Origin of the sequence: Acinetobacter sp. EKM10A (genome assembly GCF_011075215.1) — a bacterium.
Taxonomy (GTDB): Bacteria; Pseudomonadota; Gammaproteobacteria; order Pseudomonadales; family Moraxellaceae; genus Acinetobacter; species Acinetobacter baumannii.
The window spans coordinates 156,761-214,431 of the sequence record NZ_JAALLK010000005.1 but is presented as its reverse complement, the minus strand read 5'-3'; the positions used below and the strand labels follow the sequence as shown (position 1 = coordinate 214,431).

The 57,671-nt window shown below is 38.4% G+C and carries 51 protein-coding genes and 1 tRNA gene (1 of these 52 cut by a window edge); 22 read left to right on the top strand and 30 right to left on the bottom strand.

The genetic code is table 11. The features are described from left to right. The 5 genes from G9371_RS09160 to G9371_RS09140 form a co-directional block, all read right to left on the bottom strand. Positions 1–1,253, bottom strand: the 5' portion of a protein-coding gene (locus tag G9371_RS09160) for a two-component system sensor histidine kinase PmrB (RefSeq protein ID WP_000559381.1). 82 nt of this gene lie to the left of the window's left edge; only the first 1,253 of its 1,335 coding nucleotides appear in the window; the start codon lies at positions 1,251–1,253; its stop codon lies off the left edge, out of view. A 25-nt stretch (positions 1,254–1,278) separates the two neighbouring features. Beyond that, positions 1,279–1,953 (bottom strand): response regulator transcription factor, encoded by a 675-nt coding sequence (locus tag G9371_RS09155; protein WP_000161505.1) that lies wholly within the window; start codon positions 1,951–1,953, stop codon positions 1,279–1,281. A 14-nt stretch (positions 1,954–1,967) separates the two neighbouring features. Beyond that, on the bottom strand, positions 1,968–3,617 hold the full coding sequence (locus G9371_RS09150; RefSeq protein ID WP_032009469.1) for a phosphoethanolamine transferase: 1,650 nt from the start codon (positions 3,615–3,617) through the stop codon (positions 1,968–1,970). A 178-nt stretch (positions 3,618–3,795) separates the two neighbouring features. After that, positions 3,796–5,100, bottom strand: coding sequence for a DcaP family trimeric outer membrane transporter (locus tag G9371_RS09145; protein WP_029424805.1), 1,305 nt, complete (start codon positions 5,098–5,100; stop codon positions 3,796–3,798). A 545-nt stretch (positions 5,101–5,645) separates the two neighbouring features. Further along, positions 5,646–6,893: an MFS transporter gene (locus G9371_RS09140; protein ID WP_023896274.1), complete on the bottom strand. Its 1,248-nt coding sequence runs from the start codon at positions 6,891–6,893 to the stop codon at positions 5,646–5,648. Positions 6,894–7,020: 127 nt separating this feature from the next. Here G9371_RS09140 and G9371_RS09135 point away from each other — a divergent pair, with 127 nt between their 5' ends. The 4 genes from G9371_RS09135 (at position 7,021) to G9371_RS09120 (ending at position 10,082) form a co-directional block, all read left to right on the top strand. Next, a complete protein-coding gene (locus G9371_RS09135) occupies positions 7,021–7,647 on the top strand; it encodes a lysophospholipid acyltransferase family protein (RefSeq protein ID WP_000434847.1) in 627 nt (208 codons plus the stop codon). A gap of 67 nt (positions 7,648–7,714) precedes the next feature. Continuing rightward, positions 7,715–8,632 carry a patatin-like phospholipase family protein gene (locus G9371_RS09130; protein WP_000684973.1) on the top strand — a complete coding sequence of 306 codons (918 nt, stop codon included), beginning with the start codon at positions 7,715–7,717 and terminating at the stop codon, positions 8,630–8,632. Between the two features lie 105 nt (positions 8,633–8,737). Continuing rightward, positions 8,738–9,199: an NfeD family protein gene (locus tag G9371_RS09125; protein WP_000397562.1), complete on the top strand. Its 462-nt coding sequence runs from the start codon at positions 8,738–8,740 to the stop codon at positions 9,197–9,199. A gap of 28 nt (positions 9,200–9,227) precedes the next feature. Beyond that, a complete protein-coding gene (locus G9371_RS09120; protein WP_001143942.1) occupies positions 9,228–10,082 on the top strand; it encodes an SPFH domain-containing protein in 855 nt (284 codons plus the stop codon). A 69-nt stretch (positions 10,083–10,151) separates the two neighbouring features. Here the strand turns inward: G9371_RS09120 and G9371_RS09115 are convergent, their stop codons facing one another. The 3 genes from G9371_RS09115 to prpF all read right to left on the bottom strand — a co-directional run bounded on the left by G9371_RS09115 (position 10,152) and on the right by prpF (position 12,837). Further along, entirely contained in the window at positions 10,152–10,520 is a 369-nt protein-coding gene (locus G9371_RS09115; protein ID WP_005122808.1) for an MmcQ/YjbR family DNA-binding protein, read from the bottom strand. Between the two features lie 59 nt (positions 10,521–10,579). Then, positions 10,580–11,491, bottom strand: a complete 912-nt coding sequence (locus tag G9371_RS09110) for a polyprenyl synthetase family protein (protein ID WP_000097113.1) — start codon at positions 11,489–11,491, stop codon at positions 10,580–10,582. A 158-nt stretch (positions 11,492–11,649) separates the two neighbouring features. Then, positions 11,650–12,837 (bottom strand): 2-methylaconitate cis-trans isomerase PrpF, encoded by a 1,188-nt coding sequence (gene prpF / locus G9371_RS09105; RefSeq protein WP_005122805.1) that lies wholly within the window; start codon positions 12,835–12,837, stop codon positions 11,650–11,652. Positions 12,838–13,216: 379 nt separating this feature from the next. On the opposite strand from prpF, the gene G9371_RS09100 reads away from it, so the two are divergent. Together G9371_RS09100 and G9371_RS09095 are read left to right on the top strand one after the other, a co-directional pair. Then, positions 13,217–14,572: an amino acid permease gene (locus G9371_RS09100; RefSeq protein ID WP_002016863.1), complete on the top strand. Its 1,356-nt coding sequence runs from the start codon at positions 13,217–13,219 to the stop codon at positions 14,570–14,572. A 76-nt stretch (positions 14,573–14,648) separates the two neighbouring features. After that, a tRNA-Arg gene (locus G9371_RS09095) sits at positions 14,649–14,721 on the top strand. Positions 14,722–14,734: 13 nt separating this feature from the next. Here the strand turns inward: G9371_RS09095 and hchA are convergent. The 4 genes from hchA to G9371_RS09075 all read right to left on the bottom strand — a co-directional run bounded on the left by hchA (position 14,735) and on the right by G9371_RS09075 (position 18,728). Further along, positions 14,735–15,610: a glyoxalase III HchA gene (gene hchA, locus G9371_RS09090; RefSeq protein WP_001095768.1), complete on the bottom strand. Its 876-nt coding sequence runs from the start codon at positions 15,608–15,610 to the stop codon at positions 14,735–14,737. Between the two features lie 202 nt (positions 15,611–15,812). Then, on the bottom strand, positions 15,813–16,811 hold the full coding sequence (locus G9371_RS09085) for an NAD(P)H-quinone oxidoreductase (protein WP_029424806.1): 999 nt from the start codon (positions 16,809–16,811) through the stop codon (positions 15,813–15,815). Between the two features lie 46 nt (positions 16,812–16,857). Beyond that, positions 16,858–17,751 carry an AraC family transcriptional regulator gene (locus G9371_RS09080; protein WP_029424807.1) on the bottom strand — a complete coding sequence of 298 codons (894 nt, stop codon included), beginning with the start codon at positions 17,749–17,751 and terminating at the stop codon, positions 16,858–16,860. Between the two features lie 158 nt (positions 17,752–17,909). Continuing rightward, on the bottom strand, positions 17,910–18,728 hold the full coding sequence (locus G9371_RS09075) for an undecaprenyl-diphosphate phosphatase (protein ID WP_000426931.1): 819 nt from the start codon (positions 18,726–18,728) through the stop codon (positions 17,910–17,912). A gap of 375 nt (positions 18,729–19,103) precedes the next feature. On the opposite strand from G9371_RS09075, the gene G9371_RS09070 reads away from it, so the two are divergent. Further along, entirely contained in the window at positions 19,104–19,904 is an 801-nt protein-coding gene (locus tag G9371_RS09070) for a PaaX family transcriptional regulator C-terminal domain-containing protein (protein ID WP_000799166.1), read from the top strand. A 106-nt stretch (positions 19,905–20,010) separates the two neighbouring features. Then, a complete protein-coding gene (locus G9371_RS09065; RefSeq protein WP_000993887.1) occupies positions 20,011–21,003 on the top strand; it encodes a fatty acid desaturase family protein in 993 nt (330 codons plus the stop codon). A 42-nt stretch (positions 21,004–21,045) separates the two neighbouring features. On the opposite strand, the gene G9371_RS09060 is transcribed toward G9371_RS09065, so the two are convergent. Then, positions 21,046–22,080 carry an AraC family transcriptional regulator gene (locus G9371_RS09060; protein WP_029424808.1) on the bottom strand — a complete coding sequence of 345 codons (1,035 nt, stop codon included), beginning with the start codon at positions 22,078–22,080 and terminating at the stop codon, positions 21,046–21,048. 163 nt (positions 22,081–22,243) lie between these two features. Here G9371_RS09060 and G9371_RS09055 point away from each other — a divergent pair, with 163 nt between their 5' ends. Both G9371_RS09055 and G9371_RS09050 read left to right on the top strand, forming a co-directional pair. Further along, positions 22,244–22,942 carry an NAD(P)H-dependent oxidoreductase gene (locus G9371_RS09055; protein WP_002046722.1) on the top strand — a complete coding sequence of 233 codons (699 nt, stop codon included), beginning with the start codon at positions 22,244–22,246 and terminating at the stop codon, positions 22,940–22,942. Between the two features lie 598 nt (positions 22,943–23,540). Further along, positions 23,541–25,046 (top strand): outer membrane protein transport protein, encoded by a 1,506-nt coding sequence (locus tag G9371_RS09050; protein ID WP_000768274.1) that lies wholly within the window; start codon positions 23,541–23,543, stop codon positions 25,044–25,046. Between the two features lie 67 nt (positions 25,047–25,113). On the opposite strand, the gene thrH is transcribed toward G9371_RS09050, so the two are convergent. After that, positions 25,114–25,731, bottom strand: a complete 618-nt coding sequence (thrH, locus tag G9371_RS09045; protein ID WP_000406996.1) for a bifunctional phosphoserine phosphatase/homoserine phosphotransferase ThrH — start codon at positions 25,729–25,731, stop codon at positions 25,114–25,116. Between the two features lie 184 nt (positions 25,732–25,915). On the opposite strand from thrH, the gene G9371_RS09040 reads away from it, so the two are divergent. Both G9371_RS09040 and G9371_RS09035 read left to right on the top strand, forming a co-directional pair. Beyond that, positions 25,916–26,650, top strand: a complete 735-nt coding sequence (locus G9371_RS09040) for a phosphoadenylyl-sulfate reductase (protein ID WP_029424809.1) — start codon at positions 25,916–25,918, stop codon at positions 26,648–26,650. Positions 26,651–26,821: 171 nt separating this feature from the next. Then, a complete protein-coding gene (locus tag G9371_RS09035; protein WP_001247585.1) occupies positions 26,822–28,207 on the top strand; it encodes a WS/DGAT/MGAT family O-acyltransferase in 1,386 nt (461 codons plus the stop codon). 29 nt (positions 28,208–28,236) lie between these two features. Here the strand turns inward: G9371_RS09035 and G9371_RS09030 are convergent, their stop codons facing one another. The 6 genes from G9371_RS09030 to G9371_RS09005 all read right to left on the bottom strand — a co-directional run bounded on the left by G9371_RS09030 (position 28,237) and on the right by G9371_RS09005 (position 33,058). Further along, entirely contained in the window at positions 28,237–28,410 is a 174-nt protein-coding gene (locus G9371_RS09030) for a PA1571 family protein (protein ID WP_001103036.1), read from the bottom strand. A 139-nt stretch (positions 28,411–28,549) separates the two neighbouring features. Further along, positions 28,550–30,004, bottom strand: a complete 1,455-nt coding sequence (gene rng / locus G9371_RS09025) for a ribonuclease G (RefSeq protein ID WP_001288187.1) — start codon at positions 30,002–30,004, stop codon at positions 28,550–28,552. A 113-nt stretch (positions 30,005–30,117) separates the two neighbouring features. Further along, entirely contained in the window at positions 30,118–30,678 is a 561-nt protein-coding gene (locus G9371_RS09020) for a Maf-like protein (protein ID WP_000940844.1), read from the bottom strand. Beyond that, entirely contained in the window at positions 30,666–31,157 is a 492-nt protein-coding gene (gene mreD / locus G9371_RS09015; RefSeq protein WP_001121008.1) for a rod shape-determining protein MreD, read from the bottom strand. Before mreD ends, G9371_RS09020 begins: the two co-directional genes overlap by 13 nt. Continuing rightward, entirely contained in the window at positions 31,144–32,001 is an 858-nt protein-coding gene (gene mreC, locus G9371_RS09010) for a rod shape-determining protein MreC (protein ID WP_001182997.1), read from the bottom strand. The genes mreD and mreC overlap by 14 nt, the downstream gene beginning before the upstream one ends. 16 nt (positions 32,002–32,017) lie before the next feature. Beyond that, complete coding sequence (locus G9371_RS09005; protein WP_000601379.1) at positions 32,018–33,058, bottom strand: rod shape-determining protein; 1,041 nt, start codon at positions 33,056–33,058, stop codon at positions 32,018–32,020. Between the two features lie 133 nt (positions 33,059–33,191). Between G9371_RS09005 and gatC the strand changes: the two genes are divergently transcribed. The 4 genes from gatC (at position 33,192) to G9371_RS08985 (ending at position 37,256) form a co-directional block, all read left to right on the top strand. Further along, entirely contained in the window at positions 33,192–33,506 is a 315-nt protein-coding gene (gatC, locus tag G9371_RS09000; RefSeq protein WP_000107699.1) for an Asp-tRNA(Asn)/Glu-tRNA(Gln) amidotransferase subunit GatC, read from the top strand. A 53-nt stretch (positions 33,507–33,559) separates the two neighbouring features. Continuing rightward, complete coding sequence (gene gatA, locus G9371_RS08995; protein WP_029424810.1) at positions 33,560–35,038, top strand: Asp-tRNA(Asn)/Glu-tRNA(Gln) amidotransferase subunit GatA; 1,479 nt, start codon at positions 33,560–33,562, stop codon at positions 35,036–35,038. Further along, positions 35,038–36,507 carry an Asp-tRNA(Asn)/Glu-tRNA(Gln) amidotransferase subunit GatB gene (gene gatB, locus G9371_RS08990; protein ID WP_000796648.1) on the top strand — a complete coding sequence of 490 codons (1,470 nt, stop codon included), beginning with the start codon at positions 35,038–35,040 and terminating at the stop codon, positions 36,505–36,507. Before gatA ends, gatB begins: the two co-directional genes overlap by 1 nt. Positions 36,508–36,677: 170 nt before the next feature. Then, on the top strand, positions 36,678–37,256 hold the full coding sequence (locus G9371_RS08985; protein ID WP_000037732.1) for a DJ-1/PfpI family protein: 579 nt from the start codon (positions 36,678–36,680) through the stop codon (positions 37,254–37,256). Between the two features lie 78 nt (positions 37,257–37,334). On the opposite strand, the gene G9371_RS08980 is transcribed toward G9371_RS08985, so the two are convergent. Beyond that, on the bottom strand, positions 37,335–37,853 hold the full coding sequence (locus G9371_RS08980; protein ID WP_000086443.1) for a hypothetical protein: 519 nt from the start codon (positions 37,851–37,853) through the stop codon (positions 37,335–37,337). A gap of 83 nt (positions 37,854–37,936) precedes the next feature. After that, on the bottom strand, positions 37,937–39,004 hold the full coding sequence (locus G9371_RS08975) for a DUF1176 domain-containing protein (RefSeq protein WP_029424811.1): 1,068 nt from the start codon (positions 39,002–39,004) through the stop codon (positions 37,937–37,939). Between the two features lie 124 nt (positions 39,005–39,128). Here G9371_RS08975 and G9371_RS19130 point away from each other — a divergent pair, with 124 nt between their 5' ends. Continuing rightward, on the top strand, positions 39,129–39,878 hold the full coding sequence (locus tag G9371_RS19130) for a DUF4850 domain-containing protein (RefSeq protein ID WP_000735826.1): 750 nt from the start codon (positions 39,129–39,131) through the stop codon (positions 39,876–39,878). Between the two features lie 41 nt (positions 39,879–39,919). Here G9371_RS19130 and G9371_RS08965 read toward each other — a convergent pair whose 3' ends face one another. From G9371_RS08965 to G9371_RS08935, 7 genes are all read right to left on the bottom strand, one after another. Continuing rightward, positions 39,920–41,968, bottom strand: a complete 2,049-nt coding sequence (locus G9371_RS08965; RefSeq protein ID WP_005122783.1) for a M13 family metallopeptidase — start codon at positions 41,966–41,968, stop codon at positions 39,920–39,922. Between the two features lie 268 nt (positions 41,969–42,236). Continuing rightward, a complete protein-coding gene (gene sbmA / locus G9371_RS08960; protein ID WP_002041898.1) occupies positions 42,237–43,430 on the bottom strand; it encodes a peptide antibiotic transporter SbmA in 1,194 nt (397 codons plus the stop codon). 236 nt (positions 43,431–43,666) lie between these two features. Then, positions 43,667–44,902 (bottom strand): threonine ammonia-lyase, encoded by a 1,236-nt coding sequence (locus G9371_RS08955; RefSeq protein WP_029424812.1) that lies wholly within the window; start codon positions 44,900–44,902, stop codon positions 43,667–43,669. Positions 44,903–45,099: 197 nt separating this feature from the next. Beyond that, positions 45,100–46,071, bottom strand: coding sequence for a patatin-like phospholipase family protein (locus G9371_RS08950; RefSeq protein WP_000811534.1), 972 nt, complete (start codon positions 46,069–46,071; stop codon positions 45,100–45,102). Between the two features lie 168 nt (positions 46,072–46,239). Continuing rightward, the gene (locus G9371_RS08945) at positions 46,240–47,715 is read right to left on the bottom strand and encodes an alanine/glycine:cation symporter family protein (RefSeq protein ID WP_001005337.1); all 1,476 of its coding nucleotides are present in this window, start codon (positions 47,713–47,715) and stop codon (positions 46,240–46,242) included. Between the two features lie 99 nt (positions 47,716–47,814). Further along, positions 47,815–47,955 carry a hypothetical protein gene (locus G9371_RS08940; RefSeq protein ID WP_000490937.1) on the bottom strand — a complete coding sequence of 47 codons (141 nt, stop codon included), beginning with the start codon at positions 47,953–47,955 and terminating at the stop codon, positions 47,815–47,817. 182 nt (positions 47,956–48,137) lie between these two features. Then, complete coding sequence (locus G9371_RS08935) at positions 48,138–48,341, bottom strand: hypothetical protein (protein WP_029424813.1); 204 nt, start codon at positions 48,339–48,341, stop codon at positions 48,138–48,140. A 510-nt stretch (positions 48,342–48,851) separates the two neighbouring features. Between G9371_RS08935 and G9371_RS08930 the strand changes: the two genes are divergently transcribed. Beyond that, positions 48,852–49,556, top strand: a complete 705-nt coding sequence (locus G9371_RS08930; protein ID WP_029424814.1) for a nitroreductase — start codon at positions 48,852–48,854, stop codon at positions 49,554–49,556. A 27-nt stretch (positions 49,557–49,583) separates the two neighbouring features. Here G9371_RS08930 and G9371_RS08925 read toward each other — a convergent pair whose 3' ends face one another. Next, a complete protein-coding gene (locus G9371_RS08925; RefSeq protein ID WP_000003698.1) occupies positions 49,584–50,798 on the bottom strand; it encodes a multidrug effflux MFS transporter in 1,215 nt (404 codons plus the stop codon). Positions 50,799–50,925: 127 nt separating this feature from the next. On the opposite strand from G9371_RS08925, the gene yccS reads away from it, so the two are divergent. From yccS to G9371_RS08905, 4 genes are all read left to right on the top strand, one after another. Beyond that, positions 50,926–53,100: a YccS family putative transporter gene (yccS, locus tag G9371_RS08920; RefSeq protein ID WP_029424815.1), complete on the top strand. Its 2,175-nt coding sequence runs from the start codon at positions 50,926–50,928 to the stop codon at positions 53,098–53,100. 100 nt (positions 53,101–53,200) lie between these two features. Beyond that, positions 53,201–53,776 carry an SdpI family protein gene (locus G9371_RS08915; protein ID WP_000125649.1) on the top strand — a complete coding sequence of 192 codons (576 nt, stop codon included), beginning with the start codon at positions 53,201–53,203 and terminating at the stop codon, positions 53,774–53,776. Positions 53,777–53,933: 157 nt separating this feature from the next. Continuing rightward, on the top strand, positions 53,934–56,480 hold the full coding sequence (locus tag G9371_RS08910) for a PepSY domain-containing protein (protein ID WP_029424816.1): 2,547 nt from the start codon (positions 53,934–53,936) through the stop codon (positions 56,478–56,480). Positions 56,481–56,606: 126 nt separating this feature from the next. Then, on the top strand, positions 56,607–57,392 hold the full coding sequence (locus G9371_RS08905) for a YdcF family protein (protein WP_001198171.1): 786 nt from the start codon (positions 56,607–56,609) through the stop codon (positions 57,390–57,392). Positions 57,393–57,671 lie beyond the last annotated feature (279 nt).

Here is a 57,671-nt window from a genome sequence, read left to right as displayed (position 1 = left end):
AGAGTTAAAGTCCCACCAAGCCTTTGAGTTGCACGATCTACAATAGATAAACCAAGGCCGCTTCCCACCTCAAGATGGTGGTGTACGCGATAAAAACGCTTAAGGACTTTATCGTAATTTTCAGGATCTATTCCTGCACCGCTATCTTCAATTTGAATACATGCGTAGTGATCTGGATCGGTATAAACTGAAATATTAATAACACCCTGATGCGGGGTGTACTTAATTGCATTATCAATTAAATTAAAAATAATCGAATGTACAGTAGGTTCAATACTATGCATTTCGATGGGTTCATTTCTAACAAAACCTAAATCGATTTCTTTTTGCATAGCCAAGTTAACCAACTGCTCCACACAATTTAATGCCACATCATTGAGTTGAAAATATCCAGTAGGCTCGACCATACTTAAAGTTACATCTTGCTTTGCCAATGCTAAAAGCTGAGTCACCAAATGTTGAATACGTGCCAAACCTTTGCTTAAGTTTTGCAATGATTCATGCTCGGGGAACTGACTTAGCAAAATCTTGGTTTGTAAGTTCAATGCAGTCACAGGTGTTCGTAGTTCATGAGCAGCATCGGCAATAAATTGCTTCTGTTCATTTTGAGCTTTAGAAATTCGCTCAAAAAGACGGTTCATTTCGTCAATAGTAGGTAAAAGCTCTTGAGGATAATCATGTACTTCAATTGGGGTGAGTTCTTCGGAATCGCGTTCTTTTAACTCATTTTTAAAATCATCTATTGGTTTTAAACCACGACGAATAATGGCTGCTAAAGCAAATATTGCAAAAGGTAAAATAATTAAATATGGAATAAACATACTGCCCGCAAGCTCCCAAGCGAAAGCTTCACGAACCCTCTCTTGCTGACTGACCTGAATCTGGTAATCCTTCAAAGGTAAAACATAAGTTCTGACTATACCTTGAGCGGTTTTATGGGAATAAAATCCCGCTTGCTCAACAGGTGGAACCAGCAAATGTAAATGATGAGACAAATGGGCCTGATCCTTATAAGCCCAAATATCGATAAACAGATCTTCTTCGTGGTAAGTTTTATGAAAATCAAACTTACTGCTTACAGTTTTTAAAGGGTGCTCAGCTGTTCTTTCCGCTAAATACTTCATTTGAGTATCTAGAATTTCATCGACTTCTTGAAGTGCAACCTTATAAGCACTAAAAATTAAAATACAACCTAAGATGACACTGAAAATTGAGGTGCCCCAAATCAGTCGTTTTTTTAATGAATAATGCACTTTTATGAAGTCCCGAAATTTTAAATTATGATTGCCCCAAACGGTAGCCCAGTCCTCGGATGGTTCGGATAAAATCTTTACCCAGCTTCGCTCTTAAATGGTGAACATATACTTCAATCGTATTACTGGTCACATCACTATCAAAATCATATAACTTATCTTCTAAGTTGGCTTTAGAAAAGATTTTATTTGGGTGAGTCATAAGTGGAATTAAGATTGCCCATTCACGATTTGATAGATCAATGCGTTGACCTTTAAACGTCGCAATATGCTGTTCAACATTTAAAACCAGATCGCCACTTTCTAATAGTTGATCTTGACTCGCAAGTTGAGCTTCTACTCCACTACGGCGTAGTAATGCATGAATACGGGCAAGTAACTCATCAAACTCATAAGGTTTAATTAAATAATCATCTGCACCCAAATTTAAACCATCGACACGGTTTTGTAATTGATCTCGAGCAGAAATAATTAATACTGGTGTTGCTGCTCTTTGACGGATCTGCTTTAAAACTTGCATACCATCCATCATAGGCAATCCTAAATCTAAAAGAATAAGATCAAATTTAGTCTTCGCCAATTGAGCCAAACCATCTAAACCGTTATTGACCCATTCCACCTCAAATTGATGATATTGCAGCAACGTGATCGTTGATTCTGCAATCATAAAATCATCTTCAATCATCAAGATTTTTGTCATGTTCTAGGCTCGCTTTAGTTTACATGGGCACAAGAGTGCAACATGTCCAGTTGAGGGTTGATGACCTGAGTTTTTACATCCAGCAAACTTAACAAACTTGGGAATAAATTATCCTGACTTAACTTTTGTTTAGTTTGTTGGCTTAAACAATTCACTTGAGCAAGATTATGTTGTTTCCAACTTTCAGAGAACCACATAATCATTGGTACATGTGTTTGTTGGCTCGGTGCGATTGCATAAGGTGAACCATGTAAATATAAACCATGTTCTCCGGTTGATTCGCCATGATCAGATAAATACCATAAACCTGTCTGATATTTTGATATTTCTTTTAAAGTATTAATCATTTGGCTTAATACATGGTCTGTATATACGATTGTATTATCATAACTATTTAGCAATTCGGTTTGCGAACAGCCCTGTATCGCATTCGTATCACAAGTCGGTTTAAAGGGTTGATATGCCTCAGGCGCACGCTTGTAATATGCAGGTCCATGACTACCCACCTGATGCAAAACAATCAAACGTGGGCGATCATCATCTTTGGCAATAGTAGCCAAATACTGCTTTAAGCTGTCAATGAGAATGTCATCATAACATTCGCCATCTTTACACCATTTTTTCTTTAAGTTTTCTGGAGTCTGGTATTGTTCAACACGATCACATGCACCTTTACAACCCGAGTTATTATCAATCCAAGTCACTTGGTAACCCGCACGTTTTGCAATATCTAGTAAACCTTCGCGGTGACTGGCTAATTGCTCATCATAATCTACACGTGGCATACCCGAGAACATACATGGCACAGAAACCGCTGTTGCCGTACCGCATGAGCTCACTTGCGAAAAGTTGAAAATATCTTGTTTAGAAAGCTCCGGATTCGTATTTTTTGCATACCCATTTAGAGAGAAACTTTCGGCACGTGCCGTTTCACCTACAACAAGTATCATTAACTTAGGGAGGTTCTTTTGTACTCGCTGAACTTGATGAGCATCTTGTCCATATATCACAAGAGGTAGATTTTTCTTCGGAGCCTTCTTATGATAGTAAGACATAAGCGATGAAATACTATTTTGCGGTGAAATCATCCCTTTTAAATCACGATGCTCACGAAATATTGCAGCGAAATCGACATAGTAAGTAAAAAGTAAAACACCAACCACAGCAAATGAAGCTACCAGTGAAAATACTTTCTTCAATAACAACCGTGATACTTTTTCTTGTTTAAATTTAACCTGAGTAATTAAAAAAATGGGTAAAATAACAAAAAAAACTGTCCATAAAACAAAGCGTAAAGAGATTAAATCGGTAACTTCCGACACATCGGTCTGCACCATATTTTGAATTTGGTCGGGTGAAATAATGACACCCAATGTATTTACAAAATAAGAGCTAAAACCACCAATAAATATCAATAGAATTGCAAAGATTTTGGCAGTCCATTTCCAATTTAAGATTTGTAAAACCGCATAATAGGTAGCAACAAGAATTACGAGAGTAGCAGCTAAAAACAAAATAGCCTTTACTCCAAAATATGGAGTTAAAGTATGGACTTGATGATAAAAACCAATATTTAAAATTGCACCTAGCCAAATGGCTATAATGAGATTAAACATAAACAGGGAAATCTGTTTATTTCTTAAAGTTGAAAAAAAATTCAGCATCGTGAGTGACTACAATCTTTTTATGATGCTTTAATGTAGAAATTGAAACTTAAAAATGACTTAAATAAAAAATGATCTAATTCAAAGGCCTTAATACATCTTTTTGTTTAAATTTAACAAATAAAAAAACGAGGTTAAGTTTAACCTCGTCTTTTCTATTTTTAGCTAAAAATCGTTCTTAGAAACTATATTTAGCCATTAAACCAATTCGGTTATCTTTATAAGACTTACCAGCAAAGGTATCACGCTTACCGTTTACATACTCAACGCCTAAATCAATTGGTTTAACTGGCGTATAGATAAAGTTAATCCACGCTTGTTGAACTTTTTCATTTGCAGAGGCATTTAATCTTGCATAATCAGTGCCATCATCAGAGAACTGAGCGCCATACGCTAAAGTAGAACGTAAGTTAGGTAGAATCTTATAAGTTCCACCCACTTGTACTGCTACAAATTCATTTTGCTCAATAGAATTCCCATCTACTGCGTAAGGAGAGTTACTACCATACAAGTAACTATTATCACCCACAACATATGATGCGTCAGCAAAGAGTTTTAAAGGATCAGAAACTTTAAAGTCAGTACCAACTGCAACGCCCCAACCAGTTTTATCATCATCAGCAAGCTGTGATTTATAATTTTCTACCAGAACACGAGCTGAAGCAGAACCTCTGCCTTCTGCATAGCCTTGAGTGATTTTAGCAGTTAATGCAGGGAGGCTATACTTAATACTATCACCTGTTACCGAAGTAGTACTATCACCTTTTTCAGCGGAAACAAATAATTGTGTAGTTGGACCTAACTTGTAGTTATAACGTACTTGAGGTACACGTTTAGTACCACCACCAATGTTTGTCGAGAAGTCGATCATTTCTGGTGCATGGTTAGATAAGAAGTTTGAAGTCGTTTGACCAAACAACCAGTTGTTATAGGTTAAATAAGCATGGCGAATACGCAATGAGCCATTTGAATCTGTGGTTGAACCAGCAAAATCGACTTCGATTTTACCACCAACTTTGTCGTCTCCAACAGGTGTATTAAAATCTAAACCGAGGCGTGTTGTTTTAGCAGTCGCACGTAATTTATCATGTGTTTTCCCGTCTGACTTACTTACATCACCAAAGTCGTTATCTGCACCTTCAATAATATAGTTAGCATCGCCACGAACAAAACCATAAAGGTTCACATCAGCGCCAGCTTTAGATTTAAATCCTGCTAATGGAGAAGCAGGTGCTGCCACAGGTTGAGGTTGCGCTTTTACTTCAGCTAACTGTACTTGCTGTTGCTGCTGTACTTGTTGCTGTTGTTGCTGTACTTGACGTTGTTCTTGAACTAATGCTTTTAATGCTTCAACTTCTTGACGAAGCTTTCGAATTTCCTCTTTATCAGAAGTTGCCGCATTTGCCCCACTCATCATTAAAGCTGTTACTGTAATAGCTAAACTTTTAACAACAAACGATTTACGATTAAGGAATAGATCCATCAAAGACTCCTAAAAATATATTTTATGCTGCCTGTCCATGCCAAGTTGATTCGTGTGACCATTAAGCACTAAAGAATCAACCATCCTCCAAATTTGATTGCATTAATTTTATTACCGCAATCAAAACCAATTTTAACGCTGGGTAAGATTAAAAATTCCGGTCCAAAAGAATCAGCATTTACTTTTTGGTTTACAGAACCTTTACCTTAACTTCATGTTGTAACGAATCCTACACAACTCTCTTATCTTATAGAATGATTAAATCATTATTTCATTATTCTTTTTTAGACTTTAGGCTAATATCCAATCTAAATGAATATTTTTTTGCCAGTCTTATTTGATTCACATGATTTTTCTTGTTATTCGCATCCACTTTTCTCCTTGCAGCTTCCTTTTGCTTTCCAAACAAGATGGCACAATTAATAAGCCATTTAAATAGCCAAAAATATACATTTTTAAAAGATTGGCTAAAAATATAAGTATGATTTTTTAGTGCAGCTTAGTTATATTTAAATCTCTTTATTTCATCTACTTAATATTATTTTTTATACAGTTTTGGTAGCTTTCCATAAGTAAATAGGAATTAAAAAGAGTACCGCAATACTGACAATAGCTATCAAATAATGGAAATAACCAAGCGCATCTGCAATGACTCCACTAAAGCTGTAAAGACCACCACTGACTGTCGCCATGACTGAAACCTGTAAAGTAAAATCGGTACCCGCATAGTTTTTTCGACTGTAATGCATAACCAAAGTTAACATCACAACCAGTAGCATGGCAGCAAAAGCATCTTCCAGGGCATTTACGGCATAGATAAGCCATGCATTTATTTTTATCTTTTGTTCATAAGCATAAGCCAAATACGCATAGCCCCCTAAACTCATAATTTTTAATATTGAAAAACTAATTAATGTAGTTGGTCTAGAAAAATACTTTAATACCCATCCTGCAATAAATGCTCCCACTAAAGCAGCTACAGCGCCTAGCATAGTGATGTAAACACCAATTTGGGTAAAACTTAATCCCATATCAACCATTAAGGGTTTGAGTAACGGCCCAGCTAAGCCATCTGCCACTTTAAAAGTGATGAGTACCATTAACCAAGAACGAAGTTCTTTATTTTGAGAAAAATAACTCAAATAAGCCTTAATTCTTGTGACTAAATTTGGCTGGCTAGGTTCATTAGTAGAATGAGAACTATGAAGAGGCTCTTTAAATAGTAAAATAGGTAAAGTGTTGATAAAGACTAAAGCAGCTAATAATAAAAATGTCGGCTGCCATGATAACCAGTCTAGACACCACAGCACAGCTCCTCCACCCACGATAAAACCAAGCCGAGAGCCTACCACTTGAAAAGTATTTCCCCAATGCTGCTGATCGTGTTGCAATAAATTGACCGCCAAAGCATCGGTCGCGATATCTTGAGTTGCGCCTGTTAAGTTCATAAATAACAGCGTAATAAAAAATATAAAGAGATAAAGAGGCTGATCTAAAACTTGTATAGGGAAAAAAGATAAAATACAAAGTACACCCACCGTCAAAAACTGAGCAGGTAAAATCCAGCTACGATAGTGACCTAAATGCGAGATGGCATGTCGATCTACCCACGGCGCCCAAAATATTTTGATTGACCAAGGCAACATGAGCAGCCCAAAACCACCAATATGGGCAAGAGATACACCTTGAGCTCTTAATATGACAGGTAAGGCATGCGTCATAAAACCTACAGGCAAACCTTGTGCCCAATATAAGGAAAAGAGCAAAAGATAAAGATTTTGCTGTCGGAACATATATACCTACTTTTATTTATTTGTGCGGTAATAACATGAAATACCATGCGTGGTCTTACATTTTGCCAATGAAGCGCAGATTTCAAAAGATTAAGATAAAACAAAGGATGATTTAAAACTTAAAAATATGGAACAACATTTCCCTAATCTACCGTCTCAGGTTCCCCAACGTGGTAATGCTTTAAGTCGAGCATTATTTAAAAAACTCTTTTTGGCACAAGGCTGGACTATAGAAGGTGAAGTTCCCAACTTTCCTAAAGCTGTAGCCATTATTTCTCCCCACACCTCCAATATTGATGGCTGGTATGGTTTTCTTGCCATTTTTGGACTCGGTATTCAAATTACGGTGCTAGGTAAAGACAGTTTATTTAAGCCACCTTTTAAACGGGTTTTAGATTGGGCGGGCGTTATTCCTGTAAAACGTGACTCGGCCAATGGTCTGACTGAACAAGTCGTTGCGACTATTCAACAGTATGACAAGATCTGGATTGGAATGGCGCCAGAAGGCACACGTAAGAAAGCAAAAAAAATGAAGAGTGGTTTTTACCATATTGCTGCAAAAGCCAATATTCCTATTGTGATGTTTTCTTTTGATTATGACCGTAAGACTATTCACTGCTTAGGCTATTTAACTCCAAGCGGAAATTATGATGAAGATCTCGCCAAGATTTTTGAACGTTATGAAGGAAAAATATCACCGAAAAATCGTAATTGGCTTGCAGAGCCTTTACAAAATCTTGTGAAAAAAACCTAGCAAAAATTGAACGAATCTGGTCTGATGGGCCATCTTAATTTATCTTGCCATAGATTGTTTTTCAAAGATGAAAATTGCTCAATTTGCCAGTATCGGATTTATCTCTTTAGCCCTATTTGGCTGTGATAAGTTCAGCAAAACACCAACACCGACCACTTCAGTTAAAGCGCGCGAACCAGTGATCGCACTTGCATTGGGTGGCGGTGGAGCAAAAGGATTTTCACATATTGGTGTCATCAAGGTTTTAGAATCACATGGTATTAAACCGAAAATTGTTACGGGTACAAGTGCCGGTAGCTTCGTAGGCAGTATCTATGCCAGTGGACAAACACCTTATCAACTCCAAAATCTTGCGCTCAAATTGCAAGAGTCTGATATCCGCGATTTAACCCTGAATCGCCAAGGTATTATTCTTGGGCAAAAGCTACAGGACTATGTTAACCGTAACGTGGGTAACAAGCCTATTGAGAAATTCCCAATTCGTTTTGCAGCGGTAGCAACTCGTCTTGATAATGGCCAAAAAGCAGACTTTATTAAAGGTAATGCAGGACAAGCTGTTCGTGCATCATGCAGTATTCCAAATGTGTTTGTACCAGCAACCATTGGTAAGCAGAAATATGTAGATGGCGGATTGGTTAGCCCAATTCCGGTCAAAACAGCACGTGATATGGGTGCTGATATTGTGATTGCAGTTGATATTTCTGCACGTCCGGCAGGAAACCGACCTGCGAATATGTGGGGATTGCTTGATCAAACTATTAATATTATGGGTCAACAAAGTATTAATGAAGAGTTAAAGCAAGCTAACGTGGTGATTCAGCCTAAAGTTGGGCACTTAGGTACACTCGATTTAAAATCAAGTAATGAAGCTATTTTAGAAGGCGAAAAAGCTGCTCAAGGTCAAATTCGCCAAATTGAAACTGCAATTGCAAATTTCAAAAAATCTCCAGCCGCATTTAAGCCTGCGCCACGTCCTAAATTTTAATTGAGGTGGTTTTTTTCTATCCACACTCTCCATCATCTGCTACAGTGGTAAAAGTGATATGAAATCACTTTTACCCATCATAAAGACATATAAAAGAGCAGATCTATGGAGTTTGTTGTAGAACCTTGGCACTGGTTTGTATTGGGTATCTTACTTATTCTTTCTGAGCTGATTCTCCCTGCCTTTGCCGCTCTCTGGTTTGGTATTGCAGCCATAATGGTTTGCTTTCTCTATTGGTTATTTCCAGATATAAGCCTTACTACTCAAATAGTGCTGTGGATTGTGTTATCGGTGCTATGTACCCTTCTCTGGTTTAAATTTATTAAGCCTTTATCTATTGATAAAACTAAAGCAGGTTTACCTCGAGAAGCGACGATTGGGCAAATTGGTATGGTGATTCAGACCGGACTTGCTCATGACCAAATTATTGTTCGTTTCCCTATGCCTATTTTAGGGGCCGATGAATGGAACTGCCGAAGCACCACCCCTGTTAAGGTCGGTGATCGGGTTCGAGTCATTGATATTTCGGGTAATGACTTAATTGTTCAGCCCCACAGCACTTCATAAACATTAAAGATAAAGAGAGGTTATTTTCATGCCAGTTGGTACTATTATTGTTTTAGCCTTTTTGGCTTTTGTTGCTGTTACCATTTTTAAAGGAGTACGTATTGTTCCTCAGGGTTATAAATGGATTGTTCAACGTTTAGGAAAATATCATTCTACGCTTAACCCAGGGCTTAACTTCGTTATTCCTTATATTGATGATGTAGCCTATAAAGTCACTACTAAAGATATTGTGCTTGATATTCCATCACAAGAAGTCATTACCCGTGACAATGCTGTATTACTCATGAATGCCGTGGCGTATATCAATCTGACGACACCTGAAAAAGCGGTGTACGGTATTGAAAACTATACATGGGCCATTCAAAATCTTGTACAGACTTCACTACGTTCAATTGTCGGTGAAATGGATCTAGATGATGCTCTATCTTCACGAGATCACATTAAAGCTAAACTAAAAGCTGCGATTTCTGATGATATTTCAGATTGGGGTATCACTTTAAAAACAGTAGAAATTCAAGATATTCAGCCATCTTCCACCATGCAAGCTGCCATGGAAGCTCAAGCCGCTGCTGAACGTCAACGTCGTGCTACAGTTACCAAAGCTGATGGTGAGAAACAAGCTGCAATTTTAGAAGCAGATGGTCGTTTAGAAGCATCTCGCCGTGATGCCGAAGCGCAGGTTGTTTTAGCAGAAGCTTCTCAAAAAGCGATTGAAATGGTAACAAGTGCCGTAGGTGATAAAGAAATTCCTGTTGCTTACCTGTTAGGTGAACAGTACGTCAAAGCAATGCAAGAGATGGCGAAATCAAGCAATGCTAAAACTGTTGTGTTACCTGCAGATGTTTTAAATACAATTCGTGGCATTATGGGAAAGCATAATTAATTTAATTGCTTCAAATAAGCCATTGAAATCAAAACGGCGACAATCATGTCGCCGTTTTTATATTAAGTATTATTGGTTATTTAATCTTTGCTGATCTTTCAAAGGAAGCTTTTTTACGACCAAGTCATAAGAGTCGCGAATCAAATCCCGGAGAAAATCGCTTGTTAAATTTTTATGCGGTTTAATCGAAATCCAGTGTTTTTTATTCATGTGATAGCCGGGAATAATAAATGAATAAAGCTCCTGATATTCCTGACTTTTGTAAGGGTCACATTTGACATTAATCATTTTTACGCCAGACACTTCCACTGTCAGCATAAACATTTTTTCTAAAATTTTAAAAACTTCATACTCTGGACCAAATGGATGAGTTTGCTCACTAAAAGGGAGATTACGCGCCGCCTCTATTGCAAGTTGATGAAGCTGTTCACCATTCATTCTTTTCTCCTGTATTCATTAAGTCTGAATAGAAGTAGGAAGATTGATTTATGTTTTTATTAATTAGTACGAGCTAACAGGAATTGTGAAATCTCAACTAATTCTTTTGCATTTTCACCGAAATGCGCTAAAGCTTCAAAAGCTTGATCATGCAATTCTTTGGCATAAATCTGTGCTTGCTCTAGTCCCATTAGAGCAGGATAAGTCGATTTTTGTACTTGTTCGTCTTTACCAGCGGTTTTGCCTAAAGTTTCAGTGCTCGACGTAATATCCAAAATATCATCTTGGACCTGAAAAGCCAGTCCAATTGCTTGACCATATTGACGTAGTTTTGGAATTGCCTGATCTGTGCCCGAGAAAATTGTCACTGCCCCCATCATAATGGCAGCCTGAATAAGCGCACCCGTTTTATTACGGTGGATATTTTCTAGTTCGTCTTGAGAAATTTGCTTAGCTTCGGCTTGTAAGTCTAAGACCTGTCCACAAACCATTTTAGAACTAGCTGTAGCTAAAATTTGAATTTGCTTTAAGACAATTGCAGCATCCGTTCCCTGCCCTTGCTCATCAAACAAACGGCTCCCTAAAACTTCAAAAGCCATTGATTGTAAAATGTCACCCGCAAGTAACGCGGTATCTTCACCAAATGCAACATGACACGTTGGCTGACCACGGCGAAGCAAATCATTGTCCATACAAGGCAGGTCATCATGTGCTAAGGAATAACAATGGATGAGTTCAACAGCAACCGCAGCACGGCGAGCAGCCGCAAAATTTGGATTATCTTGTAAAGAAGCTGTAGCGTAACACAAAGCCGGACGCACACGTTTTCCACCGAGCATAACTGCATGGTGTACAGCGCTTTTTAAAGGTTCGGGAATTGAGAATGCAGCCAGTGTCGTCAATAAATCTTGTTGAATACGTTGTTGAGCTTGTTTTAAAACATCCGCATTAACTTGAGAGAGTGATGACACAGTCGCCTCGTAAAATCAGTAGAGAAATTTTATTGAATGTGATGAAACATTCATGTGCTACATCATACACGATTCACTGTAAAAAGTGCGTGATGAGTTATGGATGTCAGAAGTAAAAAGCCTCTCTAGGGTAGAGAGGCTTTTCATTTAAATGACTTTTAGAAACTGTCACCCGGAACGCGTACCCAACCTTCCATTAACACACGCGCACTACGACTCATAATGGCTTTTTTCACCACCCATTGGCCATTTGTAAGTTCAGCTTGGGCACCAACACGTAATGTTCCAGATGGATGTCCAAAACGTACTGCTTCACGCTCTCCGCCGCCAGCCGCTAAATTGACTAAAGTGCCTGGAATCGCAGCCGCTGTACCAATTGCTACCGCTGCTGTTCCCATCATGGCATGGTGAAGTTTGCCCATCGACAAAGCTCGAACAAGTAAGTCGACATCTTTCTCTGAAACGTTTTTACCGCTTGAAGCTGTGTAATTTTTTGGTTTAGAGACAAAAGCAATTTTTGGTGTGTGCTGACGTGCGGCTGCTTCTGAAATATCTTTAATTAAGCCCATCTGAACTGCACCATAGGCACGAATTTTTTCAAAACGTGCTAATGCTGCTGCATCACCATTAATATGATCTTGTAATTCAGTACCTTCGTAGCCTAAATCTTCTGCATTTAAGAAAATGGTTGGAATACCGGCATTAATAAATGTGGCTTGAAAACTACCAATTTCTGGAACATCTAATTGGTCAACAACATTCCCTGTCGGGAACATATCACCACCCTCTTCACCATCATCGGCAGGGTCTAAAAACTCAATTTGGACTTCAGCGGCAGGGAAAGTTACCCCATCTAGTTCAAAGTCTCCGGTTTCTTGAACTTGGCCATTGGTGATAGGTACATGCGCAATAATGGTTTTTTGAATATTTTTTTGCCAAATTCGAACAGTACAGAGGCCATTTTCAGGAATACGATCGGCATCAACCAAACCATTTGAAATTGCAAATGAACCAACCGCAGCTGTCAAATTACCGCAGTTACCACTCCAATCTACAAAAGGCTGATCTATTGAAACCTGCCCAAACAAATAGTCGACATCATGGTCTGGCTGTGTACTTTTAGCGAGAATAACGATTTTACTGGTACTCGAAGTCGCTCCACCCATGCCATCAATTTGTTTTCCATAAGGGTCTGGGCTACCAATGACACGTAGCAAGAGTTGATCTCTTGCTTGACCCGCAACTTGAGCTTTTTCCGGCAAATCATCAAGTTTAAAGAATACACCTTTACTGGTTCCACCACGCATGTAAGTTGCTGGAATTTTAATTTGCGGTACGAAGCTCATATCAACTGTTATCCTTACTATTGTGTTTTTATATCTCAAAACAAGCAGACTTGTTTAGTCATTCGCTTCATCTTAAATCGTTTTATGACCAAGAGATAGCACTCTACTTTCATACATCAATCGTATTGACGCGGGTTTATTTTGGAAATTTCAATTCATACCTGCAATGACCGAATAAAGCAAAATCATAAGAAAAAAAGTCTATCAAAAAATATATTTTTGGAAGATTTTTCAACCAATTTAACACGATTAAAAGCAAGTTTATGATTTTAAATATTTTTTATAGTTACTTTACAGTCATCCCTTGTTCAATTGTAGTCTAGGCTAAAATAAATCCATCTATTAGAATAATTTACTTATTCATTGTGAGTGAAGACCTTTGACCAACGAATCTTCTACACTTCAACGAGGACTAAAAAATCGACATATCCAATTAATTGCTATGGGTGGAGCAATTGGTACCGGATTATTTTTAGGCTCGGCGCAAGTGATTCAATCTGCGGGACCATCCATTATTTTAGGATATGCCATTGGTGGCTTAATTGCTTTTTTAATTATGCGCCACCTGGGAGAAATGATTGTTGAAGAACCTGTTGCAGGATCGTTCAGCCATTTTGCGTATAAATACTGGGGGAAATTTCCCGGATTTTTAGCTGGATGGAATTATTGGATGCTCTATGTTTTGGTTGCGATGAGTGAACTCACCGCGGTAGCCAAATATATTAATTACTGGTGGCCTCATATTCCAGCATGGACTTCTGTCTTATTTTTCTTTGTCGTGATTACGGCAATTAACCTAACAAACGTCAAATTTTATGGTGAGTCCGAATTCTGGCTCGCTATTATTAAAGTTGCTGCGGTTATCTCTATGATTGTTTTTGGCCTTTATTTGCTATTTACAGCAGATGTAGGTTCAAGCATTTCGTTTAGTAACCTTTGGTCTCATGGTGGATTTTTTCCAAATGGCTTTAGTGGCCTCTTCTATATGTTGGCTTTCTTGATGTTCGCCTTTGGTGGTATTGAACTGATTGGTATGGCCGCGGCAGAAGCAAAAGATCCGAAAAAAACCATTCCAAAAGCAATTAACCAAGTTGTTTTCCGTATCTTGATTTTCTATATCGGTTCACTAGCGATCTTACTTTCATTAGTGCCGTGGAACCAATTAGATCTTGGCGGTCTCGACAAAAGTCCATTTGTTATGATTTTTAGTCAAATGGGTATTGGTTGGGCTGCACACTTACTGAACTTTATTATTTTAACCGCCGCTCTCTCTGTTTATAACAGTGGGATGTTTGCAAATAGCCGTATGCTTTACGGTTTAGCTCAACAAGGCAATGCACCAAAAATTTTCAAGAAAGTAAATAAACAAGGTGTACCTGTACCAGCAGTTTTGCTATCGGCATTACTCATTTTTGGCTGTGTTCTTTTAAATTACTTTGTACCAGAAGATGCTTTAAGCCACTTAATGTACATTGTTGTTGGAGCACTGGTATTGAACTGGGCGATGATCAGTATGACTCACCTCAAGTTTAAATCAGCAATGAAAAAACTCGGTCAAAAAACTCACTTTCCTGCACTTTGGGCACCGTTTAGTAACTATTTGGTTTTAGGTTTTATTGCTGTAGTACTCTACATTATGTGGAGTCAAGGCTTTAAAGAATCAGTGATGATGATTCCTATTTGGATCGTTCTCATGTTTATTTTGTTTAAAGTACTCAATGCCAAAGAACAGTAATCTAACAGCTTGTACTTAAAACTATAAAAAGTCATTGCCTCGGCAATGGCTTTTTTGTTTATAATCAGAAAATTATGCGCCCTTAGCTTAACTGGATAGAGCAGTTGCCTCCTAAGCGACCGACGTGGGTTCGAGTCCCGCAGGGCGCACACTTTTAGTTAATTAATCCTTCACTTCAGCCAGCAATGTTTCAGCTGCAAGTTTGCCTAAATTATTAGAAGCAAGCGGACTATCGCCCGTTAACAATTTACGGTCTCGATGACATTGACCAGTAATGCCAGTGTTCAAAATCTTCACACCGAGTTTTTCAAGATTTTCACCGACTAACCACGGTAAAGCTCCAGGCATGTAACCAATATCAATATTCGCTCCCTTATCTAACGAGTCAGGGAATACACAAATTTGATAATCTTTAAAAATATAATTCTCAGGCTGTTCATCTACTGCGGCAGCCAGTAACGAAGCTGGACCATGACATAACGTAATAATAAATTTGTCTTGTTCAACTGCCCATTTAAGAACTTTCTTCACTTCAAGGCTATGCGGAATCTTCGCTAACACACCATGCCCACCCGGAATAAATACAGCCGCATATGGAGAGTTTTCACCGACTACATTTTCTAAAATATCGGCAAGTTTTAACGGATTTTTTAATTTATCTGCATATTTCTGGAAAGTATCTAATACCACTTGTTCTTGCTTTGGCATTGCCCACATTTCAAGTTTGGCTGGATTACCTGAAAGTGTCGCAACATCAATTTCAAAACCAGCATTATCTAAATGGAACATTGGCAAAAGCATTTCTACTGGATGGTTTCCGGTAGAAAAGAACTTACCGTTTTGCATCTGGATATAGCGTTCATCAGTTGCAATCATTAAGACCTTTTTATTGCCCGCATACGGCGTTGGATAGGTTGTGCCATCGTAATCTGTTTTAGGAGAAGTATATTGACTCAGTGAATATGGTGATGGGAAGAACGCATTATCTTCTGCCAAATCTGGAGTTGGATTTTTATCATTTGATGCTGGGGTATTCATGGTTACCATCCTTTAGAATTGAAGAGCGAAATAACAGCTTTAAGACAGTTATTATTTCTTATTAAATGTATATTCAGATCAAGAAACAGGTGCAACAAGCCAATAGAATTTGGCAATTTTTATATAGAAATAGGCACAATTAATAATTATAAAATTTCAGTTTAGGCAAACATGTCATTCACCTAAACTGTCACAGATAAGATTAAGCATTCATCTCTAAAACGATCTTTCCAATATGGTCGCCCTGCTCCATACATGCATGAGCACTTTGTACATCTGAAAAAGCATAGGTTTTATAGATTTGTGGTAAACATTTACCTTCTGCCAATAACGGCCACACATGTTCATGTAAAGATTGAGCAATCTGTGCTTTTTCTTGGCTATTACGCGCTCGCATCGTTGAGCCTGTAATTGTGGCACGTTTTAAAATCAGTTTTTGTAAATCAAATTCTTTTGCAATTCGACCTCCCATAAAGCCAATAATGACAAGTCGGCCATCACGTTTTAATAGATTTAAGTTTTTCTGAAAATAAGAACCACCCACAATATCCAAAATAACATCAACACCTTGTTCTTGAGTATGGTTCAAAATTTCCTGCTCAAAATCTTGGGTTTTATAATTAATTGCTGTGGTTAAGTCAGAGAGTGCTTCAACTTTATCTTCACTACCAACCGTAGCAAAAGTTTTAATCCCTAAAGCATGGCAAATCGCTAAAGCAGTGGTTCCGATCCCACTTGCCCCACCATGAATCAGGGCAGTTTCATCTTTCTTTAAACGGCCAATATCAAATAGATTTGCCCATACCGTAAAAAAAGTTTCTGGAATCACAGCAGCTTGAGTAAATGATAAATTCTCAGGTATTGGTAATACTTGAGTTGCAGTTACCGCACAGTATTCTGCATACCCGCCACCATTGGTTAAAGCACAAACCTTGTCCCCGACTTTAAACTGTTGCACTTGCTCACCCACAGCAACCACTACTCCGGCGACTTCAAGTCCAGGGATTTGAGTAACCCCTTTAGGCATTGGATATAACCCCATACGCTGTAAGACATCAGGGCGGTTAATTCCAGCGGCTTTAACCTCAATTAAAACTTCATCAGCTTGAGGTACCGGAACATTTGAATCTTGAAGTTTTAAAACCTCAGGTCCGCCAGGAACCGTAATTTCAACAATTTTCATGGTTGTCGGAAGATTCATTGATATGCTCCATGTTTGGTTTATATTTAAGACGTGTTGATTTACTTTAGTTTGTTGATAATTTAGGTGGAACTCCAAACAGCCGCTTAAACTCTCGACTAAACTGTGAGGCACTCACATATCCTACCTCATAGGCAGCTTCTGCAACGCCCATTTGGTTATTTAGGATTAGATCACGTGCCTTATGTAACCGAGTAATTTTGATGTACTGTAATGGAGAATAGTTGGTAACTTTCTTAAAAGCTTGATGAAAAAGCGAAACGCTCATTCCTGCTTGTTTAGCCAACTCCTGAACCGTTAAGTTACGATAATAATCTCTTTGAATAATTTCACAAATCGTATAAATCACTCCAGTTCGGCTCATAATAGCCGAAAGGTTCTGGATAAAATCACTACCGCCAGCTTGTAAAACCCGATAAATAAGTTCGCGTTTCACCTGCTCTCCTAAGATTGCAGTATCTTGCTTGGAACGAAGTAAGTTCAACAAGCGTAAAGCAACATCAGATATAACCGAGTTCATTTCAATAATATTTAAACCACAGCTCAGTTTTATCTCTTTGTTATCAAAATCTTCTATAAGTGGTCGCTGCTCTTTATCCATTTTAGTCGCCAGCTCAGCCATCATTTGAGGTTCAAATTTAATCGCAATTGCAAGCATTGGTTCACGCTCAACCAACGTATCGCAATCAAAAGGAATAGCAATTGAGATAAATAAACACTGGCCTTGTTGAAACTTAAAAATATCTTTTCCAATATAAGCCCGTTTTACACCCTGAATGACTAAAACAATGGAAGGCTCTTGCAATACGGCAACCGGCTGTGTGGAATGATCTACCCTCATCAGGGTGATATTTGAAATATGAGTGGGATATAACCCCTCTTGAGGAGCCAAATACAAAAAAGCCTCTACCAAACTTTTCGTCAAGTCATTCTGTTGCATTGCTTTATTTTTTACGGGCTATTTAAGATTTACTATATCAATCAAACTAAAAGGAAAAAGTATTTCTTGGTAGTACTTTGTATAAATAAGCAAGTTAAAGCTATTTTTAGGCATAAAAAAACCTAGATTTCTCTAGGTTTTTATCCTTAACCTGACTATTAAGCAGATAAGTTAAAGAACATAGCAGCAATTAGGATAATTACACCTAATACAATTCGATACCATGCAAATACACGTAATGTATGACGCTCAACGAAGAGTACGAGTGCTTTTACAACCAACAAAGCAGCAATAAATGCAGCAACAAAACCCACTCCAATATTAACCATATTGTCTGAAGTCAACACATCAGCATTTTTAATTAGGTCAAAAGTTGCTGCACCCAGCATGGTCGGCATTGCAAGGAAAAACGAAAACTCTGTTGCAGCTTTACGAGACAAGCCTGCAAACATCCCGCCTACAATTGTCGCACCAGAACGAGAAGTCCCAGGAATCATCGCAACACATTGAGCCAGACCAACTAAAAGCGCCTGTTTAAACGTGATCTTGGTCGCATCATCCGTTTTATGTTCAAATTGTTTAGATTCAACCCAGAAAATAATAAGCGCGCCGACAATCAGAGCAATCGCAACCACAATTGGGCTAAATAAAACACTTTTAATAAAGTCTACAGCTAAAACGCCAATAATCACTGCCGGGAAAAAAGCAATTAAGACACTAATGGCAAAATGGCGTGACTCGACATCACCACTAAAAAAACCTTTGATTAAGTTAATGATTTTCTGACGATATAACCAACACACTGCCAGAATAGCACCTAACTGGATCACTACTTCAAAGACACGACCGCCATCTGAATGGAAATCGATAATATGACCAAATAAAATTAAATGACCAGTACTCGAAATAGGTAAAAATTCAGTTAAGCCTTCAACAAAGCCTAGAAACAGTGCTTTTATAACTTCAAAATTTTCCATAACTTGCTCAAAGAAAGTTAGTTAATCACTAGAACGATCTAAAATTTATTTTATCGCCACAGTTAGCCTTTTATTTGGCCGAACTCGTGTTCAATATCAGATCATTTCTAGCATTTGTGGTTATTGCCTCTAGTGAAAGGCAGTTTATTTAAAGTGCGATAATGTATCACATCATAATGACAAACTTAGGTTAACTATCGTAAAAAGATAAAACTTGGTTAAAAAAGATAAAACTTGGTTAAAAATGGCCAAATTTTCTTTTGTTATAGATAAGTCTTTTACAATAGATGAGTTTAGAAAATCATCTTAAAAAGTCCTTAAAAAAACATGTTATTATTCCAATTAAATATAACTCATATCAAAAATTCAGACTGAATGAAAAATACCAAAATTAACGCACGTCATCTTATTATCGACCTCTTTCTTTCTTCCGCTTATCCTCAGCTCAGTATCAAACAAATTTTGGTTGCAGCTAAACTTTTTAACTTAAGTGAAAATGGTATTCGAGTTGCGACAACACGCTTGTTAAATGAAGGTATGATCCAGAGCGTAGAACGCGGAATCTATCAACTTTCTCCATCTGCAAAAGATTGGGCAAAAGTTATTCTCAATCGTAAAAATGGAATTAAACAAACTAAAGAATGGCAGCAGCATTATCTTGCCGTATTTACAGGAACCTTAGGCCGCATAGACCGAACAGCACTAAAAAAACGGGAACGTGCACTTCGTCAATTTGGTTTTAAAGAGCTGGAAACTGGTATTTATATCCGCCCAGACAATTTAGCTTATAGCTTTGAAAAAACCTGTGATGAGCTTGTTTTAGCAGGGCTAGAGAAAGAAGCAAAAATTTGTATTATTCAACATGTCGACTCAACAACGCTTAAGCAAATTTTTTCTTTATGGGATACCAAACAACTCGAAAAAAATTATGAAATGTATAGCCGAGATATTACACACTGGCTTGAAAATTATGCTCACTCCCCTTTAAACGATGCAGCAGTCAAGGCACTTCTTTTAGGAAGGGAAACAATTGCCTTACTCATGAATGACCCATTATTACCCGCACCATTTGTAAATGAATCTGCTCGTAATCAATTTGCTCAAGATGTACAGCAACTAGATGCAATTGGCCAGAAACTTTGGAAAAAAATATATGAACAGGAATTAAATTTATAGCCATCTGATTTATTTTTTTACAAACAAATATTTCACTTTTTAAATTTTTATGACTATATTTGTAATATAAAATATGGATACCAAACTCTAATTTGGGAGAATAAAAATGAATGCACAGGTGAGTGTTACCGATCTATTTAGCAGAGAAGAAATACAAGAGCTTACAGAACCTTCAGATGCATATGGCGCTTGGGCCGTTGCTAGCACATGGGCTGTTATTGGAGGAACATTTGCCAGCTTAATTATGATGTGGGATTACTTACCGAGTTGGGGGAAATTATTAGCATGTATGCTTGCTCTAACTGTTTTAGCTGGCCGTCAGTTATGCCTCGCAATTTTAATGCACGATGCATCCCATAAAAGTTTATTCAAAAATAAGAAAATAAATGATTTCGTTGGGGAGTGGCTATGTGCCCGCCCAATCTGGAACGACCTACAAAAATATCGTGTACACCATGTTCGTCATCACGCAAAAACATCTACACCGGATGACCCAGATCTTTCTTTAGTTGCAGGCTTTCCTGTCAGTAAAAAATCTCTTACTCGTAAATTCTTACGCGACTTAACCGGTATAACCGGATTAAAGTTTAGCTTAGGCCGCTTGTTGATGGATCTTGATGTCATGAAATGGACTGTAGCCAATGATCAAATCTGGTTAGACCGCAGTGATAAAAATTTCGTTGACTATGCAAAGAGTATTGCAAAAAACAGTACAGGCGCTATTGCAACCAACCTAGTACTTTATGGTGTTTTAAAAGCTTGTGGTCAACAACGTTTTTATTGGTTATGGCCTTTGGCTTATTTGACACCATTTCCATTATTTTTAAGAATTCGTTCAATGGCAGAACATGCAGGTATGCAAACCAGCAATACTGCTTTAACTAACACTCGCACCACACGTGCAGGTTGGATTGCAAGAAGCTTTGTAGCTCCTATTCACGTCAATTACCATATGGAACATCATTTAATGGCATCTGTTCCATATTTTAAATTACCGCGTATGCACAAAATATTAAGAGAACGTGGGCATGTGCCCACTCCACCGAGCTATTTTGAAGTAATCCATACACTTTCATCAAAACAAGAGTTAACAAATTAAAATAGGGTTAGAAGACCACTTTCAAATTTGTGGTCTTCTTGATTATTCACTTATATCTAAATTTTTTAGTTTTAACTGAGTTTGATAATACTTCGGTGTTACACCCATCCAGCGCTTAAATGCACGAGTGAAATGGGGTGTATCGGCATAGCCTAAACTTAATGCCACAGCTTCAATTGACATTAAACTATTTTGCAAAAGTTCTTGTGCATATTGCTTTCGAGTTAAATCAACTAATGCTGAAAAGCTTGTATTCTCTATTGCCAAATACCGCTGTAGGCTACGTTCTGACATATTCATCATTTGGGCAACTTGCTTAACTTTTAATATTTCCCCCTGACTATTGATCAATAATTTTTTTATTACTTGGCTAATTTCTGCTTTCCATCCACTTCGTAACTTCAATTTATCAATATCTTTTTTACACTGTGCTTTCAGTAAAGGTGCCAGCATAGGATCAGCCGTGAGTACAGGCTGCATTAAATATTCTTTTGGAAAAATCCAAATATTATGTTTTTGCTCAAATAAACAACTTACCCCTAATTTATCTTTTATTTTTGAAAAACCTAGTGGTTCGGGCATATTCAATTGCACTGTACCTAAAGCAGATAACCCTGTTAGATGTTTTGCGATGTGAATAAAACCTAACAACAAAAAAATAGTCGCATCTGAACTTAATTGAAAACTTTTTAAAGGTTGATGAATAGACCAGTAAACATCATCTTGCTCTTGCTTTAACTCGGGTTTAAATGCATCACAACGCGCACCAATAAATTGTTCAAATATTTTTAAAGCCTCTCCAAGATTTGCAGCCACCATGGCTGCCATACCAACAGAACCATAACAAGAAGCTTTCATTTCCAATGCCAAATAACCCGCTAATGCTGGCTCATGAGTGAGTTGAATCGCATGCTCAAGTAAGTTATTTAAGGTATTAAACTCAACATACCAATACGGTTTTTTTAATTGTTCCGGTGTTACTCCACTACCCTCTAAAAACTGCTCACAAGAGCCACCTCTGCGCTTAACGATCTCTGCTAATAAATTAATATAAGTTCCGGGTAATTCTGGAGTCATGAGCGGCCCACTAGAAAGCGTAATTGTGGCGTTAAATGGTAAAAACTGTCAGTTCATGAACTATGCCATGCTTTTAAATTCAGGCATAGTCACTTAAGACAAACTGACTTAACTCTCCGACATTCCACTAAAAACTAATCTTATCTTTAAGAGTAAAGACACTATGAATATCCTGATTGTTCATGCTCATCCAGAACCTCTGTCTTTTACAACTTCCCTAAAAACGACAGCACAGCAAACCTTTAAAAAATTGGGCCATCAAGTAGAAATTTCCGATTTATATGCAATGCAGTTTAATCCTGTGGCCTCTAAGCAAGATTTTTTAGAACTCAATCAACCTGATTATTTTAACTATGCATTAGAACAGCGAAATGCCACAAAACAACAACTATTGGCTCCTGATATTCAAGCAGAAATTGACAAAGTAAACCGTGCCGATCTAGTAATCTTGAACTTTCCGCTTTATTGGACTTCTGTTCCAGCAATTTTAAAAGGCTGGATTGATCGTGTATTTGTCTCTGGACTTTTTTATGGGGGTAAGCGGTTTTACAATCATGGTGGCATGGCAGGTAAAAAAGCAATGCTCTGTTTAACACTCGGTGGTAGAACACATATGTTTGGGGAAAATTCTATTCACGGACCAATTGAACATTATCTATCACCGATTCAACGCGGTACTTTGGCTTATACTGGCTTTGAAGTTCTTCCTCCATTCATTGCCTACCATGTACCTTACATTAGTCAAGAAGCGCGTGAAACTATTCTTGAAGACTATGTCACGTATCTCACTCACCTTGACCAACTTGAAGCCTTAAAATTTCCTAAACTTGAAGAATTTGATGAAAAGTTATATCCCCTCTAATGCTATGTTTTAAATCTAAAAGGCGCGATAACCGATTTCTTTTCTATTTCGGTTATCCTTTAAATAAAGCAAGCTTAAATCCAGCAATTAATTTCTCAAAAAAATTGACCAAATAGTAAAGAAAATACTCTCAATTTTTATCCAGCAAATAACAATATAAAATCGAATCAATAATATACATGTGTAGAGAAACTAGACTTATCCATTAAAAATGATGACCAATACTCATTTCATAATCAATCAATTCATATTTTTACAAAAAAATCTTTGACCATTTTTCTTGGATTTATGACAAAAATGTCATAAAAACAAGCAGCTTTAATAATAGATAAAAAATATAAATATCAATTATTTAAATTAATTAAACAACAAAAATATTCCTTCATATTTCATTCATTATTGCCATTTTTTGTATAAAAAGTGAGTACTCTGCAGTTCATAGAACAGATTTACTCTTAGTGTAATTATGCTATTTTTGTTACATGGAGTTATCAATGCTTTGAAACTTGTAATTCAAAGCACTGAAGGCAACACAGTTTAAACGGTTTAACTCTGTTACTTTTAAAAAAATGTCTTGAAGTTCAAGGAAAGATTAAAAATGAAATTAAAACATCTGAGCACTGCAATGATTTTAGCAACGCTGCCTGCAACTGGGGTTTTTGCAGCAGCTTTAGATCGCTCTGGACAGTCAATGTCTGCGTTCTTACAGCCTAACAACTATTTTGAGGCGGGTATTTCGGTTTTAGACCCTGATGTAGCTGGTAAAGAAGCTGGAGTAAGTGCAACACGCCGTGATATTAGTGATATGGGGAATGATTATTACTTTCCTAACGCTGCATTGAAATTACAGCTTACTGATAAGTTCTCTTTTGGTTTACTTTACGATCAACCATTTGGAGCTGACGCTGAGTATAGCGGCCAAAACGTATTTGTTTCTGATCCATCTAATACTATTTTAGCGCCAGCCGCATTAGATGCTATCCGCACAAGTACAATAGATACAACTTTTAATAATTTGACAGCTGATCAACGTGTTGGAGCAGCTCTACAAGCTCAAGGAGTAAATTTATCTACTCCAGAGGGTAAAGCCCAATTTGCAGCAACATTGACAGCTTACAATAGCAATCCTGCAACTAAAGCAGCTATTGATGCAGGTGTAAAACAAGGTGTTGCCGCAAAAGTTGATGCTGGTATAAAACAAATCAATGGGCTACTTGGAACTGGTAATACAAAAGTTAAAGTTGATACTCAAAACTTATCTTTTGTATTTGGTTTTCAACCCACTCAAAACTGGAATATCTACGCAGGTGGTGTATATCAAACAGTAAAAGGAAATGTGAGTCTCCGCGGACAAGCATATAGTATTTATAATGGTTATGATGCAGATATTAAAGAAACAGGCGGTGCAGGTTGGTTAGCTGGTGTTGCTTATCAAATTCCTGAAATTGCACTTAAAGCTTCCTTAACTTATCGTTCTGAAATTGATCATGATGTAAATATTCGCGAAAAAATACCAACTCTTCCAGCTTTATCACTTCTAGGACAAGATGCGGCGGCGGCGGCGATTGCTAATAGTTCAGCAGATACAACAATTACGACTCCTCAATCAGTAAACTTTGATTTCCAAACAGGTATCATGGCTAATACTGTTGCTTTTGCTAACGTACGTTGGGTGAACTGGAAAGACTTCTCAATTCAACCATATAAGTTTGGCCAACTTTCAAAAGTAGTTGGTCCATTAGCAGATCCACGTCGTCCAAATGGCTTCAACCTAGTGGAATATTCTGATGATCAATGGTCTGTGAACGCTGGTGTAGGCCGTAAACTTAATGATAAATGGGCTGGTAATGTCTCTGTAGGTTGGGACTCTGGTGCAGGTAATCCTGTAACAACATTAGGACCAACAGAAGGTTACTGGAACGTAGGTTTAGGTGTTCAATATAGCCCTACTCCACAAACTTTCATTGCTGGTGGTGTAAAATACTTCTGGTTGGGTGATGCGAAAGCTCAAACAGGTGCACAAGCAGGTAGTGATCAATATGTTGCAGACTTCTCTGATAACGATGCTATCGCTTACGGTTTAAAACTTGGTTATAAATTCTAAGTTTCAAAAACCAATCTAAATAAAAAAGGCGCTATAAGCGCCTTTTTTATTGTCCATTTGTTCTTTCTTAAGCCGGAATATTGCGCTGTGAAACTGAACGGATTGCTTCTTTTAATGCATCATAACCATTGATTGCAGGAAACTGCGGAAACTCTGCAATAACATTTGCAGGTGCATCAAACAAAAAACCATGGTCGGCTTCACCAAGCATCGTTGTATCGTTATATGAATCACCTGCTGCAATCACACGGAAATTCAAACCATGTAGTGCTTTAACCGACTCACGTTTTTGGTCAGGCTGGCGAAGTTTATAAGCGGTAATCATACCATTTTCATCTGTCTCTAATTTATGACAGAAAATTGTTGGCCAGCCTAATTGTTTCATTAAAGGATGGGCAAACTCATAGAAAGTATCCGACAGAATGACCAGCTGGAAATGATTGCTCACCCATTCAACAAACTCTTTTGCACCTGGTAGTGGCCCCATCTCGGCAATAACTTCTTGGATGTCTTTTAAGCCTAAACCGTGTTGTTTTAGGATATTCAGACGCTGAGTCATTAAAACATCATAATCCGGAATATCACGAGTTGTTGCTTCTAGTTCTTTAATCCCTGTTTTTTTTGCGAAATTGATCCAAATTTCAGGAACTAAAACTCCCTCAAGATCTAGGCATACGATTTCCATGAATGCTTCCAACGTTGGTTAAAAATTGCTGTATCATACCATTAAGATTTTCAGTTTTGCGTTGTTATTGATCAAATCAATTTTATTCATAAGGATCGAAATTAAAGTGCTAAGCAATTTATTCACTATCCTTTAGAATATTTTTCATAACTCAATGCGCCCAAGCCTTTTGCCAGGAACACCCATGACCGTTATTCCGACTATTGATATCGTTGATGCTCTCGCGGCTGAATATGCAGCTAAAAGTCCGCGCGAGATTTTAGAACTTGCATTAAGCCAACAAGGTGAGATCGCAATTTCGTTCTCAGGAGCAGAAGATGTAGTCTTAATTGATATGGCTTCACGTTTAGGTAAACCTTTCCGTGTTTTTAGTCTTGATACAGGCCGTCTACACCCTGAAACTTATCAATTTATTGAAACTGTTCGTAAGCACTACAATATTAATATCGAGATTTGTTTCCCTGATGCGGAAGCTGTGCAAAGCATGGTGAATGAAAAAGGCTTATTTAGTTTCTTTAAAGATGGACATCAAGAATGCTGTGGCATTCGAAAAGTTCAACCTTTACGTAAGAAACTAGCGACCTTAGATGGCTGGATTACAGGTCAGCGTAAAGATCAAAGCCCTGGTACACGTACTGAAATTCCAGTGGTACAAGCTGATGCAGGCTTCTCTGGTCCGGGTAAGCAACTCATTAAATATAATCCGCTCGCGAACTGGTCTAGCGCCGATGTGTGGAGTTATATCCGCATGATGGAAATTCCATATAACCCTCTACACGAGCGTGGTTTTGTTTCGATTGGTTGTGAGCCATGTACACGTCCAATACTTCCAAATCAACATGAACGTGAAGGCCGTTGGTGGTGGGAAGAAGCAACACAAAAAGAATGTGGCTTACATGCAGGTAACTTGAAAAAATAGTTCGGTATAAAAAAACCACTGATGAATCAGTGGTTTTTTTTACAGTTATATCTCGTACACAAAGTCATATTTAATCTGTAATAAACGCTATATACTAAATTTACGGTTCTATAATTCTAATAAGAGCTCAGTTAAGGGCTTCTTAGAAAAAAGCATGAGGCACAACGAGTTATGCGTCCATTACACCCTATTGATTTTATTTTTCTATCACTAGAAAAAAGACAACAACCGATGCATGTTGGCGGATTGTTTTTATTTGAAATACCTGAAAATGCCCCTGAAACTTTCGTTCACGATTTAGTAGAAGAAATTCGCCAATCTAAAAGTATTCCTGTTCCACCCTTCAATAACCGTTTAAATGGTCTATTTTGGGATGAAGATGAAGAGTTCGATATCGACCACCATTTTCGCCATATTGCCTTGCCTCATCCTGGCCGGATTCGTGAATTACTGGTTTATATTTCCCAGCAGCACAGCTCTTTAATTGATCGTGCAAAACCACTTTGGACGTGTGACATTATTGAAGGGATCGAAGGCAATCGTTTCGCGATGTACTTTAAGATTCATCATGCCATGGTTGATGGTGTTGCAGGCATGCGCTTAATTGAGAAGTCTCTGTCAAAAACACCACAAGAAAAACATGTGGTTCCACTTTGGTGTGTAGAAAGTAAAAGAACAAAACGCTTAAAAGTACCAAAACCAAGCACAAGTAAGATCAAAAGTATTTTAGGTGGTATCAAATCACAGCTTGAGGTGACCCCTAAAGTCATGCAGGAATTATCGCAAACCATTTTTAAAGAAATGGGTAAAAATCCTGATTATGTCTCCACCTTTCAGGCTCCGGTTTCAATTTTAAATCAACGTGTAAGTGCTTCACGTCGCTTTGCAGCTCAATCTTTTGAATTAAGCCGTCTTAGAAAAATTTCTAAAGCGCTTGGTGTAACGATCAATGACGTCGTACTTGCTGTGTGTTCTGGGGCATTACGTGAATATCTGATTAGTCACAACAGCCTGCCTAAAAAGCCTCTTATTGCCATGGTTCCTGCTTCCCTACGCACAGATGACTCTGACGTGAGCAATCGTATTACCATGATTTTGGCAAATTTAGGAACCCATAAAGACCAACCTCTAGAGCGGCTCGAAATCATTCGTCGTAGTATGCAAAATTCAAAGCAACGCTTTAGCCGCATGACCGCGAATGAGATTTTAAACTATAGCGCTGTTGTTTATGGTCCAGCTGGACTTAACATCATGTCTGGGATGCTTCCTAAGCGTCAGGCATTCAATTTAGTGATTTCCAATGTACCTGGCCCACGTGAGCCGCTTTATTGGAATGGGGCGAAATTAGATGCACTCTACCCTGCTTCTATTGTCATGGACGGGCAAGCGCTCAATATTACAATGACAAGCTATCTGGATAAGCTTGAAGTAGGTTTAACAGCATGTCGAAATGCTTTACCTAAAATGCAAAACCTTTTAACGCATCTTGAAGATGAGATTCAACGGTTTGAAGAAATTATTGAAGAGAAACAGCTGAAACATCATTCAGCGAGTTAGGAAAAATTAAGGGGCTTTAAAATGGCCCCTTATTTTTTAATTGCGCGGCACTGGTTAAGCAACTGATGACATACTGAACGAATCATTGCAGTTGTGATTGGTACTTCTTTACCTTGGTCATTCAACATATAGCAGCTATTGACTGGCGTGCTTTCTAAAACATGTTTAAGACCGTTGCTAATTAAGTTTTCACTTACATTCATGGGTTATACCTCTTATTGTTTGCTAAGACGTTTAATAGGGAGAACGTCTAGGGCTACTGTATGTAAGTAGTATTTAAAATTCATGAATGAAAGTAAAATTTCAGTTGTAACAAGGATTAAGCGATATCTTGTTACAACTTTAACTTAAAATGATATCGTATTGCTCTTGCGTATATAAATTTTCGACCTGAAATTTAATAACTCTGTTGATAAAATGCTCTAAATCCGCCACTGCAGGTGCTTCTGCTGTTAATAATCGGTCAATCACAGATGGATGAGCAACGACAGTAAAGCCACTCGTAGACTCAAATGCACGGGTGTAGCGTAATATCTCTCGAAATATTTCGTAACACACTGTCTCTGCAGTTTTGACAAAACCACGCCCCTGACACGTTGGACACGATTCACATAACAAGTGTTCTAATGATTCACGTGTACGTTTACGTGTCATTTCTACCAGACCAAGTTCAGAAACCTGTGTGATTTTGGTCTTGGCATGATCACGTTCAAGCATTTTTTCAAATTGACGCATCACTTCTTCACGATGAATCGCTTCTTGCATGTCAATAAAATCAATAATGATAATGCCGCCTAGATTTCGTAGTCTAAGCTGACGCGCAATCACCTGAGTCGCTTCCATGTTGGTCTTAAAGACAGTGTCTTCAAGGCTACGGCCACCAACATAAGAGCCTGTATTGACATCTATTGTGGTCATCGCCTCAGTCTGGTCAATCATTAAATAACCGCCAGACTTTAAAGCAACACGTGTTTGCAGTGCTTTTTGGATATCTTCTTCAACGTTGTAAAGATCAAATAATGGACGCTCACCCGGGTAATGAATCAGGCGACTTTGCATATTCGGAACAAACTCATCTACAAACTCACGCAGTTTTCCATGAATCTCTCTCGAATCGACATAAATCTTTGCGGTTTCTTCACTTGCCAGATCACGGATAATTCGTTGCGGTAGCGGTAGTTCCTCAAAAATTAAGGAAGGTACTGCCACATCAACTTGCTTACGCTGAATATATTCCCATAACTTACTGAGGTAGCACATATCTTGTGCTATTTCGGCTTCATCTACCCCTTCAGCAGCAGTACGAACAATTACGCTACCGGGTAAATTATGCTCCGCCTGAATGCTCTCAATAATATTACGTAGCCGATCACGCTCTTCTTCAGACTCAATGCGCTGAGAAACACCAATATGGTTACCATATGGCATAAGAACTAAATAGCGAGAAGGAATTGAAAGATCTGTGCTCAGGCGAGCGCCTTTAGTACCGAGCATATCCTTCATCACCTGAACGGTAAGAATCTGCCCTGGATGAAGTAGTTCAAACACATTTGGAGTTGGCTGTGAACGTGGCCAAACCATATCATTAATATGCAAAAAGGCCGTTCTGGATAAACCGATATCAACAAAGGCCGCTTGCATACCCGGAAGCACACGTACAACTTTACCTTTGTAGATATTGCCGACAAGTCCACGTTTAACTGTACGTTCAACATACAGCTCATTAACAGTTCCATTTTCGATTAATGCCACCCGACACTCCATAGGTGTGACATTAATAAGTAGTTCTTCTGACATACATAAACTCAAAGCATTATAAAATTTTTATTAAAGAGTCAGAGGGACTGTTAATGTAGCTTTGTCCATTGTTCATCGACAATGCAATTCAATCAAGAATTATCAACAACCCCTTATGTCTTCACTCTTTTGAATAACTGTGAAAATTCGTACAAAGGAAGCCCTACCACATTACTATAACTTCCTTGAATTTTGGGAATATATTGTGAAGCAATTCCTTGAATTGCATATGCACCGGCCTTCCCTACAGGTTCTCCTGTGGCCCAGTAATCTTCCATATCTTGCGTAGTTAAAGATGCAAACTCAACTTGGGTCTGCACCACCTCACTTAAGATTTGTTGCTGTGTTGCAATACAAATTCCGGAAAATACATCATGCCAACGACCAGATAATTGTTTCCAGATGTCAAAGGCATGCTGCTTTGAGTCAGGTTTACCAATAATCTGACCATCCAGCCCAAGGCTCGTATCTGCTGCAATAATCACTGAATCTGGAAAAATGTTTAATACAGCTTGGGCTTTTTCTCTCGCTAACCGCTCTACATATTGGTGAACCAGCTCACCTTCATGAACAGATTCATCAATATCAGGGCTATAGATTTCAAAATTTAAGCCCAGTTGTTGCAACAACTCTCTCCGACGCGGAGAACTAGAAGCTAAAACTAAATGCGCCATTTTGCTAAACAATAATAGACAACAGGCCAAGTTAAGATACTTGTCATCAATGGTTGCCAATGTCGAGCAATCGAAAAATGAATGCCCCCCATCGTTTGAGTCACCCACATAAACGCTAAGTGAGCAATAATCACCAATGTAGCAATTGTCCATAAATTACCAAAAGTCAAAATACGGCGTTCGCGTATTAAAAATCGGGTAATAAACGTGACAATAACAAAACTCAGTGCATTTAATCCTAAAGGTGCATCAAGCAATAGATCTGTAAAAATCCCCATACCAAATGCGAACCACACCCCACACCATGTTGGCTGGCACACAACCCAAAACAACATAATCATAAGCATGAACAATGGTCGCCAGCCCGAGATGTCGTAAGATAGTGGATAGATCATGAGGACAGACCCCACAATTATAGAGAGAATAATTCCCCATAATGGATCTTTACGCTTCTCACGTTTCAACTTAGCGATCGGCATATGGTTGCTCCTTCGCTAATGAGTCAGAGAAAAGTACAACAACATGATGACCAGTTGCTAATTGTGCTGCTGGTGTAACATCAATTTCAGCAAACTCACCTGAATTATGGCGACGGATTTTAGCCACCGTACCCACGGCATAACCTGCTGGAAAATGCTCACCTAAGCCTGAACTTAATACTTTATCGCCGACCTGAATATTTGCACTCGTTGGCACATATTCCATTTTCAAACGGCCTAAATCACCAGTACCCGAGACAATTGCACGCATACCTGTACGCTCTAAACGAACAGATAGAGAATGCTCTTTGTCAGAAAGCAGCATCACACGTGAACTATGAGGATATACATTGATAATTTGCCCCATAATCCCTTTATCATCCAGAACCGTTTGACCAACTTTAAGATGATCCATTGCACCACGGTTGATAATGATAATGTGACGAAGCGGATCGGCATCTGTCCCAATCACTTCCGCAATTTCCATACGACCATCAATAATTAATGGTGTATCGAGTAAACCACGTAAGCGGGTATTTTCAGCAGATAATTCAGACAGCTTCTGCAAGCGGACCTGAGCCTGTAATAGCTCAGCCTGCATTGCAGTGTTTTCACGGCGCAGTTGTGTTTCAGATTTAGTTTGTTGATTCAGCCATTCTCTCGACAGTACCGGATAACTTGCAAGTGCATAAATTGGATTATATGCAGCGTACAAGACATCCCTTGCTGGCTGAATTACATAAGGCATGCGCCAATCAAAGAACAGCACCACCAAGCATGTAATGACCGCAATAATGAACGAGCGGAAAGATGGCGGCTGTCTTGAAAAAATATTCGGTTGCACCGCCTAATCCTTAAACTTAACCGACGAAAAGCATGTCATGGTTCGGGTTGTCGAAGAATTCCAATACTTTACCACCACCACGGGTTACACAAGTAAGAGGGTCTTCAGCAACAACAACTGGTAAACCGGTTTCTTGAGCTAATAATTTATCAAGATTACGAAGTAACGCTCCACCACCTGTCAACACAATACCGCGCTCAGCAATATCAGAAGAAAGTTCAGGAGGAGTTTGTTCAAGTGCAGATTTCACCGCGCTTACAATACTTTGTAACGGGTCAGAAATTGCTTGAGTAATTTCATCAGAAGTTACGGTAATTGCACGAGGTACACCTTCTGCGAGGTTACGGCCACGTACTTCAATTTCTAATGTCGTACCATCAGAAACAGCCATACCAACTTCTTTTTTAATAATTTCAGCTGTGGTTTCACCAATTACGCAACCGTGAGCTTTACGAACATAATTGATAATTTGCTCATCAAATACATCGCCACCAATACGTAAAGAATCAGCATAGACACAACCTTGCAATGAAATAATTGCAATTTCAGTTGTACCACCACCAACATCCACAACCATAGAACCACATGCTTGTTCAACTGGCATGCCAGCACCAATTGCAGCAGCCATTGGCTCTTCAATTAAGCGTACATCACGAGCACCCGCATTAAATACGGCTTCACGAATTGCACGGCGCTCGACCAAAGTTGATTTACATGGTACACATACAACTACACGAGGTGCAGGTGGGAACAAACGTTTTTCGTGAACTTTACCAATAAACTGATTCAACATGGTTTCAGTCACTTCAAAATCTGCAATTACACCGTCTTTCATTGGACGAATTGCAGAAATATTCGCAGGTGTACGGCCTAGCATTTGCTTAGCATCTAGACCTACAGCAGCAACAATTTTTTGTGAACCACTGTGACGAATTGCCACAACTGTTGGTTCATTTAATATAATGCCGCGGCCTGGTGCATAAATAAGTGTATTTGCTGTACCTAAATCAATGGCTAGATCCGGCGAAAACAAGCCAATTAGTCGTTTTAGAATCACGGTTCGTTCTCAGTTAAACTTTCATGTGGATGCAAGGTGGCAACTTTAAACTAAATGTGATGATTTGAACAAGTCAATCGCTTATTATAACGCACGATATTTTGAAAATTTTTAATACTGATTAGGTGATGTTATGTCTACATCGGATGCACAGCATTCAGCAGATTTAAATGCACAAACAGTTTCAGCAATCGCCAATCTTGCTCGATTGTCGCTCAATGATACGCAATCTGCTGAATATGCTCAAAGTCTAAATAAAATTTTAGGCATGATGGAAACCTTAAAAGGCATTGATACGGAAGGCGTAGAACCTTTAAAGAGTCCTTTTGACAATCCTCAACCTTTACGTGCTGATGTGGTAACTGAAAGCAATCATCGGGACGAATACCAAGCAGTTGCACCTGCAACTCAAGATGGTTTGTATCTTGTTCCTCGCGTGATTGAATAACTTTCAATCAATCAACCCATCCTCCCTATTTTGAATGTAAAGAAATTTTACTCATGACTGATTTACATCGCTTATCAATTCGCGAACTTGCTGAAGGCTTAAGCCAAGCGAAGTTTTCATCTCGCGAATTGACTGAACATTATTTAAAACGTATTGCTAAAATCGACCCGCAAGTTAAGAGCTATGTGACGGTTACTCCAGAACAGGCACTTTGCGAAGCCGATGCTGCCGATGCTGCATTAAAAGCTGGCAATGCAACTGCTTTAACGGGTATTCCTCTTGCCCACAAAGACATCTTTTGTACCAAAGGTATTAAAACCACTGCTGGTTCAAAAATGCTCGATAACTTCATTTCACCTTACGATGCAACCGTTGTTGAAAAAACTAAAGCAGCTGGTCTGGTTACTTTAGGTAAAGTGAACATGGATGAGTTTGCGATGGGCTCAACTTCTGAGAGTTCATATGTAGGTGCAACGAGTAACCCTTGGGCACTTGACCATGTTCCTGGCGGTTCATCTGGTGGTTCTGCTGCGGCTGTAGCGGCTGATTTAGCACCATTTGCTACAGGTACCGATACAGGTGGCTCAATTCGTCAACCTGCTTCTTTCTGTGGTTTAACAGGCTTAAAACCAACTTATGGTCGTGTATCTCGTTTCGGGATCATTGCTTATGCATCATCATTAGACCAAGCAGGTCCAATGGCACGCTCTGCTGAAGACTGTGCTTACCTGATGAATGTAATTGCAGGTCACGATGCTAAAGACTCAACTTCGGTTAAAAAAGAAGTCGATGATTACGTTGCAAACCTAAATAACACATCTGTAAAAGGCTTACGCATTGGTATTCCTAAACAATACTTTAACGTTGCAGGTTTAGATGCGGACGTAAAAGCACGTGTTGAAGAGTCTTTGAAAAAGCTTGAAGAAATGGGCGCAACGCTTGTTGAAATCGACCTCAACATGACTGAAGCATATGTACCAACGTATTATCTCATCGCGCCAGCGGAAGCATCTTCTAACTTGTCACGTTATGACGGTGTTCGCTACGGTTACCGCTGTGAAAACCCAGCTGACTTGATGGATCTTTACAAACGTTCGCGTTCAGAAGGCTTCGGTCCAGAAGTTCAACGCCGTATTTTAATTGGTACATACGCGCTTTCTGCGGGTTATTACGATGCTTACTATGTAAAAGCACAAAAAGTACGTCGTTTAATTCAACAAGACTTCTTAAAAGCTTTTGAAAATGTAGATGTAATTGCAGCACCTGCTGCACCAACAACTGCCTACAAAATCGGTGCATCTTTAGACCCTGTTGAAATGTACTTAGGCGATATCTATACCATCGCAGTGAACTTAGCGGGCTTGCCAGCGATTAATGCTCCTGTTGGTTTTGATAAAGACAACTTACCAGTAGGTTTACAGTTAATCGGTAATTACTGGTCAGAATCACAATTGTTGTCGATTGTTCACCAATACCAACAAAACACTGACTGGCACACCAAACGTGCGGCAATTGCTGAGGAGAATGCATAATGGCTGAAGCTCAAAAGTTGAAATTGATTGACGGTTGGGAAGTCGTTATTGGTATTGAGATTCATACTCAGCTTGCAACCAATTCTAAAATTTTCTCAGGTTCATCAACTGAATTTGGTCAAGACCCAAATACACAAGCGAGCCTTGTAGACTTGGCGATGCCGGGTGTATTGCCGGTTTTAAATGAAAAAGTGGTTGAACTCGCAATTCGTTTTGGTTTAGGGATTGATGCTTACATCGACCAAGCTTCAGTATTTGCACGTAAAAACTACTTCTATCCTGACTCTCCAAAAGGCTATCAAATTAGCCAAATGGATAACCCGATTGTGGGCTTGGGCCATATCGATATTCAGCTTGAAGATGGTACGACTAAACGCATTGGCGTAACTCGTGCTCACCTTGAAGAAGATGCGGGTAAGTCTGTGCACGACCAATTTGAAGGTATGTCTGGCATTGACTTAAACCGTGCTGGTACGCCTTTGCTTGAAATCGTTTCTGAACCGGACATGCGTTCGGTTGAAGAAGCTGTTGCCTACATCAAAGCAATTCACACACTAGTACGTTGGTTAGGTATTTCTGACGGTAACATGGCTGAAGGTTCATTCCGTGCGGACTGTAACGTGTCTTTACGTCGTCCGGGACAGCCATTCGGTACACGCTGTGAACTTAAAAACCTCAACTCATTCCGTTTCATTGAGCAAGCGATCAATGTAGAAATTGAACGCCAAATGGAAATTTTGGAATGGGGCGGCGAAATTGACCAAGAAACTCGTTTGTTCGATCCAAATAAAATGGAAACACGTTCTATGCGTTCTAAAGAAGAAGCGAATGACTACCGCTACTTCCCTGATCCAGACTTGTTACCAGTAATTATTCCAGATGAGCAAATTGAGGCCATCAAAGCAACTATGCCTGAGTTGCCAGCAGCACGCCGTGCACGCTTTATTGCAGACTTTGGCGTAACTGAATACGACGCACACGTACTTACGCTCTCACGCGAAATGGCGGACTTCTATGAAGCTGTTGTTGCTGCGGCTGGTGGTGCGAAGCAAGGTAAAATTGCTGCAAACTGGGTAATGGGTGAATTCTCTGGTGCTTTAAACAAAGCGGGCCTAGAGTTAACAGACTCACCTGTTTCTGCTGAACAGCTTGGTGGCATGATTGCGCGTATTATTGACAACACCATTAGCGGTAAAATTGCTAAACAAGTCTTTGGCTTTATGTGGGAATCGGAAGGTAAATCTGCCGATGACATTATTGCGGAAAAAGGCTTAAAGCAAGAAACTGACACGGGTGCAATTGAAGCAATCATTAAAGAAGTACTTGCAGCCAATGAAAAAATGGTTGAAGAGTACAAGTCTGGTAAAGAAAAAGCCTTTAACGGTCTTGTTGGTCAAGTCATGAAAGCTTCTAAGGGTAAAGCTAACCCTGCACAAGTAAATGAATTAATGAAAAAATTGATTGGTTAATTTCATTAACTAACTCAACAAAAAAGCCTCGATTTATCGGGGCTTTTTTATATGACCTACAAGATACACTTCGACTAAAGAATATTCTTTTTTCTAAAAAATCACATAACGGCTGTGCTAATTTAAATTAAAAATTGAAATCACTTATATTTTAAAAAGAGGGATAAATCATGTCTAAAAAGATTTTAATGTTGGTCGGTGACTATGCAGAAGACTATGAAACTATGGTTCCTTTCCAGTTCTTAACTGGTTTGGGTTATACCGTGCATGCTGTTTGCCCAAATAAAAAAAACGGCGATCATATTGCGACGGCTATTCATGATTTTGAAGGTGAGCAAACTTATAGCGAAAAACGTGGCCACAACTTCGCGATTAACTATGATTTCGATGCCGTTAATACCGAAGACTATGTAGGTTTAGTCATCCCAGGTGGTCGTGCGCCAGAGTATTTACGCATGAATGAACGTGTTGTCGAAATTGTACGTGAATTCGATAGAGTGAAAAAACCAATTGCAGCCGTATGCCACGGTGCTCAGTTACTCGCTGCAGCAGACATTTTAAAAGACCGCCTCTGCTCGGCTTATCCAGCATGTGCAGCCGAAGTAAAATTAGCAGGTGGGCAATATGCAGACATTGCTGTAACTGATGCCGTTACCGATGGACATTTAGTAACGGCTCCGGCTTGGCCTGCACATCCAGCTTGGTTAGCACAATTTGTGAAAGTTTTAGGCGCTAAGATTAGTATCTAAATAAGATTCTTCACCCCAAATACAATAAAGCCTGCATTTAGATAGCAGGCTTTATTACTAAAATAGAAAACTAGATTTTTATCTTGTAATTCCTAATTTATTCCAAATTTCTGGTGTTAAAAATGTTGTCACCAATTTATTTAAATCGATATAACGTAATGTGCCCTGCAACTGCTGTTTAACGGCTGGGTCTTTAACAATATCTTCACCCGCACTTTGGCCTAACTGCTGGAAAGCCTCCCCAACAGCCTTCACACCTTCAGCCTGAATTACAGCTTTGGTCTGAGCAGAACATTGCTCTACAATTATCCGCTGTAAAACCTGAGCCAGTTTTTGGTCTAACTGATCTTTTTGCTCAGGCGTTACATTACTAAATGCTTTTAAATCTGGATGAGCCGCTAAAGCTGTAAATGTCCATTGGAGCACCGTAGTTTTATCTGAAGCTGTTGTTGCTTTAACTAAACAATCACTGAGCTGATCAACTGTTGGACCAGCCATCGCGATTTGTGTTGCGCCCAGTACAGTCGCCGCCACACATATTGAACGGCTCAGATGTGAAAACTTACGGCGAGCAATAGCATAAAGATGACGTGACATAGGTCTAGCTCCAATAAACAATCTGTACTTTTTATCACAGAGTCACCAAAGTTACCTGTTATGACTCTGTAACCGCAAAATACTTACTTTACGACTGATTCAATGCGATCAAGCTCCCACACTCCACCTGCTGCCAAGCCTTTACACATACCCGTCCACATATCCTTAGTATGCACAAAACTCTTGCCGACCCATACCCATTCTTCACTTGCCCAGCAATCTCCAATGCCTCGTCCCTTTTGAGCACTACTAATAATACCGCTATCAAAATCTGAGGCGGACTCAGTTACAAACGCAGCCTTACCGTTTAAAGACTCATCGAGTACCCATGCCCCATACCCTTCGTTATAAGCCCCTCTCCAACACAATGTAGTCGCCAGAACTTTCTTATTGGTTAGTTTATATAGCTCAATTTTCTGTGGTTCGGCTCCATCACTATTACCACCATAAATACCTTCACAAAAGCCGTCTTCTTTCGGATTCGGTTTAGCAGCTATCAAACTATGGTGTATTGCTTGGTACTGTTTATTTTTAGGCTGTAAAGTTAAATAAGGTTTGGTTGAAGTCTTAATACGCTTCACAACTAGTTTTGGTTCAGGCATAAGCACTTGATTTTCATTGGCACTGCCCTTTTTAACCAAAGCACCAACAGTCCCTATACGCTTCTGAAAATCATCCATCTTTAATAATACGGCAGTCATCCCAGCATCGGAAATTTTCCATTTATGCTGTGTATTTTTAAATAAAATTTCGGTCTTCTGTTTCGACTGCTGTAGTAGAGCATTGACTTGCGAGCTGTTTAGCTTACCCATAATTGGCAGCTCAGTACCGTCCACACCCACCGCACCTAAATCTTTGCCATTTATATAAAAATGGATATTTTTAAGCTGGTTTGCAGGTATGCTTTGTTCATAGTCAGACAAAGCAAACTCAATCTGCACAGGTTGTTTTGGGCCTGCTTTACGTGTTAATAAAATTGAAGCGGGATTATCACCATTTTCTTCATTTTGATATCCTGCGGCCTTACAGGTGCCCGTATTACTGCAAGAGATTTCCCACTCTTGGTGAGAAAATGAAATACCTTTTACATCTTGAGCAAAACTATAAGAACTTATTACTGCCAAACAACAAATTGAAAGTATATTTTTCATTTTTTCATGTCTCTACACGTCTGTTTTATTATGAAGTTAACAACGGTGTTAAATTTTGAGTTACCGTCTAGTTTAAAAGAATATGTTAGATTTATATAAGATTTAAATTGATTACTTTCTAAAAATGAAAAAACTAAATTTTTTATTATGGGCAACATTAGTCAGCCTAAATTCAACTGCTTATGCAGAAGTAAAAAGCTTTACTCCTCATTTCCCCAAATTTTATAACTCTGCTGCAACCCGCAAAGCAGACAATCAATTCTATGCTCTTGGAGAGGCAAAATTTTTAAACGGCGTTGTAGTCCCTTTTTATGGCGTTACGGCACAAAACCCAATAGAAGATGGTTTACTTAAAAATTTTGAAAAATGTACGCTTAAAAGCTGTAGTTTTAATTTTAAACTTGATGCTCAACATGCCAAGCAATTAAAGCTTCTTGCATTACCTGAAGTAGGTGTAGTACTTGTTCCACGTAACTGGCAAGATATTCAAGCAAATGCAGGCGCAAATGGAACTGGTTTTGCTCTAATCATGAGTCCAGATCAAAAGCAAGCGATAAAGCTTTATGACTCTTCATTTTGCGTTGGATGTGGATTACCCAATGCAACGCTTTATTTTCCTGAACTATTAAAAGAAAGTCTTGAAAATGAATATGGTGGTTTTAAAGACCCTAAAAACCTTATCAATATTGTTCATCCCTCTAAAAAAGTCGCTTTTTTTAGCTACCAAATTCCTCAAGTGAACAATAAAACCCATGGTATTGCCAAGTATGATGATGAAGACACTTTTAACTATAAAGAGATTCAAGTCACCTTAGATAAGTCGCAGCAGTTTCTAGTTGGCCCTATCCTTAATTTTTATAACGCAACCCATTAAATCAATAACCATAAAAAACCCGCTTTCGCGGGCTTTCTTAATTACCAAATAGTTACCCGTTTCTCTGGTGGTAAATACATCTGATCATCTTCGTTTATTTTAAAAGCCTCATAAAATGGTTTTTGATTCATTAAAGCTCCATTACCACGTACTTTATCAGGAGAGTGAGGATCAGTTTTTAAATAGATAATCGCTTGAGCTTCGCGGGTTTTCGCACGCCAAACTTGAGCCCACCCCATATAAAAACGTTGCTCCCCAGTTTGTCCATCAATTACAGGGGCGGGCTTACCGCCTAATGCAATTTGATAGGCCTTATAGGCAATTGCTAATCCAGAGTTATCTGCAATATTTTCACCTAATGTCAATTCACCATTAACATGATAACCAGCAATCGGTTCATAACGGTTATATTGTTCAATCAACGCTTGTGTTTTAGCTTTAAAATGCTGGTGATCTTCAGCATTCCACCAGTTTCTCATATTGCCCAATTCATCAAACTGGCTACCCTGATCATCAAAGCCATGACTAATTTCATGGCCAATCACAGCGCCTATACCACCATAATTCACTGCATCGTCTGCGTTTATATTAAAAAAAGGTGGTTGTAATATCGCTGCTGGAAATACAATTTCATTCAATGATGGATTGTAATAGGCATTCACCGTTTGTGGTTTCATATACCATTCATCACGATCAACCGGCTTACCCAATTTATTAAGTTCATATTGATATTTAAACTCACTTGCCCGAATTATATTCCCAACTAAATCATTTTTAGCGATGTGCAGGTCAGAATAATCACGCCACTTTTTTGGATACCCGATTTTTATTGACATGTGAGAAAGCTTTTTACGAGCTTGTATTTTCGTTGCAGGACTCATCCAGTCCAATTCTGTAATGCTTTGGTCATAAGCACGAATCAGATTTTGAACCAATAATTCCATCTGTTGTTTTTTCTCAGCTGGAAAGTATTTTTCAACATAAAGTTTGCCGATACCATCTCCCAGCACCTTATCAACAAGCTGTACACCACGCTTCCAACGCGCTTCTTGTTCAGTAATATCTCGAAGTGTCTTGTTATAAAAATCAAATTTATTATCTACAAAAGCGCTATTTAGTAATGGAGAAAAATTATTGATCAAATGCAGTTTAAAATAAGCTTTCCATATATCTAAGGGTGTATCTTGAATAATTGTATTTAAGCCCTGAAAGTAATCTGGCTGATTTACCTGAATAGTATCAATTTTTCCTTTTAATTCAGTTGCAGTTAGATAACCTTGCCAATCAAAATCGGGGGTCAATTTATACAAATCTGCGAGTTTGTATTTATTGTAGCGTTTTGCAAGATCACGGTTTTGTACATTGCTCCACTGTATTCGTGCTAACTGAGTTTCAAGTTTTAAGATTTCCTGAGCATGTTGCGCGGCTTGTGAATCTTCTGCAAGTGATAAAGTTTTTTCAATGTACTTTAAATACTGTGCACGAGTTTCGATAAATTTTTTATCATCTTTTAAATAATAATCGCGGTCAGGTAGACCCAAACCACTTTGCTCCAATCCAGCCACCATTTCGGTAGATTTTTTCATATCCTGTTCAATGCCTAAGCCAATCGGGCTATTAACATTAATACGAGCAAAATGGGCCATTAAAACTGCTATTTGCTTCTTATTTTTCAAGCTATCAATTTGATGTAGCTCAGCTTGTAGGGGGATAATACCTTGCTTTTCAATGCCTTTTTCATCCATAAAGCTCGCATATAAAGTAGCTATTTTCTGCTCTAAACTACCATCCGCCCATTTTTTTCTAGATAGCTCTTCTACAATCCCATGTACTTGACTGATTGATAACTCACGGAGCTGATTAAAAGCTCCCCAATTTGCTTTATCAGCTGGGATTTCAGTATTTTTTAACCAAATACCATTTACATGAGCATAAAAATCGTTCTTTTCACTAATAGAAGAATCAATATATTGTTGATCTATACCTGATATTTTTTTGATTTGAGAAGTTGTCACTAATTCCGCACGTACCAAATTAGCAGAAGACATAAGTGCAATCGTAAGAGCACTTTTAAGTAAAATAGATTTCAAAGACTTAACCTCGTATTTAAATATTTAATAATCTAAAACAATGATTTAAATTGATTATTTTTTTATTAATTAAGCGAATAGCAAAATTAAAATCAATATAGAAGCAAATTCTATACCGCGAAAATATAATATTTCAAAAAATATATTTTATTATATAAATCAAAATTATAAATAAAGAGCCATACATAACAGGTTATTTTACTAAATACTCAATATTTTAAAGATGCCCTGGCTTGAATCAAGGCACCTTAAAGAATGATGATTACTTTTAATTTAAAGTATCTTCAAATGTTCTCAAACGCTTATAAATTGAAAGTAGTTCAATGATTGTTTTCCATGAAGTAATTAAATACTGGAATGATTCACGGACCTTATCAAAGACATTACTAATTTGCGTAATTAAGCCTAATGTCATTTTACCTGCTGCAATAGACGGAAATAAAACAACCAAGCTATATAAAATATCTAATTGTAGATACCAGATACTAACCAGATTAAAATAAGAATAATGAAGGTATAATCGAAAATAATTAAATCTGACTTTTGAGAATAATTCTTTTAATGTCTTTGGCTGTGCCCGTTCTTCATAGTCTTCGCCATAAACCAACTCTTTACGATAAGCAGCTTCTACCTTCTGGTTATTAAATTGTAGACCGGGTAATTTAATACCAACCACCATGAGTAGAACTGTACCAAAAATAGCCCATACAATTGCTGCCCATACTAATGAATGATCAATTTCTCCTACAATAGGTAATACTTTAACCTGCTTAGAAAGTTCAAATAGAATAGGTAAAAATGCAATCAATACCATAATTGCCTTTATGAAGTTTACGCCTAAATCTTCTAAAACAGATGCAAAACGCATGGTGTCTTCTTGCACACGCTGTGAAGCACCTTCAATATGGCGAAGTTTCGCCCAATGCTCTGTATAATATTCATTCATAGCCGTACGCCAACGAAATACATAATGGCTAGCAAAAAATGCATTAATCACGGCTAAAGTCACGCCAACCATGGCAATTAAAAGAAAAGTAACTGTTCCGCTATATAGCTTATTAATATCACCGCCACCATGATCTAGCATTGCTTGAATAAGATTATAAAAAGGTGCATACCATGCATTAACGGCAACACTGACTTGCACGCCAAACCAGATGTTAAATAAAATAAAAGCAGAGCCCCAAACTGACCAACGTTGCCATGGATGATTAGAAATAATTCTCCAAAACCCTGCAAAAATTGCTGTAGAAACTAGGAACCAAATATAAAACCATATAAAAGTCGGAGACCAGAAGCGGCTAACACCAATTGGTAATTGTTCACTATGGTAACCCTGATGGAATCCAATGAAACTCCCCCATGTACTACCACCAGAATACCAAAGCACCATATTAAGCGCGATCCAAATAACCGCAGATATAAAGAAATACCGTGGTGATGGAAAAAATGATTTGAACATTGAGTGTTGATATCCCTATATTTCTTCAAATTTACAATGAAAGGAATACTAAAACCTAAACCTTAAAATTGTGAAGGCTAAAGTTTAGAGAATTGTCAATTTTTCCCATTTCATTGAAGGATTTGATCGTTTTTTTGTAAATTCATCCCTTTATGCAATTTAATCCGTTTAAATTGCTTTGTATATGGCTCCCCTAAGAGCCATATACAGTTTTTATATCACAGCCATATGTACGTTTAAATCTCTTCTTTACGAACAATATAGCCTTCAAGTTGCATAGCCTGAATTAATGGTTCCAGATCTGGAGCGCTTTTTAGTTCAATATCGACACTCACCGCACTTTCTTTAGCACGGCTTGTTGCTGCAAAGCGTTCGTGTCGAAGTTCGTAAATATTACCGCCCTGCTCCGCAATAATTGCTGTTAGACGCGCTAAGGCACCCGGATTATCTGGTAATTCAACGCGAATACGAACCATACGGCCAGTACGAGTTAAGTGACGCTGTAAAACTGAAACCATTACGCGTGTATCAATATTGCCACCAGATAACACCACGCCAACTTTATGGCCTAAAAAGAGATCGGGACGAGACATAATTGCAGCAATTCCAGTTGCGCCAGCTCCTTCACACACTGTTTTTTCAATGTTGAGTAATAGCGCAATCGCTTCTTCAATCATATCTTCAGTGACTACCACAATATCATCTACAAAATGCTTAGCAATTTGTGTGGTCAGCTCGCCCGGAGTTTTAACAGCAATACCTTCAGCCACCGTTGAACCCATTGAAACCGCGAGTTGATAGTTACAAAGCAGTTTCGCCATACTTGGATAAACAACCGACTGAACCCCAATAATCTTGATTTTAGGATTTATTGATTTTGCAGCAATCGCAATACCAGAAATGAGACCACCACCTCCAACAGGTACGACCAATATATCTAAATCAGGAACAGCTTCCAGCATTTCGAGTGCGATAGTACCTTGACCCGCAATAATTTCAGCATCATCAAATGGATGAATAATGGTTAAAGATTCTTCTTGTGCCACACGGTGCATTTCAGCAGCAGCTTCCGAAAAGTCTTGGCCATGCAAAATAACACGCGCACCGTATTCACGTACTCGTTGCACCTTCACATTGGGCGTCGATTTTGGCATAACAATAGTTGCCGTGACTCCTGTGCGCTGTGCATGATAAGCGACCCCTTGCGCATGATTACCAGCTGAAGCTGCAATTACACCATGTTGTTTTTCTTGTTCAGATAAGCTCAAAAGTTTATTTAGTGCGCCCCTTTCTTTAAACGAAGCCGTAAACTGTAGATTCTCAAATTTCAGCCACATTTCAGCCCCTAAGGTTTTAGAAATGGTTTCTGAAAAAACAAAAGGTGTTTTAACAACTAAACCATCTAAACGCTCTGCAGCGGCATGTATATTTTCTAATGTTGGAAACTCATTTTTTACCTGTTGCTGAATCATCTAAGTAGCTGGCCTCAATATGTTACAAATCAATTATTTTTTTGAAAAATAGCATGAATATCTCATATGTGTCATGAGTAGTTTTCAGCATAGCTCCACTATACAAAAATTTTTGTCAGCACATACAAATCTTTTATTTTTCAACAAAAAAGCCCTTAGCGGGCTTTTACTTAATTTTTCATATACTTGCTTTCAATTTATTGCGTTTGCGCACTTAAACCGTCAGTAGATAGATTCTGTTCAGCTATTTTTTCATCAATCGCAAACTGAATATCAGACAGTTTTGCATTTGCTGCATCTATGCCTGCCTTCATGGTTGCTTCACGGCCTTTTACATCAAAAATATGTGCTTTTTCTCTTAAATCCGGTTGAATTACTACATCTGCATATTGAAGTTCTTCGGCAGCCAAACGTCCTTGCATAATATTAATATTCTGGTTAAAGAGTCCCCATACATTTGAGGTTTCCGTATAAATGGGTTGAGCCAGAATATCGACAGCAATAATGACATCGGCTCCTAAATCACGGGCTACTTCAACAGGTACCGGACTGACTAAACCGCCATCTACATATTCAGATTTACCAATTTTAGTCGGTACAAACATGCTTGGTATTGAGGCTGATGCTCTCACGGCCTGTCCCGTATTGCCATAATTAAATACGGTTTTGGTGCCATGCTTTAGCTCTGTTGCCACTACATACATCGGAATTTTCATTTTTTCGAGCGGCAAGTTATTTACTTGCTGATTTACGTAGTCTTCAACTTTTTTGCCATCGAAAAAACCTTTTAAACCAATACTGATGTCACGAACATCAGCCGCTTTCATTTTCAATGCAGTATCGCGAAGTTCATCAGGCGTTTTTCCACTCGCATAAATTGCTCCGACAATACTTCCTGCACTGGTTCCAACAATGAAATCAGGACGGATACCATGCTGTTCTAAAACTTCAATAACACCAATATGTGCATAACCTCGTGCACCACCACTACCTAGTACTAATGCGACTACTGGTTTCTTATGCTGCTTCTTAAGCTGTGCAAAAGGCTGATCGACGAAACGTGAGTATGCCTCTGCCGTTTGCGGTTTTAAGGCAGATAAGTGTGAGGTGGTTTGGCACCCGGCCAACACCATAGAAAGTCCGAGAACCCACAATTTAAGCTGTTTCATGGCCCATCTTTGCACTATGACGTTAATTTTCGAATTGCAATTTTAGTTGCTCGTTTTGTGAAATGCTGTAGTGAATTTATTTAATTTGTCATGTTTAATTTTTATACTCAAGTGTTTTTATTATGCCGAAAAAAAGCCCCTTATTTCTAAGAGGCTTTTCTTACAAAATTACCAAATATCTGAATCGACTTTTTTCTTCAACTCTGGATATTTATTAATTTTAAATACAGGTTCTTTAATACCTTGCTTCAATTGCGCTCGGTAATCTTTCAACAAAGTACGAGCCATTGGGGTTAAGAGTAAAATTGCGACCAAGTTAATGGTAGCCATAATACCCATAAACAAGTCTGCCATTGACCATACTAATGGCACACTACCAATTGCACCGAAATACACCATCACCAATACAAAAATACGGAAGATGAACATGACTTTCGGGTTGTTATTAATGAACTGTACGTTACTTTCTGCATAAGCATAGTTACCTAGTACAGCTGAGTAACAGAACAAGAATAATAGAACAGCTAAGAAGTCAGCTCCCCAGTGCCCCACTTGAGTCTCTAGTGCACGTTGGGTTAATTCAACCCCGACGAAACCAGCATCTTGGTAAACACCAGAAACTAAAATGATGATTGCTGTACTTGTACATACAATGAATGTATCTACGAATACACCAAGCATTTGTACCAAACCCTGGTTTACAGGATGTTTTACATCAGACGCAGCCGCCGCATTTGGTGCAGAACCCATACCTGCTTCGTTTGAGAACAACCCGCGCTTAATCCCTTGCATCATTGCCATTGATACAGCAGCACCGAAGAAACCACCTGCCGCAGCATTAAAGTGGAAAGCTTCAGTCACAATCAGTTTTAAAACATCAGGTAAAATCGCATAGTTGCTTAATGCAATATATAACGCTACAGAGAGATAAAGGCCTGCTTTTAAAGGAACAAACATCTCTGCGAATTTAGCGATACGTTTAATACCACCAAAGATTGCTAATGCAACCATCACAACAAGAGCAAGACCAACCCATGAAATTTCTAAATCAACACCACCTAAATGCGCAATAAGATTAGCTTTATCCCAACCCCAAGCATGTGAAGATGCATTAGCAATTGCATTGATTTGAACTGAGTTAAATACAAAACCATAAGTAAAGATCAATGCTAACGCGAAGATCACACCAAAAGTTTTACTACGTAAACCTTGAGTAATATAGTAGGCTGGACCACCGCGGAATTGCTTGCTATTACTGTCTCTCACCTTAAAAAGTTGAGCAAGAGTAGATTCGATAAAAGCAGAGCTCATACCAAGTACAGCGGTTACCCACATCCAGAACACGGCGCCCGGGCCACCAATTGCGATCGCAATTGCCACACCAGCAATGTTACCCACCCCAACACGGCTCGCAAGACCAGTTACAAACGCTTGGAAAGGTGTAAGGCCATGCTCATCTTCGCCTTCTGTACGGCTGCTTTTCATAACACGAATACTTTGCAAGAACATGCGAATTTGCACTGCTCCTGTTAAGACCGTATAAAAAATACCGACGGCCAGCAAGAAAATAACCAGAAAATCCCATAAAGGTTCATTAAAAAATTGTACCCACGACATCAGTGTGGCATTGAGTTGTTCATTCATACTCGGTCCGCTTACGTTCTTGCTAATGTGCTATTAGCACAAGCCAAAATACTGCAATAAACAAAAAAGCCCCTAAAAATAGGGACTTCTTCAGTACATTTAAGGAAAAACTTTTAATGTCACTTGAATAGCAATTACCGTCACAAGTTTAAGCAACATCATGCCCAGCACTAAGCCTTTGAAGGTTACATGAGAGAAAGCACCCTTCAGATAAAATAAATTCATCGCACCACTGAACATATTCCCATTTGGGTGAACAGAATGCATCGACTCGGCTACAAACTTGGAAACTAACAAATGACCACCGCTAAATCAGCTCGTTTAATGATTCCCATCAATTAATCGAGTTATAAAAACTGGATTTAAGCCAATAAGCATATTTACATATACTTTTGGGCGAATGTCTAAACTGGATTTAAATTTCAAAGACTGTAACAAGCCATCGTCATAACACGACTATCTATGCCCTTTTCTTTTTCATTAAAGAAGAGTGCATTGAGATCCGTACCAAGCTGTTGTATTTCTTGTGGCTCAGTAGTTGCGTGAGTTACGTTCATTTTCATGGTTGCAATGGTAATCGCCAATCCTTGTTTCATGAACTGCTTGTTGATGAGCGGTAAACTCATGTAAAGCTCCTTATACCTCGTGTATTTCTCCATTTCTGCACAAAATCCTTTCTGTAAAAGTATTTTATTTGCAGCCACTACTTTTTTCCTAACGTGAGTATGGAGAAATCATACCTGCGTAAAAAAGTCGGTATTATGCAGAAATTTAAAATTTTGTGTATGTTTTTCATTAAAAGTTTATGCAACTTAAGATTATTTTTTATACAAAAACATCTGTTTTGTACTGTTTTTAAACATATTATACCTTTTTTCTAATTGAGCGATTTTTACTCAACCCTTATTTTGGCTTTAATTGAATGACTATCAAAGTCACACCACTTTACCATTTTAAGCCTAAAGTGGCATATTCGAATTATCATTGAGCAGACATCATGTCTTACCCAAGTCATTAATCATATATATAAGGATATCTGTTTTCTAATATTTTTTGCTTATAAATACAGCAATTTCAGCAGATGAAATTGCATCTCAAAAAGTATTAAATATTGAGGGAAAAGATCAGGAGTACTCATGAATTTGGAACAAGTCCGCCTTGTTGACGAAGCAATTACCTCTCGACATTCTGTCCGTGCTTTTTTAAGCACTCCCATTGAGCCAGAAGTCATTAAAGATATATTAAGAGTCGCAAGTCGAGCACCTTCCGGTACCAACACTCAACCATGGAAAGTTTATGTAGTCACAGGTCATAAACGTAATGAAATGGTAGAGCGTGTTTGTGCAGCACAGATTGAGGTTTCCAAAAATCCCGAACTTGCAGAGCAATATAAAGAAACTTTTGCATATTACCCTGAAAAATGGGTCTCTCCTTTTATTGACCGCCGCCGTGAAAATGGTTGGGGGCTCTACGGTTTGTTAGATATTAAAAAAGGTGAAAAAGAAAAAATGGCTGCTCAGCAGTTACGTAACTTCAAACTGTTTGATGCTCCAGTCGGAATTTTCTTTACAGTCAATAAAGCAATGGGAATTGGTTCCAAAATGGATATCGCCATGATGATTCAAAATGTCATGGTCGCTGCCAAGGCTCGGGGATTAGACACCTGCCCTCAAGCAGCTTGGAACCATTTCCATCCGCTAGTATTAGATATTTTAGGCGCAGCAGATGACGAAGAGTTGGTATGTGCAATTGCACTAGGTCATGCCGAGCCTGAACATATTGTGAATACCTTTATTACGCCTAGAGAGCCTGTTGAGAATTTTGCAGTTTTTCTTGATTAAAGATGCAAGCCAATCACTCTCTTAAAATCAAGAGAGTGATTGGCTTTTTGCTTGACGAATCGCTTTTAAAACAACAATAAAACCACTTAATGTAAATAACACCATCATTACTCCCATATTGAGTGATGCAGACCAAATAAGGAAGTTAAGCAGTACTCCCCCCAATAAACCGCAAGCAAATTGCATACTACCCATAATTGCACTGGCTGTTCCTGCACGAGCACCTTGCTTTGACATGGCTAGAGCCATAGCATTTGGTCCAGTTAAACCAATTCCTGAAATTGCTAAGAACAGTCCTAACATTACTAGCCATAAAGGTGCTGCAGAAATTAAACCAGCAATCAACACAATGCTTGCACCTGTCACTTGTACCATTGAACCTGCTTTTAAGCGCTTAGTGATTTCCACACGTGTTGTTAAGTGCTTATTTAAAGATGACATTAACATAATGCCAAAAGCATTGAGCCCGAATACATAAGCAAACTCTTGCTGATTTAAGCCATATTGATCCATAAAAACGGCTGGAGCTGAACTGATATAACAAAATAATGCTGCACCTGTTAAACATCCTGCAAACATAGGTAAACGGAAGCTTGCATCTTTGAAAATAGCACCATATAAGGTAGCCACTTGATATAGAGATAACTTGAGCCTCTTATCCATTGCCAAAGTTTCTTTAAAAAAGAAATGTACACATAGCCAACAGATTGCCCCTACAATTGAAAGCGCAATAAAAATCGCTTGCCATGGAAACCAGATTAATATCCAGGCCCCAATCATCGGTGCCAAAATAGGTGCCAAGCCCATTACGATCATCATGCTTGAAAAAGCTTGTGCCGAGCCTTGCACATCTAATCTATCGCGTATAGCAGCACGAGCCATAACCACCCCCACACAACCACCTAAGGCTTGTAAAATACGGGCAGCAATAAGGCTCCATTCATTTGTAGCGAGCACACAGAACAAGCTTGCAACTGCATAAAGCGCAAGCCCAAAATAAAGAGGCTTTTTTCGACCAATACGGTCGCTTAAAGGTCCATATACCAATTGTCCAATGGCTAAACCAAAAAAATAAGCTGGCAATGTGTTTGCTACCATTTGCGTACTCACCCCAAAATCATGGGCCATTTGAGGCAACGCAGGTAAATACATATCAATGGATAATGGCCCTAAAGCCGTGAGTAAAGCGAGCAACATAATCCAGCCAATAGAATATTGACGCTGGGCTGTTTGTTCAGACATAACGATATTTCATTTTTCAATCATTTGCATACAGACAAGCTTACACTGTCTATCGTATGATTTGTGCAACATTGGTGTAGAAATACGCAAATCCTTTATCACTCAGGTTGATCAGCAAGGACTTCATTTGAAATCTTGGTTTAAACGCCTAAAAAGAGCGACTTATAACACATCATTTATGTATAACGTGCGGATGCTGATTGCCTTTTCAGGAACTGCGTTCGTGCCTTATTTTCTAGGACATCAATTAGCAACAATTCCCCTCACTTTAGGTGTGGTCGCAGCTGGTTTAAGTGATATTGATGATCGCTTTTCAGTGCGAATCATGAATTTGATTTACACCTATATTGGTTTCTTCATTACCGCAGCTTCCGTGCAATTACTTTTCCCTTATCCAATACTTTTTGCGCTAGGGCTGATTGCCTCTTGTATTGGCTGGATTTTACTCGGGTCATTAGGTCGCCGTTACGCAACAATTTCTTATGGATGTCTGGTTGTTTCAGTTTATACCATGTTGGGAGTTCATTTATTTGACCAGTGGTATATTCAGCCAGCGCTTTTGGTGGCAGGAGCAGCATGGTACGGACTTATTGCAACCATTAGCTTTTTATTATTTCCGGTTCGCCAACTTCAAGATAAACTTGCGGCCTCTTATGCTTCATTAGGCGACTTTCTATTTGCCAAATCCAATTTGTTTGATGTCGATATGACTCCTGCGAGTTATCAGCAAAGCATGATTGATCTTTCATTAGAAAATGGCAAATTAATAACGATTTTTAATGATCTTAAAACCGCCCTTTTAACCCGTTTAAAGGGTGACCGTGGACAAAAAGGCACTCGCCGTAGCCTACATTATTATTTTGTCGCACAAGACATTCATGAACGTGCAGACTCTGCCCATATCGATTATCAAAAGTTAGCTAAAATTTTCCAGCACAGTGATATTTTATTTAGATTTCAGCGCATTTTGGCAATTCAGGGTAAAGCTTGCCAAGAGCTAAATGAATGTATTTTACAGCGTAAACCCTATATCCATAACAAACGCTTTAAGCAGAGTTTCGAGAATTTACGCTTATCTTTAGTAAAGTTAAGAGATGATCAGCAGTATGACTTATTGTGGGTAAATGCTCTTTTTGCCTTATACCGCAACTTAAAATCTATTGACTCACAATTACTCAACTTAGAAACGGAACAGCATATTCAGTCTGACAAAGTAAAGCAGGCTGAAAACCAACTTAAAGATGATGATCTAAAAGGTTGGAATGATATTGTTGTTCGAATAAAACAAAATCTAACACCTGAATCTGTACTGTTCCGTCATGCCATTCGTGTTTCGATTGTTCTTTTTATTGGATATGTATTTATTCAAATGACCCATATCGAATATGGGTACTGGATTATGTTAACTGCTTTATTTGTTAGCCAACCTAACTTTAACGCAACAAAACGTCGCTTACGTTTACGTATTGTGGGTACATTAGTCGGAATTATTGTCGGCCTTAGCATAGTATTTTTAGTACCTTCTGTGGAAGGGCAATTAGTCATGCTAATTTTGAGTGGCGTACTGTTTTTCGAGTTACGTAGTAAGCAATATGCTCAAGCAACTGCTTTTATTACTATTTTGGCATTAATTAACTTTAATCTGGACGGTTCAGCAATCGCTGCAGCTATTCCTAGGTTTGTTGATACCTTAATTGGTTGTGCTTTAGCATGGTTTGGTGTGACCTTTATTTGGCCTGACTGGAAATTCCGTCGCCTACCGCGCAGTATTCGACGCTCCTTACAAGCACAATGTAATTATTTAGCTGAAGTGGTAAAACAATATCATGAAGGCCATAATCATGCCCTCAATTACCGTATTGTCCGCCGAGCAGCACATAATACTGATGCAGAAGTCGCTTCGCTTATTTCTACTTTAGCAACAGAGCCGGACTTCGACCCTACTCGTAAGTCCGATATATTTGAATTTTTATGCCTCAATCATACATTTTTAAGTTATATTGCAGCACTTGGAGCACATCGAGAAAAGATTCAGGATCAAGCGGTTCTTAACGTATTAGATCAAGCATTAGATGATATACAAGGTGCTTTGTTAAGAGATGAAATGCCTGATCTTACGGCACAAAATATGCTACAGACGATACGTCAGCGCTTAAGCCAAAATGATGAAGATGACCAAAAATCGCTCATTATTTTACAACAGTTATCGTTGATGCTCAGTGTGTTAAATCGATTTAGTATGTTAAAACAACGGCTAAGTCATGATCTGGATAATGATGCTAGCGAACTTGCATCATTATAAATTTGAGTCAGAATTTAGTATGAAATTGGCATAATATCCTTTCCTGACTTATGCCAATTAATGCTAAACTTAAAACAGTTTACAATTTGTTATTTGCACTATGACCGCGAAAACTTTATATGCTTATACGCTTCAGCCTGTTCCTTACGAGGTATCAGAAGCTGAGCAACGTAATGCACAACTTCTTATCTGGCGCAGCACCAATAAAATCAGCACAAAAATCTGGGCGATTATGGGCGTAATTTTAGCCCTTGCGATTTTAGGTCTTATCTTTATCAAGAACTATTCTACAGTGATTTGCTGGGTTGCCATTGTCTGTGTAGTACTTTATTACCTTGGTCGTAAATATGGTCTGGAATGGTATGTTAAGCGTAAGATGAATGAGTTTCCTGTGCAGGAAATCAAAGGTATTCGCTTAGGCGTACAACCTCACGGTATCGTAATGCGCCAGCAAATGGGCTTACAAGAAGGCGTTGGAACTATCGGATGGAAAAATATCTATGAATGGTACAACACCCCTGACTTTATTTTAGTTAACTTTAAAGTAAAAGATCCTAAAGGTCAGGAACAACAAGGTGCATATATATTGCCTAAACGTATGGACTCTAAAAACTTTTCTTTCAATACAATTCGTAAGCATTTGAAAGAAAGTGTAGGTGAACCGAAAACTTTATAATTTCACCTCTTTAAAAAGCCTCCTTTATAGGAGGTTTTTTATTATGCTAAAAATAAATGATAATGAAAATTAATATTATCTCCAAAATCCATATTATCTACTCAATCTTCGGCTATACTTCGTTACAAGATCTCCATCATATTTACATTATTCGACCATGTTTAAAAAGTTTTTATTTCAAATTCATTGGTTTCTGGGTATTAGTGCTGGCCTCATCTTATCCATTATGGGTGTTACAGGCGCAATTTATTCTTATGATCAGCAAATTTTAAAATGGGTAAATACAGATAGTTATGTTGTGCAAGTACAAAGCTCGCCTAAGCTTACCCCTGCTCAGCTTTACCAGCATTTCACAACAATCCAGCCTGAAATTAAAATTAATAGCATTACAATTGCCAAAGATCCTACCGCCTCATCTGTAGTAAACATTGAAAAAGAAGGCGAACGACGCGGCTACAATATGATGGTCAACCCTTATACAGCTCAAGTATTACCAGAGGTACAAGGTCGTAAACTACTTTTATTAATACAACAAATTCACCGAAACTTAACTGCTGGTGAGTTCGGTAAACAAATTACCGGTGCTTGTGCCTTAATGCTCATATATTTTGTTTTGAGCGGATTATATTTACGCTGGCCGAAAAAGCACTCTGCACGTCAATGGCTTGCTGTTAAGCCCAAACTTAAAGGTCGAAATTTTATTTGGGATTTACACGCTGTTGTAGGTACATGGGTTATTGTTTTTTATCTTCTTTTTGCATGTACAGGTCTATATTGGTCATATGACTGGTGGCGTAGTGGTATGTTCAAAGTATTAGGTGTAGAACAACCTAAAATGCAAGGCCATAGTGGATCTGGGCGAAATAAAGATCAATTGCCTAAAATTCAACTAGATAATGCTCAACTAATTACCGCACTTAACCAAACTTGGAGTGGTTTTAATAATCAGATTGGACGTGATTATTCGACCTTAACAGTTAACTTACCTAAAAAAGATGATGGAAAAATTGAATTAAGTTTTGTAGATGCAAAGCCACAACATGAGCGTGCACGTAATCAGGCTGTCTATAACTATAAAACCGCCAATATTGAAAAAATGGAGCTTTATGAAGATAAAAAGCTTAATCAAAAAATTATGAGCAGTATGTTACCTGTGCACCGAGGTAGTTTCTTCGGACCAGTTTATCAATTTGTGGCGATGCTTGCTTCTTTAGCCATGCCATTATTTTTTGTTACCGGATGGATGCTTTACCTTAAACGCCGTAAGCAGAAAAAACTTACTCAAGCGGCTCGCCAGTCTTTAGCAGGCCATTATATCGACCAAAATGCTAAGCCTTGGTTAATCACTTATGCCACCCAAACTGGAGTTGCGGAACAACTCGCGTGGAGTACTGCAACGAGCTTACAAGAGGCGCATCAACCAGTACAGGTTAAATCTGTACAACAACTAACCGAAGCTGATTTACAGCAACATGAACAAATATTATTTGTGATTAGCACCTATGGTACTGGAGAAGCACCTGACTTAGCTTCTAATTTTGCTAAAAAGTTATTAAAAACCAATTTAGAACTTCAACATGTCAAATATGCAGTATTAGCTTTAGGTTCTAAGGAATATCCGGATACTTATTGTAGTTTTGGCCACACAGTAGATGAATGGCTTAAAAACAATGGTGCCAAAGCCCTCTTCGATACTATAGAAGTAGATAATGCAAATCCGGCAGATATTCAAACCTGGAATCAGGCACTTGTAAAAGCAACTAAACTAGATTTGCATGCTGTTAATATCGAAAAAGTGTTTGATAATTGGACATTACAACAACGGGATTTACTCAATCCAAATAGTCTAGGTCAGCCTGCCTACAATATTGAACTTACTGCCAATCATGAAGCTATATGGCAAGCTGGAGACATTGCTGAAATACAACCAGGTAACAGCCCTGAACGTATTAATAAGTTTTTACAGCATCTTCACATTCTTAAAAATGCAGTGGTAGACTCGCTACAGGTTTCTATTGAAAAGGCACTTTGGAATAAAGATTTAACTGGTGAAATTGAACCGTTTGCCAATCTGGACCATTTACTAGAACAACTTCCTACCCTACCAACGCGAGAATATTCAATTGCTAGCATCCCTTCTCAGCAAGTATTACGTCTAGTTGTTCGTCAACAATATGATGAGTCTGGTGATTTAGGTTTAGGATCAGGTTGGCTGACTCAACATACAGAAATTAATCAAAATGTTGCACTGCGTATCCGTACCAATGAGTCTTTTCATTTAATTGATGATAATCGTCCAATTATTTGTATTGGTAATGGAACGGGAATCGCGGGTTTAATGAGCTTACTTCATACACGAACTCGCCATAACTATACTGAAAACTGGCTAATTTTCGGTGAACGCCAACGCACTCATGATTTCTTCTATGCATCAACTATTGAAGCTTGGCAAACGATGGGAATGTTAAAACGACTTGATCTTGCATTTTCACGTGATCAAGAACAACGTGTTTATGTTCAAGATATCATCCGACAAAATGCAGCGGAGTTAATCAACTGGATTGAACGCGGTGCAGTACTCTATGTATGCGGCAGTATTGATGGAATGGCAAGTGGAGTCGATCAAGCACTTATTCATATTTTAGGCGAAGAACAAGTCGATGAGTTAAGACAACAAGGCCGTTATCGCCGTGATGTTTATTAAATATCAATAAATAACAAAGCCGAGTAATAGCCAAAATGCTTTACTCGGCTTTTTATTACAATCAGCATTGAATTTGGAATGATTTTGCATACACTGTCTGCAATTTAAATTGCAGCTTTAAACACAATGCAAGTCAGTAAGTGGATTCGGATTTTCTTAGCAGTCATTGGTTCAATTTTATTTTTGGACGGCTTATTTCTAGCTTTTCTAAATAAAATTCATGTAGGCACACTTGTTCCTTTAGTTTTAGGAGCATTCTTCTGTCTTTATGCATTATTTTATTATCATTTAGAACGGTTTTTCTTCTATCACTATCGGCTTCATACTCTTTGGCGTTTTGGATGGTTGTGTTTCTGGATTTGGTTAATTAGCTTAGGCTATTTTTTTAATTTTATTAAAGAAAATAAAGACGCAAGTCAAAATCTTCCCGCAGTTAAAGCAATTATTGTTTTAGGTAGTGGCGTCGAAAATGGACAGCCTTCAGCTATTCTTGCAAAGCGTCTTGACACAGCAGCTCCAGTTGCTCTTTCACAACCGCAAGCAAAGGTTATTTTAACAGGAGGTTTAGACTTTTCAGAAAAAGAACCTGAAGCATTAGTCATGTCACGCTACTTGGAACAACATTTTCATATAGCAAAAGATCGAATGATCCTTGAAGACAAAAGCACAAGTACAGAACTTAATCTTAAAAATAGTAAACCTTTACTTGAACAAGCTCATATTAGTGTTAATCAACCTATTGCAATTGTTACAAGTGACTTCCATACACCACGAGCTGCTGCTATTGCAAAGAAACAAGGCTATACACAGGTTTATATGGTCGCTGCAGAAACACCTTTAATTACTCGCTACAACGCTTGGCTACGTGAATATTTTGCATACGCTAGTGGCTGGCTTCTAAACGAGTATTAATCTTGGTTCAGAAAGCTGCTATTGCGTTACAGCATGGCAGCTTTAGTTAAACTCGATAGTAATAATAATTTGAACTCAAAAATTAAGTATGGAAAAGAGAGGGTTAACCAAAAAAGATAAAATAGATAGATAAAAAATAGGAAGAGCAGAAACGCAAAAAACACTAAATAAATTAGCGTGTTTAATTTTTTAAATTTGAAAAAATTATGGTGGGCGCTGACGGGATCGAACCGCCGACATTCTGCTTGTAAGGCAGACGCTCTACCAACTGAGCTAAGC

Excerpts from the sequence above, each read along its gene's own strand:
- G9371_RS09130 (WP_000684973.1), top strand. The coding sequence starts at position 7,715 with ATGAAAATTGCTCAATTTGCCAGTATCGGATTTATCTCTTTAGCCCTA.
- G9371_RS09040 (WP_029424809.1), top strand. The coding sequence starts at position 25,916 with ATGACCGTTATTCCGACTATTGATATCGTTGATGCTCTCGCGGCTGAA.
- G9371_RS09065 (WP_000993887.1), top strand. The coding sequence starts at position 20,011 with ATGAATGCACAGGTGAGTGTTACCGATCTATTTAGCAGAGAAGAAATA.
- gatB (WP_000796648.1), top strand. The coding sequence starts at position 35,038 with ATGGCTGAAGCTCAAAAGTTGAAATTGATTGACGGTTGGGAAGTCGTT.
- G9371_RS09150 (WP_032009469.1), bottom strand. The coding sequence starts at position 3,617 with ATGCTGAATTTTTTTTCAACTTTAAGAAATAAACAGATTTCCCTGTTT.
- G9371_RS09035 (WP_001247585.1), top strand. The coding sequence starts at position 26,822 with ATGCGTCCATTACACCCTATTGATTTTATTTTTCTATCACTAGAAAAA.
- G9371_RS08925 (WP_000003698.1), bottom strand. The coding sequence starts at position 50,798 with ATGTCTGAACAAACAGCCCAGCGTCAATATTCTATTGGCTGGATTATG.
- gatA (WP_029424810.1), top strand. The coding sequence starts at position 33,560 with ATGACTGATTTACATCGCTTATCAATTCGCGAACTTGCTGAAGGCTTA.
- G9371_RS08945 (WP_001005337.1), bottom strand. The coding sequence starts at position 47,715 with ATGAATGAACAACTCAATGCCACACTGATGTCGTGGGTACAATTTTTT.
- gatC (WP_000107699.1), top strand. The coding sequence starts at position 33,192 with ATGTCTACATCGGATGCACAGCATTCAGCAGATTTAAATGCACAAACA.
- G9371_RS08980 (WP_000086443.1), bottom strand. The coding sequence starts at position 37,853 with ATGTCACGTCATCTTTATGCTATTGCTCGCCGTAAGTTTTCACATCTG.
- G9371_RS09055 (WP_002046722.1), top strand. The coding sequence starts at position 22,244 with ATGAATATCCTGATTGTTCATGCTCATCCAGAACCTCTGTCTTTTACA.
- G9371_RS08940 (WP_000490937.1), bottom strand. The coding sequence starts at position 47,955 with ATGTTCAGTGGTGCGATGAATTTATTTTATCTGAAGGGTGCTTTCTCT.
- G9371_RS08930 (WP_029424814.1), top strand. The coding sequence starts at position 48,852 with ATGAATTTGGAACAAGTCCGCCTTGTTGACGAAGCAATTACCTCTCGA.
- G9371_RS09070 (WP_000799166.1), top strand. The coding sequence starts at position 19,104 with ATGAAAAATACCAAAATTAACGCACGTCATCTTATTATCGACCTCTTT.
- G9371_RS09145 (WP_029424805.1), bottom strand. The coding sequence starts at position 5,100 with ATGGATCTATTCCTTAATCGTAAATCGTTTGTTGTTAAAAGTTTAGCT.
- G9371_RS08975 (WP_029424811.1), bottom strand. The coding sequence starts at position 39,004 with ATGAAAAATATACTTTCAATTTGTTGTTTGGCAGTAATAAGTTCTTAT.
- G9371_RS09075 (WP_000426931.1), bottom strand. The coding sequence starts at position 18,728 with ATGGAAAATTTTGAAGTTATAAAAGCACTGTTTCTAGGCTTTGTTGAA.
- G9371_RS08935 (WP_029424813.1), bottom strand. The coding sequence starts at position 48,341 with ATGAGTTTACCGCTCATCAACAAGCAGTTCATGAAACAAGGATTGGCG.
- G9371_RS09125 (WP_000397562.1), top strand. The coding sequence starts at position 8,738 with ATGGAGTTTGTTGTAGAACCTTGGCACTGGTTTGTATTGGGTATCTTA.
- G9371_RS08955 (WP_029424812.1), bottom strand. The coding sequence starts at position 44,902 with ATGATTCAGCAACAGGTAAAAAATGAGTTTCCAACATTAGAAAATATA.
- rng (WP_001288187.1), bottom strand. The coding sequence starts at position 30,004 with ATGTCAGAAGAACTACTTATTAATGTCACACCTATGGAGTGTCGGGTG.
- prpF (WP_005122805.1), bottom strand. The coding sequence starts at position 12,837 with ATGAGCTTCGTACCGCAAATTAAAATTCCAGCAACTTACATGCGTGGT.
- G9371_RS09030 (WP_001103036.1), bottom strand. The coding sequence starts at position 28,410 with ATGAATGTAAGTGAAAACTTAATTAGCAACGGTCTTAAACATGTTTTA.
- G9371_RS09080 (WP_029424807.1), bottom strand. The coding sequence starts at position 17,751 with ATGCAACAGAATGACTTGACGAAAAGTTTGGTAGAGGCTTTTTTGTAT.
- G9371_RS09135 (WP_000434847.1), top strand. The coding sequence starts at position 7,021 with ATGGAACAACATTTCCCTAATCTACCGTCTCAGGTTCCCCAACGTGGT.
- thrH (WP_000406996.1), bottom strand. The coding sequence starts at position 25,731 with ATGGAAATCGTATGCCTAGATCTTGAGGGAGTTTTAGTTCCTGAAATT.
- hchA (WP_001095768.1), bottom strand. The coding sequence starts at position 15,610 with ATGAATACCCCAGCATCAAATGATAAAAATCCAACTCCAGATTTGGCA.
- G9371_RS09155 (WP_000161505.1), bottom strand. The coding sequence starts at position 1,953 with ATGACAAAAATCTTGATGATTGAAGATGATTTTATGATTGCAGAATCA.
- G9371_RS08985 (WP_000037732.1), top strand. The coding sequence starts at position 36,678 with ATGTCTAAAAAGATTTTAATGTTGGTCGGTGACTATGCAGAAGACTAT.
- sbmA (WP_002041898.1), bottom strand. The coding sequence starts at position 43,430 with ATGTTCAAATCATTTTTTCCATCACCACGGTATTTCTTTATATCTGCG.
- G9371_RS09115 (WP_005122808.1), bottom strand. The coding sequence starts at position 10,520 with ATGAATGGTGAACAGCTTCATCAACTTGCAATAGAGGCGGCGCGTAAT.
- G9371_RS09050 (WP_000768274.1), top strand. The coding sequence starts at position 23,541 with ATGAAATTAAAACATCTGAGCACTGCAATGATTTTAGCAACGCTGCCT.
- G9371_RS08910 (WP_029424816.1), top strand. The coding sequence starts at position 53,934 with ATGTTTAAAAAGTTTTTATTTCAAATTCATTGGTTTCTGGGTATTAGT.
- G9371_RS09020 (WP_000940844.1), bottom strand. The coding sequence starts at position 30,678 with ATGGCGCATTTAGTTTTAGCTTCTAGTTCTCCGCGTCGGAGAGAGTTG.
- G9371_RS08950 (WP_000811534.1), bottom strand. The coding sequence starts at position 46,071 with ATGAAACAGCTTAAATTGTGGGTTCTCGGACTTTCTATGGTGTTGGCC.
- G9371_RS09085 (WP_029424806.1), bottom strand. The coding sequence starts at position 16,811 with ATGAATCTTCCGACAACCATGAAAATTGTTGAAATTACGGTTCCTGGC.
- mreD (WP_001121008.1), bottom strand. The coding sequence starts at position 31,157 with ATGCCGATCGCTAAGTTGAAACGTGAGAAGCGTAAAGATCCATTATGG.
- G9371_RS08905 (WP_001198171.1), top strand. The coding sequence starts at position 56,607 with ATGCAAGTCAGTAAGTGGATTCGGATTTTCTTAGCAGTCATTGGTTCA.
- G9371_RS19130 (WP_000735826.1), top strand. The coding sequence starts at position 39,129 with ATGAAAAAACTAAATTTTTTATTATGGGCAACATTAGTCAGCCTAAAT.
- G9371_RS09140 (WP_023896274.1), bottom strand. The coding sequence starts at position 6,893 with ATGTTCCGACAGCAAAATCTTTATCTTTTGCTCTTTTCCTTATATTGG.
- G9371_RS08915 (WP_000125649.1), top strand. The coding sequence starts at position 53,201 with ATGACCGCGAAAACTTTATATGCTTATACGCTTCAGCCTGTTCCTTAC.
- G9371_RS09120 (WP_001143942.1), top strand. The coding sequence starts at position 9,228 with ATGCCAGTTGGTACTATTATTGTTTTAGCCTTTTTGGCTTTTGTTGCT.
- G9371_RS09060 (WP_029424808.1), bottom strand. The coding sequence starts at position 22,080 with ATGACTCCAGAATTACCCGGAACTTATATTAATTTATTAGCAGAGATC.